This window comes from Paenibacillus sp. DMB5 (genome assembly GCF_001517085.1).
In the GTDB taxonomy this organism is placed as follows: domain Bacteria; phylum Bacillota; class Bacilli; order Paenibacillales; family Paenibacillaceae; genus Paenibacillus_AQ.
The window spans coordinates 1-53832 of sequence record NZ_LRAC01000148.1; the positions used below are offsets into that span (position 1 = coordinate 1).

General features: G+C 52.1%; 50 protein-coding genes and 5 pseudogenes. 31 read left to right on the top strand and 24 right to left on the bottom strand.

Annotation, left to right across the window (positions count from 1 at the left end; genetic code table 11):
* The 3 genes from AWJ19_RS26320 to AWJ19_RS26330 all read right to left on the bottom strand — a co-directional run.
* A partial coding sequence (locus AWJ19_RS26320) for a hypothetical protein (RefSeq protein ID WP_198536649.1) occupies positions 1-1170 on the bottom strand: 1170 nt, incomplete at its 3' end.
* Positions 1160-1498, bottom strand: coding sequence for a hypothetical protein (locus tag AWJ19_RS26325; protein ID WP_068728206.1), 339 nt, complete (start codon positions 1496-1498; stop codon positions 1160-1162). The genes AWJ19_RS26320 and AWJ19_RS26325, both read right to left, overlap by 11 nt.
* Positions 1491-2087: a sigma-70 family RNA polymerase sigma factor gene (locus AWJ19_RS26330; RefSeq protein ID WP_347231164.1), complete on the bottom strand. Its 597-nt coding sequence runs from the start codon at positions 2085-2087 to the stop codon at positions 1491-1493. Before AWJ19_RS26330 ends, AWJ19_RS26325 begins: the two co-directional genes overlap by 8 nt.
* A gap of 230 nt (positions 2088-2317) precedes the next feature.
* Here AWJ19_RS26330 and AWJ19_RS26335 point away from each other — a divergent pair, with 230 nt between their 5' ends.
* The 4 genes from AWJ19_RS26335 (at position 2318) to AWJ19_RS26350 (ending at position 6740) form a co-directional block, all read left to right on the top strand.
* Entirely contained in the window at positions 2318-3004 is a 687-nt protein-coding gene (locus AWJ19_RS26335) for a YjgB family protein (protein ID WP_068728208.1), read from the top strand.
* Positions 3005-3165: 161 nt separating this feature from the next.
* Complete coding sequence (locus tag AWJ19_RS26340; RefSeq protein WP_068728209.1) at positions 3166-4317, top strand: winged helix-turn-helix domain-containing protein; 1152 nt, start codon at positions 3166-3168, stop codon at positions 4315-4317.
* 108 nt (positions 4318-4425) lie between these two features.
* Positions 4426-5697 carry an MFS transporter gene (locus tag AWJ19_RS26345; protein WP_068728210.1) on the top strand — a complete coding sequence of 424 codons (1272 nt, stop codon included), beginning with the start codon at positions 4426-4428 and terminating at the stop codon, positions 5695-5697.
* Between the two features lie 575 nt (positions 5698-6272).
* Positions 6273-6740: a hypothetical protein gene (locus tag AWJ19_RS26350; protein ID WP_068728211.1), complete on the top strand. Its 468-nt coding sequence runs from the start codon at positions 6273-6275 to the stop codon at positions 6738-6740.
* On the opposite strand, the gene AWJ19_RS26355 is transcribed toward AWJ19_RS26350, so the two are convergent.
* Genes AWJ19_RS26355 through AWJ19_RS26360 form a run of 3 tightly spaced genes read right to left on the bottom strand, consistent with a single transcriptional unit; the run spans position 6732 to position 8645 of the window.
* A complete protein-coding gene (locus AWJ19_RS26355) occupies positions 6732-7535 on the bottom strand; it encodes a TatD family hydrolase (protein WP_068728212.1) in 804 nt (267 codons plus the stop codon). The genes AWJ19_RS26350 and AWJ19_RS26355 overlap by 9 nt on opposite strands.
* Positions 7528-7677, bottom strand: a complete 150-nt coding sequence (locus tag AWJ19_RS35420; RefSeq protein WP_157890092.1) for a hypothetical protein — start codon at positions 7675-7677, stop codon at positions 7528-7530. The genes AWJ19_RS26355 and AWJ19_RS35420 overlap by 8 nt, the downstream gene beginning before the upstream one ends.
* Before the next feature lie 29 nt (positions 7678-7706).
* Entirely contained in the window at positions 7707-8645 is a 939-nt protein-coding gene (locus tag AWJ19_RS26360) for a stalk domain-containing protein (protein ID WP_068728213.1), read from the bottom strand.
* 148 nt (positions 8646-8793) lie between these two features.
* Between AWJ19_RS26360 and lepB the strand changes: the two genes are divergently transcribed.
* Together lepB and AWJ19_RS34320 are read left to right on the top strand one after the other, a co-directional pair.
* Positions 8794-9252 carry a signal peptidase I gene (gene lepB, locus AWJ19_RS26365; protein WP_068728214.1) on the top strand — a complete coding sequence of 153 codons (459 nt, stop codon included), beginning with the start codon at positions 8794-8796 and terminating at the stop codon, positions 9250-9252.
* Positions 9253-9512: 260 nt separating this feature from the next.
* Positions 9513-9689, top strand: a complete 177-nt coding sequence (locus AWJ19_RS34320) for an aspartyl-phosphate phosphatase Spo0E family protein (RefSeq protein WP_082708131.1) — start codon at positions 9513-9515, stop codon at positions 9687-9689.
* 22 nt (positions 9690-9711) lie between these two features.
* Here AWJ19_RS34320 and AWJ19_RS26370 read toward each other — a convergent pair whose 3' ends face one another.
* Positions 9712-10287, bottom strand: coding sequence for a TetR/AcrR family transcriptional regulator (locus AWJ19_RS26370; RefSeq protein WP_068728215.1), 576 nt, complete (start codon positions 10285-10287; stop codon positions 9712-9714).
* 298 nt (positions 10288-10585) lie between these two features.
* Here AWJ19_RS26370 and AWJ19_RS26375 point away from each other — a divergent pair, with 298 nt between their 5' ends.
* The 3 genes from AWJ19_RS26375 to AWJ19_RS26385 all read left to right on the top strand — a co-directional run bounded on the left by AWJ19_RS26375 (position 10586) and on the right by AWJ19_RS26385 (position 13558).
* A complete protein-coding gene (locus AWJ19_RS26375; protein WP_241781904.1) occupies positions 10586-11746 on the top strand; it encodes an MFS transporter in 1161 nt (386 codons plus the stop codon).
* Positions 11747-12014: 268 nt separating this feature from the next.
* A complete protein-coding gene (locus tag AWJ19_RS26380) occupies positions 12015-12605 on the top strand; it encodes a sigma-70 family RNA polymerase sigma factor (protein ID WP_082708132.1) in 591 nt (196 codons plus the stop codon).
* Positions 12602-13558: a DUF4367 domain-containing protein gene (locus AWJ19_RS26385; protein WP_068728217.1), complete on the top strand. Its 957-nt coding sequence runs from the start codon at positions 12602-12604 to the stop codon at positions 13556-13558. Before AWJ19_RS26380 ends, AWJ19_RS26385 begins: the two co-directional genes overlap by 4 nt.
* 88 nt (positions 13559-13646) lie before the next feature.
* Here AWJ19_RS26385 and AWJ19_RS26390 read toward each other — a convergent pair whose 3' ends face one another.
* The 3 genes from AWJ19_RS26390 to AWJ19_RS26400 all read right to left on the bottom strand — a co-directional run bounded on the left by AWJ19_RS26390 (position 13647) and on the right by AWJ19_RS26400 (position 15169).
* A complete protein-coding gene (locus AWJ19_RS26390; RefSeq protein WP_068728218.1) occupies positions 13647-13955 on the bottom strand; it encodes a hypothetical protein in 309 nt (102 codons plus the stop codon).
* Positions 13952-14611: a hypothetical protein gene (locus tag AWJ19_RS26395; protein WP_128083706.1), complete on the bottom strand. Its 660-nt coding sequence runs from the start codon at positions 14609-14611 to the stop codon at positions 13952-13954. Before AWJ19_RS26395 ends, AWJ19_RS26390 begins: the two co-directional genes overlap by 4 nt.
* Before the next feature lie 138 nt (positions 14612-14749).
* Positions 14750-15169 carry a MarR family transcriptional regulator gene (locus tag AWJ19_RS26400; RefSeq protein ID WP_068728220.1) on the bottom strand — a complete coding sequence of 140 codons (420 nt, stop codon included), beginning with the start codon at positions 15167-15169 and terminating at the stop codon, positions 14750-14752.
* A 150-nt stretch (positions 15170-15319) separates the two neighbouring features.
* Between AWJ19_RS26400 and AWJ19_RS26405 the strand changes: the two genes are divergently transcribed.
* A complete protein-coding gene (locus AWJ19_RS26405) occupies positions 15320-16174 on the top strand; it encodes an AraC family transcriptional regulator (protein WP_068728221.1) in 855 nt (284 codons plus the stop codon).
* Between the two features lie 7 nt (positions 16175-16181).
* On the opposite strand, the gene AWJ19_RS26410 is transcribed toward AWJ19_RS26405, so the two are convergent.
* The 5 genes from AWJ19_RS26410 to AWJ19_RS26425 all read right to left on the bottom strand — a co-directional run bounded on the left by AWJ19_RS26410 (position 16182) and on the right by AWJ19_RS26425 (position 21734).
* A complete protein-coding gene (locus AWJ19_RS26410) occupies positions 16182-17156 on the bottom strand; it encodes a hypothetical protein (protein ID WP_068728222.1) in 975 nt (324 codons plus the stop codon).
* 33 nt (positions 17157-17189) lie between these two features.
* Complete coding sequence (locus tag AWJ19_RS26415) at positions 17190-18182, bottom strand: hypothetical protein (protein WP_068728223.1); 993 nt, start codon at positions 18180-18182, stop codon at positions 17190-17192.
* Complete coding sequence (locus tag AWJ19_RS26420; RefSeq protein ID WP_068728224.1) at positions 18179-19087, bottom strand: hypothetical protein; 909 nt, start codon at positions 19085-19087, stop codon at positions 18179-18181. The genes AWJ19_RS26415 and AWJ19_RS26420 overlap by 4 nt, the downstream gene beginning before the upstream one ends.
* A 183-nt stretch (positions 19088-19270) precedes the next feature.
* A complete protein-coding gene (locus AWJ19_RS36930) occupies positions 19271-19453 on the bottom strand; it encodes a hypothetical protein (RefSeq protein WP_082708134.1) in 183 nt (60 codons plus the stop codon).
* 217 nt (positions 19454-19670) lie between these two features.
* Entirely contained in the window at positions 19671-21734 is a 2064-nt protein-coding gene (locus tag AWJ19_RS26425) for a methyl-accepting chemotaxis protein (RefSeq protein ID WP_068728225.1), read from the bottom strand.
* 284 nt (positions 21735-22018) lie between these two features.
* Here AWJ19_RS26425 and AWJ19_RS36935 point away from each other — a divergent pair, with 284 nt between their 5' ends.
* The 12 genes and pseudogenes from AWJ19_RS36935 to AWJ19_RS26480 all read left to right on the top strand — a co-directional run bounded on the left by AWJ19_RS36935 (position 22019) and on the right by AWJ19_RS26480 (position 34709).
* Positions 22019-22246 carry a hypothetical protein gene (locus tag AWJ19_RS36935; RefSeq protein ID WP_241781903.1) on the top strand — a complete coding sequence of 76 codons (228 nt, stop codon included), beginning with the start codon at positions 22019-22021 and terminating at the stop codon, positions 22244-22246.
* Complete coding sequence (locus tag AWJ19_RS37425; protein WP_277815842.1) at positions 22240-22860, top strand: methyl-accepting chemotaxis protein; 621 nt, start codon at positions 22240-22242, stop codon at positions 22858-22860. Before AWJ19_RS36935 ends, AWJ19_RS37425 begins: the two co-directional genes overlap by 7 nt.
* A gap of 173 nt (positions 22861-23033) precedes the next feature.
* Positions 23034-24115, top strand: a pseudogene (locus AWJ19_RS26435) (outer membrane lipoprotein carrier protein LolA).
* 227 nt (positions 24116-24342) lie between these two features.
* Positions 24343-25524 carry an alanine racemase gene (gene alr, locus AWJ19_RS26440; protein ID WP_068728226.1) on the top strand — a complete coding sequence of 394 codons (1182 nt, stop codon included), beginning with the start codon at positions 24343-24345 and terminating at the stop codon, positions 25522-25524.
* A 211-nt stretch (positions 25525-25735) separates the two neighbouring features.
* Positions 25736-26017, top strand: a complete 282-nt coding sequence (locus AWJ19_RS26445) for a ribbon-helix-helix protein, CopG family (protein WP_039878289.1) — start codon at positions 25736-25738, stop codon at positions 26015-26017.
* Positions 26018-26020: 3 nt separating this feature from the next.
* A complete protein-coding gene (locus AWJ19_RS26450) occupies positions 26021-26371 on the top strand; it encodes a type II toxin-antitoxin system PemK/MazF family toxin (RefSeq protein WP_039870351.1) in 351 nt (116 codons plus the stop codon).
* Positions 26372-26577: 206 nt separating this feature from the next.
* Positions 26578-27132: a TetR/AcrR family transcriptional regulator gene (locus tag AWJ19_RS26455; RefSeq protein ID WP_068728227.1), complete on the top strand. Its 555-nt coding sequence runs from the start codon at positions 26578-26580 to the stop codon at positions 27130-27132.
* Positions 27133-27324: 192 nt separating this feature from the next.
* Positions 27325-28532 (top strand): annotated as a pseudogene (locus tag AWJ19_RS26460) (MFS transporter).
* Positions 28533-28681: 149 nt separating this feature from the next.
* Positions 28682-30878, top strand: a pseudogene (locus tag AWJ19_RS26465) (Tex family protein).
* Positions 30879-31198: 320 nt separating this feature from the next.
* Entirely contained in the window at positions 31199-31816 is a 618-nt protein-coding gene (locus tag AWJ19_RS26470) for a hypothetical protein (RefSeq protein WP_068728228.1), read from the top strand.
* Positions 31817-32251: 435 nt separating this feature from the next.
* On the top strand, positions 32252-33547 hold the full coding sequence (locus AWJ19_RS26475) for an SLC13 family permease (protein ID WP_068728229.1): 1296 nt from the start codon (positions 32252-32254) through the stop codon (positions 33545-33547).
* Positions 33548-33567: 20 nt separating this feature from the next.
* Positions 33568-34709: pseudogene (locus AWJ19_RS26480) on the top strand (glycerate kinase).
* A 168-nt stretch (positions 34710-34877) separates the two neighbouring features.
* Here the strand turns inward: AWJ19_RS26480 and AWJ19_RS26485 are convergent.
* On the bottom strand, positions 34878-35612 hold the full coding sequence (locus AWJ19_RS26485) for a helix-turn-helix domain-containing protein (RefSeq protein WP_347231162.1): 735 nt from the start codon (positions 35610-35612) through the stop codon (positions 34878-34880).
* Complete coding sequence (locus AWJ19_RS37755) at positions 35579-35905, bottom strand: sugar diacid recognition domain-containing protein (protein ID WP_347231163.1); 327 nt, start codon at positions 35903-35905, stop codon at positions 35579-35581. The genes AWJ19_RS26485 and AWJ19_RS37755 overlap by 34 nt, the downstream gene beginning before the upstream one ends.
* A gap of 246 nt (positions 35906-36151) precedes the next feature.
* On the opposite strand from AWJ19_RS37755, the gene AWJ19_RS26490 reads away from it, so the two are divergent.
* Both AWJ19_RS26490 and AWJ19_RS26495 read left to right on the top strand, forming a co-directional pair.
* Positions 36152-36880 (top strand): hypothetical protein, encoded by a 729-nt coding sequence (locus AWJ19_RS26490; RefSeq protein WP_068728230.1) that lies wholly within the window; start codon positions 36152-36154, stop codon positions 36878-36880.
* A gap of 456 nt (positions 36881-37336) precedes the next feature.
* Positions 37337-38116 (top strand): alpha/beta hydrolase, encoded by a 780-nt coding sequence (locus tag AWJ19_RS26495; protein ID WP_068728231.1) that lies wholly within the window; start codon positions 37337-37339, stop codon positions 38114-38116.
* 386 nt (positions 38117-38502) lie between these two features.
* Here AWJ19_RS26495 and AWJ19_RS26500 read toward each other — a convergent pair whose 3' ends face one another.
* Complete coding sequence (locus tag AWJ19_RS26500) at positions 38503-39474, bottom strand: S-layer homology domain-containing protein (RefSeq protein ID WP_068728232.1); 972 nt, start codon at positions 39472-39474, stop codon at positions 38503-38505.
* 81 nt (positions 39475-39555) lie between these two features.
* A pseudogene (locus AWJ19_RS26505) lies at positions 39556-39855 on the bottom strand (SDR family oxidoreductase); the annotation flags it as partial.
* 170 nt (positions 39856-40025) lie between these two features.
* Between AWJ19_RS26505 and AWJ19_RS26510 the strand changes: the two are divergent.
* Together AWJ19_RS26510 and AWJ19_RS26515 are read left to right on the top strand one after the other, a co-directional pair.
* Positions 40026-42005: a TetM/TetW/TetO/TetS family tetracycline resistance ribosomal protection protein gene (locus AWJ19_RS26510; protein ID WP_068728233.1), complete on the top strand. Its 1980-nt coding sequence runs from the start codon at positions 40026-40028 to the stop codon at positions 42003-42005.
* 465 nt (positions 42006-42470) lie between these two features.
* Positions 42471-42728, top strand: a complete 258-nt coding sequence (locus AWJ19_RS26515) for a hypothetical protein (RefSeq protein WP_068728234.1) — start codon at positions 42471-42473, stop codon at positions 42726-42728.
* 89 nt (positions 42729-42817) lie between these two features.
* On the opposite strand, the gene AWJ19_RS26520 is transcribed toward AWJ19_RS26515, so the two are convergent.
* The gene (locus AWJ19_RS26520; protein ID WP_068728235.1) at positions 42818-43360 is read right to left on the bottom strand and encodes a DUF1003 domain-containing protein; all 543 of its coding nucleotides are present in this window, start codon (positions 43358-43360) and stop codon (positions 42818-42820) included.
* A 249-nt stretch (positions 43361-43609) separates the two neighbouring features.
* On the opposite strand from AWJ19_RS26520, the gene AWJ19_RS26525 reads away from it, so the two are divergent.
* Entirely contained in the window at positions 43610-44098 is a 489-nt protein-coding gene (locus tag AWJ19_RS26525; RefSeq protein ID WP_068728236.1) for a GNAT family N-acetyltransferase, read from the top strand.
* Positions 44099-44267: 169 nt separating this feature from the next.
* Here AWJ19_RS26525 and AWJ19_RS26530 read toward each other — a convergent pair whose 3' ends face one another.
* Positions 44268-44822 carry a CGNR zinc finger domain-containing protein gene (locus AWJ19_RS26530; protein WP_068728237.1) on the bottom strand — a complete coding sequence of 185 codons (555 nt, stop codon included), beginning with the start codon at positions 44820-44822 and terminating at the stop codon, positions 44268-44270.
* A 244-nt stretch (positions 44823-45066) separates the two neighbouring features.
* On the opposite strand from AWJ19_RS26530, the gene AWJ19_RS26535 reads away from it, so the two are divergent.
* Entirely contained in the window at positions 45067-45558 is a 492-nt protein-coding gene (locus AWJ19_RS26535) for a DinB family protein (RefSeq protein WP_068728238.1), read from the top strand.
* 157 nt (positions 45559-45715) lie between these two features.
* Positions 45716-45886, top strand: a complete 171-nt coding sequence (locus AWJ19_RS36035; protein WP_156123784.1) for a hypothetical protein — start codon at positions 45716-45718, stop codon at positions 45884-45886.
* 117 nt (positions 45887-46003) lie between these two features.
* Here AWJ19_RS36035 and cmpA read toward each other — a convergent pair whose 3' ends face one another.
* Entirely contained in the window at positions 46004-46141 is a 138-nt protein-coding gene (cmpA, locus tag AWJ19_RS34935; protein ID WP_128083707.1) for a cortex morphogenetic protein CmpA, read from the bottom strand.
* Positions 46142-46243: 102 nt separating this feature from the next.
* Entirely contained in the window at positions 46244-46603 is a 360-nt protein-coding gene (locus tag AWJ19_RS26540; RefSeq protein WP_068728239.1) for a hydrolase/acyltransferase, read from the bottom strand.
* A gap of 132 nt (positions 46604-46735) precedes the next feature.
* Here AWJ19_RS26540 and AWJ19_RS26545 point away from each other — a divergent pair, with 132 nt between their 5' ends.
* Complete coding sequence (locus AWJ19_RS26545; RefSeq protein ID WP_082708135.1) at positions 46736-47209, top strand: SprT family protein; 474 nt, start codon at positions 46736-46738, stop codon at positions 47207-47209.
* A 4-nt stretch (positions 47210-47213) separates the two neighbouring features.
* Here AWJ19_RS26545 and AWJ19_RS26550 read toward each other — a convergent pair whose 3' ends face one another.
* The gene (locus AWJ19_RS26550) at positions 47214-47879 is read right to left on the bottom strand and encodes a pentapeptide repeat-containing protein (protein WP_068728241.1); all 666 of its coding nucleotides are present in this window, start codon (positions 47877-47879) and stop codon (positions 47214-47216) included.
* Between the two features lie 336 nt (positions 47880-48215).
* Here AWJ19_RS26550 and AWJ19_RS26555 point away from each other — a divergent pair, with 336 nt between their 5' ends.
* On the top strand, positions 48216-53813 hold the full coding sequence (locus AWJ19_RS26555; protein ID WP_068728242.1) for a glycosyl hydrolase family 28-related protein: 5598 nt from the start codon (positions 48216-48218) through the stop codon (positions 53811-53813).
* Positions 53814-53832: the final 19 nt, after the last annotated feature.

Genomic DNA, 53832 nt, shown 5'->3' on the forward strand with positions numbered 1-53832 from the left:
TTTGGTGAGTGTGCCTGATAGGGTAGCAGGAGCATCGAAGCCCAGCTTCACAGCTTCCCGCAGCGCTGTCTGAAGCGCGACAAGCTGTTCCTCTGTGGAGGATGATGTTCTATACACCTGTTCAGCCGCATTGCTGCCAGTATCTTTGCTGCCACCGACTGCACCGCCGCTGCCTGAGCTGCCGCTGTCTGAGCCGCCGCTAACTGTGCCGCTACTGTCTGTGCCTCCGCCATCTGAGCTGCCGATACTTGAACTGTTGCCGCCTGAGCTGCCGCCTGCGCCACCACCGCCTGAGCCACCGCTATCTGAGCCACCGCTATCTGAGCCACCACCGTTTGCAACGCCGCTAACTGTGCCGCTACCATCTACGCCACCGCTGTCTGAGCCGCCGGAGCCGGAGGCGTTCTGCGGCGAACTACTGCCAGCGGGATTAAGGCCGGCATCCCGTTCAGCCCAGATCTTACGGTATTCCTCCAGCGCACTGTTAACCAGTGTAAGCGCCTCGCGGCCTTTGCCTTGTGTGAACAGCAGCCGCCCCTGCAGCCAGGCTGCTCTCGCGTCCAGTTCTGATTCGTTATACTGGACAGAGAACTCTGCCTGCTCCAGCAGCTGCCCGGCCTGAATGAACCGCCCGGCATTCAGCGCGCGCTCCGCCCGCAGCAGGGTCAGCTCGCGGGCAGCTGAAGATTTGCTGCTGACTCTTTGTGCAGCAGCAGCAATAGCCTGGTCCGCCTGATCGCCGGCATTCCCTGCCGCATCATATTCGTAGACCAGCTGCTTAACTGCATTCCGCAGGGAATAATCAGCCGGTCCCTCTTGAATATACTCTTCCAGCAGCTTTATTCTGTCCGAGGGCAGAAGCGGGGAGATTTCCTCGTCTTCCCCGATCTGGTTAACCTGGCTCATTGAACCGCCTGCATATACGTTATACCAGTAAGTCGGGTATGCATTGGCCGGCTCTACGACCGTCTTACGGATGAGCAGCATTCGCGCACTGCCGCTGCTGGCGGCTAGTTTCTGCAGCAGCACAGTCCGGGCGTCTGCGGAAGCCTGCTGTGCCGGACTTAAGTCGTCCCCGGCTGAAGGCCGGGTAAGCACAAAGGCCGTCAGCAGCGTGAGGGGGAGCAGCAGAAAAAGCACCAGATGCTTGACCTTGATTCTAATTTTCATGCTGCTTCACCGCCTGCTCGTAGAGGTCCTTCCAGTAGGTGTTACCCCCGGTTTCTATTAATTCACGCCGTTCCTGTATTTGGATCGATTGCTGTTCCTTTATTGTAATTTGCGGGGCATAGAACAGAAGAACTCCTGTCGTGAGAACTGCTGCCGCAGCACCGAGCGTCCCCAGCGATATTTCCAGCTCCTTATTCCACAGCGCGGCTAGACGTGCACGGAGGGTAGGCGGATGGGTCTGTTCCAGCACCCGGTCATGGCCGGAGAAGGTGACATGAGCAAGCTCGTCTTCTAGCCTTTGCCTGATTGTTTCGCGTCCGTTATCCATTATCAATGTCCTCCTTCTCCAAAATCAGCCTGAGCAGCTGCCGCCCGCGGGCAAGCCGCGATTTTACTGTGTTCTCCCTTGTCTTCAGCTGGGAGGCAATTTCCCGTACACTCATTTCATGAAAGTAATACAGGGTTAAGCTTTCACGGTAGATATAGTCCAGGCTCCCGATTGCATCCGTCAGCTTTACATTGTGCCACTCCGTCATAAAAAGCTCTTCCGCACCTGCCGCCGCTTCGCCTGCAGCCTCTGCCCACTGCCCGCTCTCTGCCGCCGGAAAAATACTCCGCCAGCTCCAGGTCCGCTGCTTCATCCGGCACCGGTTGACCGTAATCGCAATCAGCCAGGAACGGAGCCGGGAGGGCTCCTTAAGCTGGCTGATTTTGGCGTAAGCCTGGATGAACGTGTCCTGTACGGCTTCCTCGGCAGACTGCCGGTCCCTAAGCAGCAAACAAGCCGTCCTGAGCAGCATATCCCCGTATTCATCCATTAGCTGACGGAGAGCTGACTCATCCCTGGCCTTGATTCTCTCTATAATATCCAGACGAAGCTCCCCTCCCTTTACTAATAAGATGCCGGCTGCAGCAATATGGTTGCGTACGTAACCTTAAAATTTATTTTCCGCTGCCAAGTGGTTCGATACCGGAGGGATTGTCCAAAATAAACTCAGCTTTCTATGGCTGTCCGTTCTGCGCGGAGCGGTACGTTCAGGCGGCGGTTTGTCTCCCGAATAGCGCAGTCTGCAACCTTTATTACGTCCAGCACGTCAATTTCATTACTTATGACCCAAGCAGTTCTATTAACCAAGGAGATGACAGCATGACAACAACGTTCAAAACCATAGCAGGAATCATGATACTGGCCAGCGCACTCGGGCTTTCGGCCTGTAGTTCTTCCGGCAGCAATACCGGGAATAATGCGACGGCCACAAACGCCCCTGTAGCTGAGACGTCCGCGTCTGCCCAGCCGGATGCCACTGCCAGCCCTTCGCCAGCGGCAGCTGAGCAATCCGCTCCGCCAGCAGCCACGGCAGCACCGGACACAGCAGCAGGAAACGGGGCTGCTGCAGAGGACAGTTCCGCACAGCTCAAGGAGCTGCTGGAGCTGGCCAGACAGGGCAAGGTCCCAGGTGTGGAATATGCCGCACACAGCGGAATGATTGATGAGGTTGAGGCGGCATGGGGGGAGCCGGACACCAAGGAAGCAGCCGGAAAAGGGATGTATTCCACCTACAATGCCAAGCATGTTGTCTTCGGCTGGAACAAGGGCAGCCGGATATTTGATGTCCGTTCCAGTGCCGCTGACCTGCAGCAGCTGACGCTGAAGGAAATTGAGCAGACGCTTGACAAGCCGGATGATACTGCAGTGAACGGCAGTGACAAGATTTATATATACCAGGCCGGTAAGGAGTACCAGCTGAAATTTATTATTCCGGAAGCAACAGGCATCGTGGATCATATCTCGGTCTTTTCCGAGCAGGACTCCTTTAACAATATGGCAGGCTAAAAGCAAACAAAGAGTGAATCTGCAGGCTGAATGCGGGTTTGCTCTTTTTTTGTCCCGTTAGAGGGGATTCTGCTTATTGTATGACGTTAGGGCTGGAGCGGGCGGAAGTCCGGCTGATATAATACATCCATGGATTTATCCGTGGAAAAGAGGAACTTGCGATGCAACTGAAACTAGATGGCAGCAATTTTACTGTGGCGGCCGGCGAAACGGCGATCCAGCTGCTGCCCAAAGAATTTGCGCTGCTGGAATTTATGTACAGGAATAAGGGGCGTACCTTCACACGCGGACAACTGCTGGACAAGGTCTGGCCGCTGGAGTATCCGGTGGAGCGTACCGTAGATGATCATATATACCGCTTGCGTAAAAAGCTCCGCCCGTTCAGCGGCCTGGCGCTTCAGACCGTAAGAGGCTCCGGCTATTGCCTGTCCCTGAAGGAAACGGCGTCCGGCCCTATGGTCAATCCGACAACCTATGATCCGGAGCTGCGGGATACGATGCGAGACGTTTTTGGCAAATTCCATGTCTACGGGCAGGGCAAATCGATGATCAGTCTGGCCAGCCAAAAGGATATCCTGGGCTATGAGCTGGACCCCCAGGTTGCTGTAACCCTCCATTTTGTGCAGGGGGATCTCGATTGGCTTATGCATACAGAGGAGGTTCCCCTGAAGGACCGGCTGTTTCATTTGTTTGTATTTTACATGTTCACCGGAGATCCCCGAAAGAAGCTTGCCGTATGTGAGCGGATGATTAATACGCAGGTGATGCATGAGCGGGATCAGCTGGAGCTGGATATTCTGACGATTCTCGATCTGTTTATCCTCTCGGGTACACCCGAGCGGGCATTGGCGCGTCTCCCCGGGTCCTATCAGGCAATCTCGGAGCGTGGCTATGAGAACTTCGTGCCGGTAACCATGATTACCGAGCTGTTTGCGCACTTGGCTGCAGGATCAGGAAATGATGTGCTTATGCGGCTGGATGAGGCTGTGGTGCAGATTTTGCAGGAGAAGCCCTTTTTAAGAGAAACCGGCGGCTACAAAATTGTAAAAGGACTCTGGCACCTGCGGGAAAATCAAATGGCTGAAGCCGGGCAGCTGCTGGATGAGGGGCTTGAAGTGCTGGAGCGGTCGGGGTTTGTTCCGCTTAGCCTGTACGGTTTTTACCGGATTTACCATTACTGCCGTCTGTATTTGCCGCCACATCCGCTGCATCGTAAATATGAACGCAGGTTTATTGAGGCGATGGAGGAGAGCAGGCTAATCCGTTATGAGCAGCCCTTGGAAAAACTGCTGATGCGGGTGATGAATCCCTAATCCGATTTCCTGATTTCCCTCTGATAATGCTCTGACAATTCTCAGCTACATTTAGGTCATAAGATGACTGATTCATCGAGACCATATATGTACCTGGAGGAATGTCAGATGGAAGCTACATCCAGGCAGGGAACGAGCCTGCTGCATAACAAAGTCTACGTGCGCGTATACAGCGCCTTTGCCACCGCCAGCTTTGGCGACTGGTTCGATTCTCTGGCGATTCAGGTGCTGGTCGGGTACCGCTGGCAGGTCAGCCCGCTGATGCTCGCTATGATTCCGGTAGCTATTGCGCTGCCCAGCATTCTGCTCGGCTCCGTGGCCGGGGTTGCCGCAGACCGGCTGAATAAGCTGAAGCTGATGCGGGTCTGCGATCTGCTTACCGCAGTGCTGACGCTGGTGCTGCTGTTTGCCCCGAATATGTTCTGGCTGCTGCCGCTGTTGTCCTTGCGCTCCGCCATCTCTACCGTTAATATGCCTGCCCAGCAGTCGCTGACCCGCAGCATTGTCAGAGAAGACCAGCTGCTGCAGGCCTCCTCGCTTAACGGGCTGGTGAACCAGGGCTCCAAAATCGCCGGCCCGCTGCTCGGCGGACTCGCCCTCACCTTCTTTACACCCCAGTGGTGTATCGTGCTGAATGCCGTGCTGCGCGGCTGCTCTTATCTGCTGCTGTTGTCTGTACGAAATATTGATACAAAGGAAGAACCTGCACAAAAGGCTGCGGAAGAGCAGGTCCCGTTGCGGATCATGTGGAAGGAGGGCTGGGGCTTCCTGTTAAGCAGCCGCATCCTGCTAAATGTGATGCTGTACGGGCTGGCCGGAGCTTTGGCTATCCAGGTTATTGATTTTCAGTTCACCAGCCTGTTCCGGGTATATTCTCCGACAGGTGAAGCGGTGCTGGGCTGGATGGTCGCAGCTTCCGGTGTGGGTGCTGTGTTGACTATCCTTCTACTGGGCAAATTGAGCAGTGCAGTCAGCTATACATGGCGGCTGGGTATGGGCTACATGCTGATCGGCGTGTCGGTAGCGGGACTCGGACTTCTGCAGCCTGGAGCTCCGGTCATCTGGGTGCTGCTGCTCGGCTTTATCCTGGGAGCGGGGAACGGGGCATTCGCAGTAGCCTTCAACTATATGCTGCAAAAAGAAACCCCGCCGCACATGACCGGCCGCATCTTCGGGATCCAGAACACCGTGCTCAGCGCCGTGCTGATCATCGCCCCGCTGCTCGGCGGCCTGCTGGTACAGTTCGCCGGACCCGGCCGCATCTTCCAGATCTTCGGCCTCATCCAGGTCGCTCTTGGACTGGCCGGCCTGCTCTTCGGCCGGGTGCTCTGGCGGGAGAAGCGGGAGACCGGGACTGAGCGGATGGAGCAGGCGGGATAGAGGGAGACGGATTGAATTAGCGCATCCGCCTCTCCCAAACTGCTGCTGGTACATCATATTGGCTAAATACGGGATACCCTTTACACACGTAAGACACGAAGGGCAGCCCATGGGGCTGAGTCCATAATCCATCCGCGCCGCTGGGGCTCCCGTCCGGTATAGCCCTGCTGCTTTAACTGCACTCTGTACATCTAAAAGCAGCTTTTTGGGCAGATTCAGCCATATAAGTGTATTCCGTACAGCTATATTCTCCATTTCCCGCCGTTTTGCGGGAATGGAGCTTTTTTAGTTGTATGAACTACACTTAAAGGACTACAATAGGGCAAATCCGGCTGTTTTAGCTGCACGAAGTACAACTATCTATATCCAGTTCCAGCATATCACTACATAAGGAGGTTCACAGTAATGAGTGAATTTACATCAGGTCATATTTTGCGGGCCACGGATCGGGACATCGTCAGGAAGCATGCTGTTAGCGGTTCAGTAATAATTCAGCTGAATGCACAATACATAGCTTACTTAATAGAAGATACGTATAACAGTGGGCGGCTCCGGAGAATATTCAGCTTCTGTCAGTGGAGGCGCCTGTACTATATTTCTATAACTTTGCGGACCATGAGTGGGGCTACCAGCTGATTCACCAAGGAAAAGAGATTGCGACGCTGCATATTACCTATGAGTATGAGGAAGAGATTGTTTTTCATACTGCAGAGGAAAGATATCCGGAGTCAGACTTCACGGAGCTGCTGCTCGGAGGTACTCTGGAAAAGATCCGGGAGGAGCTTGAGGCTGCCTCTGTATTTGAGCAAAAGCTTGAAGAACTGTTCAACGACAGCCGACCCGAGCAATTTCACCTGCTGGGGGCATCCGGTGAACAGATTGAACAGCTCCGTGAAATTCTGAGCCTCTCCTTCATTAACCGCAACATTAACCAGGCTATGGAGCTATCTGATAAATTCAAAGAGATTCTCGGCATAGAAGAAATGTCCTATATCCGGCATGAACGGGTAGTAGAATCCGAAGATTACGACGAACTATTCTAAGCTTCCCGTACCCTCATGCAGCCGGTAAAACCGCGCCGTATTCGCGCTCAGCAGCGCTTCTGCCTGTGCAGGCGAATAACCGTGCAGCGCACCCCAGGCTGCAGCAACATCGCGGATCATGGCCGGATGCGTAGGCCGGCCGGCAAAAGGCCCCTCAAACGGCCACGGGCCGTCGGTCTCCGCCATAACCAGCTCCGGCGGGTAACGTCTGGCCAGGGCCTGAATCTCCGGCTCGTAGACGATATCCGGAGTGAAGGAGATATAATAGCCGCGCTCAATCATCCGGGCGACGGCTTCCTCCGGCCCTTTGAACCAGTGAAAATGGGCATCGCGGATGCCATGCTTGTCCAGCAGATCACAGGCGGTCAGTGCATCCTCATAGACGGCATGCAGCACCACCGGCTTGCCGAGCCTCGCGGCAAGGCCAAGCAGGGTGTCCAGCAGCCGGACATAGGGATCCACTGCAAAAGGCGCGCCGCGCTCCAGCGCTTCGGCCCGGCTGTAATAAGGCAGGCCTATTTCACCTACGGCCGCCATATCTGCGGCGTGTTCTTCTATGAAGCGGAGCAGTGCCGCGAACTCTGCTTCATCGGGGAGCGGCTGCTCGGGATGATAGCCGTAGGCCGGCTTAATCAGTCCGGGAGCTCTGCAGGCCAACTCCCATGTACGTGCACAGGAGTCCAAATTCATCGAAACGGCAATCAAGCCGTTAACGCCTTGCCCTGGAAGGGCGGGCAGCATGTGCTCCAGCACAGCAGGGTCATATTGCTCCAGATGAATATGGGCATCAATCATTAGCAGCCTGCTTCTTCACCGTTGCCGGATATTCATCGTATGCCTGGAAGGTGACGGATTCCGGCTCCAGTGCTCTTCCCGAAGCAGCCGGTTTATAAATCAACTCCAGACTGCCGATGCTCTCCAGAAAGCCGGTTGTCACGTTCACTTCAGCCTTGAGCCGTCCTTTATCTACTCTGTAGTAAGTAACTGTACCAATACCTGCTGCTCCGCCGATATTCGGATCATCGCTGCGGTCCGCAGCCTCAGTTCCACCTGCGCCGGAAGTGCGCCGGCAAGCTTCAGCGAAACTAGCATATCCTTCCCGTCTGCAGTAATGCTGGAGGTGACAAGCTGACTGGCAGCCTCCCAGGCTTCAGGTACAGCAAGCTCCTGCCATGTCTGAGGATTAATGACGTGGATTTCCTGCTCCACAATTCCCGTTCCTGTGCCCAGTGTCAAAATAACCACGGCTTCAGGCTGCCCGTCCTGATTGACATCGGCATAATAAAGCTCCGGCGGATGACTCAGATCCCGGTAGGTCTGCCAGTCATATTTGTGTTTCCGTCCGTTTACCTCAAGAACATAGCCTTTATAGGCCGTTTTGTCTTTCAGGGCAGCATAAATTTTGAATCCGGGGTGATCCTCCGCGGCAGCAAGCGCTTCAGTAGGAGTACGGACCGTTGTGCTTACACTGCCGGATATAATGGATACCGAATTCTGCTCCTGATCCAGCCGGAAGTCGGCTCCGGATATAAGATTCAGCGCAGATGCCGGAATATACATACGCCCGTTCCGCAGAATAGCCTTGCCTTCAAGCGCAGTAGAACTGCCGTAGTAGAGCACAAGCTGGCTTCCTGGTTTAATCAGCGTACTGGTGCTGTCGTCTGCAATCGTCAACAGCTTTTGACGGTTATCCCATTGCAGTCCGGCAGGATAAAATTCTGTAAGTACCCGGACTGGAATATACACGATATTCTGGTTAATAAACGGATGCAGCGGGGTAAGTGCTGCTTCCCCGTCGACAATCAGTTTAAGCGGTGCAGCGGCAAACGTTTTATCTATATCAAGAGCCGAGGGGCATGCGGCAATCAGCATTGCGGCAGCCACGCTGGCAATCCATCTTTTCATCAGTAAATCCTCCATTTATATAAGCTGTTCATTAATCTAGTAAACGTACCTCTTATTAGTATAAAGCAAATTGAACGTGTGAAGGTCACTTTCTGTTAACATTGATAAAACAAGCTTGTTACGCTTTGGTGACGAAAGGGGAATTCCAATGAAAGTAATAAGAAAATCAATTCTAATGCTATTTGCAGCCCTTACTTTGGGTGCCTGTAACAACGATGAAAGTATAATTGAAGTCGAAATCATGGGCCCTTCCATGGAACCGACATATCAGGACGGCCAGACTCTGAAGGTGGATACGAAGGTTTACGAGGAAAATGAAATTGAACGCAATGATATTGTCTATTTTTCAAGCAGAGAGGATTTGTATTATGTCAAAAGAGTCATCGGGTTGCCGGGCGAAGAAATCGTTGTCACAGAGGAGCAGATTCTTATTGACGGTGTCCCTCTGGAAATGCCTTATGAGCTTAAGAATAATCCGATTGTTGGCGAGTATGTAACTGGTCAGGCGGAGTATTTTGTAATCGGGGACAACTATAGCGACAGCTTGGACAGCAGAACGACCGGGCCTGTCCCTAGGGAGCTGATTAAGGGAAAAGTAGTAGACTAGCCTTGATACAGCCCGGTTTAGCCGACTGTATGAGGAGCTAAATCCATACCTGAAGCAGCTTGGGATCATGATTAAACCAAGATCCTGAATAGGTGAAAAGGAGGCCTGCCGGTGTACACCCCGGCAGGCCTTTTTCTTGTACAGCGCTAACGGACAAGACAACACATATACGAAACCTTGAATATCTATACATGATGCATTGAGCCTGCAGTCCTATAATTTGACATATACCTCTAAAATATGTACGGGAGGTAGTGCAGATGGACAAGCTCAAAATCCTGCGCAAGCAAATAGAGTACGAAAGAACCAGGCTTAATCAGATGGAACAGACCTACGGGCTGCTTCATCCGCATGTAATCAGACAGTCCATGAAGCTGGATGAATTGATCAATACATATACAAGAATAGATTCCGGGGGAATTAACAGAGCAGAGTAGCTACTTACTGGGTGTGCTGCAGTTACTGTCTGATTCCCTCGAAGGCAGCGGCTGTTATCGTTTTGATATAAGCCTCGTCCAGCACATCGCCTGTAATCAGCAGCCTGTAAAAAATCGGCCCGTACAACAGATCAATACTGCAGCTGATATCCAGATCCGGCTTCAGCTCACCCCGCATCACTCCACGTTCCAGCAGCTCGCGGGCTTCCTGCCGCCGCGGGGCAAAAAAGCGGGTCCGGTAAGCTTCGGCCAGTCCGGCATCGGACTGGCCTTCACCGATCAGCCCGGTAATGACCATGCCCTCCCGGCTGCGCAAAAAGACCGCCAGGTTTGTCGCATGGATCTCAATATCCTCTCTTACGGAACCCGTGTCAGGCACCGGAAGGCGTGCCGTTGCTGCTGAGAGGTAGCCGTCCATGACTACCGCTGCTTTGTTAGGCCACCATTTGTAAATGGTGGCCTTGCTTACTTTTGCCCGCTCAGCAATTTTATCCACCGTCACGGCTTCAAAGCCTGTTTCCAGCAGCAGCTCGTAGGATGCAGCCAGAATTGCCGCCTCTGCTTCGTTATTGCGCGGGCGTCCTCTTTTTTTGTCCATCACAATGACCTCCTGAAATTCATAATCGGCTCAAGTATAGGATTGCAACAAAACTAAACTATACGTTCATTATACAAAACATCAAGAGAAAATAGCCAATCGGTGAAGCGGCAGAATTATGGCGGAGACGAAAATATTTAATTTGCCCATTTACAAAACTGTACGTTCAGTATATTATAAAGCCATAATTAATAAACTAAACGTTCAGTATTTAAAAGTGAAAGGTGGAGTTAATATGGAACAGGTAAGTCAAATCAACGGGGTAACCGGGGCGAAGAAGGCTGCGGAGAGCGCAGCAATGCCCGGCTGGATTACATTTCTGCTGGCAGCTTCCTGCGGACTTATTGTTGCCAATCTGTATTATGCCCAGACGCTGGTCGGACCGATCGCCGCAGCGACACACCTCTCTTCCGGAGCAGCAGGGCTGATCGTCACTCTGACACAGATCGGCTATGTAATCGGACTGTTGTTCGTCGTTCCGCTGAGTGATATTATCGAGAACCGCCGCCTGACCGTGATTTCGCTTCTTGTCGTCGTCGCGGCACTGGTTGCGGCTACACTGGCTCCGAACGCGGGGCTGTTCCTGGGCGCTTCGCTGTTCATCGGGCTTGGCTCTGTAGCTGCTCAGATCCTGGTACCCTACGCTTCGTTCCTCGCTGCTGAAGAACACCGGGGCCGGGTAGTAGGCAATGTTATGAGCGGGCTGCTGCTCGGCATCATGTTCGCCCGTCCGCTGGCCAGCTTCGTCTCGGGGCTCTGGGGCTGGCACGCCATTTATGCCATTTCGGCTGTTATTATTGCCCTGCTTACTCTTCTGCTGTCCAGAGTGCTGCCGCAGCGCCAGCCGGTTCCGGCTATGAACTACGGCGGGCTGATCCGCTCCCTGGGTACGCTGCTGATGAATACACCTGTGCTGCGCCGCCGGGCCATCTATCAGGCCAGCCTGTTCGGAACATTCAGCCTGTTCTGGACGACCGTTTCACTGCGGCTGGCTGATACGTATCACCTGTCCCAGCAGGGTATTGCCTTGTTTGCCCTGGCCGGTGTTGCTGGAGCCGTCGCCTCCCCGATTGCCGGAAGACTGGCTGACAAGGGAAGGACCCGTCCGCTGACCGGACTCGCTTTTCTGCTTGCCGGCGGTGCCTTTCTGATCGCTTACCTGTTCCGCAGTGATTCCGCAGTAACGCTGGGTCTGCTCGTTGCCGCAGCTATCCTGCTGGATATGGGCGTATCTGGGAATCTGGTGCTCGGACAGCGGGCGATTTATTCCCTGGGCAATGAAGCCAGAGGGCGCCTGAACGGATTGTTCATGGCTATCTTCTTTATCGGGGGTGCCATCGGTTCATCGGTTGGGGGATGGGCTTACGCTTACGGAGGGTGGGAATTGACCTCGCTGATCGGGATAGCGGTGCCTGCACTGGCTTTTGTGTATTACCTGACCGAGAAGAAACAGGCGTAAGCCGATTATTATACAAGCATTGCACAGACATGGAGAGCTGCTCATCAGGCCGGATTTTGCCGGCCCGGCGGGCGGCTTTTTGCTGTACCGGTAATAATGCAACATAATCCGCATACAAGCGGCCTGTCAGTGAGGGATACTGGATTTGAATGGTTCATTCGGACGGAATTTCTTGCAGGACTTGTAATGAAATCCCGTTGTCCGCGTATTAGCTGGGGTAAATCACTTGGCCCGGTGAATTTGCTTAAGAAAGGAGAGCCTGAGAGAGATGCAAGAGCGCGCATTGCTGCAATCGTTTTGGCACAAGAGAGTGAAGGAAGAAGACCCCGCTGCTGCCGCCGTTAGGACGGATACGGACAGGGTGTTCACTTCCATATTTGAAGACTATTATTCGAGGATATTCAACTATACCGCTTACCGCGTCAGCTGCCGTTATACGGCGGAGGACCTGACCAGCCAGGTTTTTGAAAAAACATGGTCCAGGCTGCACAGCTACTCCCCGGAAAAAGCACCCTTTGAGGTGTGGCTGTTCGCCATCGCCAGAAATGTCGTGAACGATCATTACCGCAGCCGGAAGAGAAATCTGTTTTTTCCGCTGGAGGCGGTCCGTGAGCTGGTCTCAGGCAAAAAAACGCCGGATGAGCAGCTGCTGGAAGGGGAGCGCAACAGCCGGCTGGGCATGGCACTGGATACTCTGACAGCCAAGGAACGGAATATTGTGGCGCTGAAATTCGGGGCGGATCTGAAAAATACAGAGATCGCCAGCCTCACCGGCATATCCGAGAGCAACGTCGGCGTGATCCTGTACCGGAGCATGAAAAAGCTGAAAGCTGAAATAGGGAGCGTGGAGCAGCTGTGAAAAAAGACAATATACAGGAGTTTGCAAAAGCTGTTGATGACGGTGTGCATCTGAAAAATGCTCCTGACTGGAGCGGACCGCAGGAATCACTTGAGCTTCTTAAGCTGGGCCGGGCGCTGGCCGGACAGGATTACAGCAAGGCTCATAAGGCGGCAGTGCTTGCCAAAGTGCAGAGCCGTACCCAACTTAAACAGGAGGCAAAACAAATGAAAATAAAAACAGGGTGGAAACGCCCGGCTATGGTTATGGCATCCCTGTTGGTTGCCGGTGCGCTGAGCGTCAGCTTCGTCAAGCCGTCCTTTGCCCAGGAGCTTGTGGGCAGAGTGCTGCAGAGCATTAATCTAGGCAACATAATAGCCCATGAGATGGATGCCGCGCAGATTCCCGATTTTCCAAAGGAGTGGGAGGGCAAGCTGTTTGACAAGGACGGTAACGTAATTACTTCTGATTCGGAAAAAGTCAGTGAAATCTATAACGCCGCCGGAGAGCAGATTGTTAATTTTGACGGGGATAAGCTGATTACCAAAAGTGAACAGGAGCGGCTTGATAAAGAAGCGACAGAGCGTATAGTGGCCGTGAAGAGCCGGGCGGAGCTGGACAAATACGCGATGTTCAAGGTTAAGCTGCCGGAGTATCTGCCGGAGGGATTTGCTTTTGACCGTGGGGAATTCTACAAGTCGGAGGAAGGCGTTAATGGCAAGTATGTGGATCTGTTCTTTAGCAGTGAGCATGAAGGGCAGGATCTCAAAATGCAATTCCGTTATTCCGACAAGGAAACGGCCTACGAAATTTCGACCAGAATGAGCATCGAGACGGTAAAAATAAACGGTGTTGATGCTGCAATGATCGATAACCGGAACCTGGACTGGGAAGCGGATGGCGTATTGTATGGTATTTCATCTCACGGGCTGGACCGGGACGAGGTGCTGAAGATCGCCGAATCACTCCGTTAACCGGAGGCTGTCCGGTATCGGCCGGAAATATCAGAGAGAAGCCCGCCCTGGTGCGGGCTCTTTCTGCTGCCTGCAAGCAGGCCAGACATCAGGATTTAATATAGTATAGGCAGCGCCGGAGGAAACGTCTGGTATATACAAATGAAGCATACAGCAGCAGAGCCAGTACGAGCCCTAACGGAAAACTGAGGATACGCGGCAGATCATTCCCGGGATAGAGGGTCAGTGAAATTCCCTTCCAGCCGAACAATCCGAGCACAGCTGCTATTAGCGCGATGATTGAACAAACGGCGCTGCCGGCCGTCCATACAGCGAGAATTGGAAGCATGAACAGGCTGGCAAAGATTTTGCCGGCAAGGGACGCAGCATTTTTACGGAATACAGTGGTGTTATTCATTCTGAGGTTCCTCCTGGACTGTTGAGTTTTATTATTGTTATTACTGTGGAGGCTTTGTCGATATGCAGGCTTTCCGTATAGCGCACTTCCTGAATCCGGCAGCGCGGACCAATGATAATCCGTTTGCCGCAGACCCTTTCAGCTGTCGTATGCTCAAGCTGAAGTGAATCCCCCTCCAGCAAGCGGCAGTTCAAGCGGTGAATAGGTTTGGTAAAAAAGGAGAGGCCCGACAAAGTGCTGGTTACAGTCAAGGAGCCCTCCGTTTTAAGCTGATTTATTCTGCTGCTAGCGCTCAGGCGGATGATAACGGAATCTGAGGCGGTAAGCCGGCCAAGCTGTACGGCTCCTTTTGCCAGAAAGGTTACTGCTGTAATATCTTCCGCCGCCGACAGGTATCCGCTGGACCGGACATGCTCTGCCTCCAGACTGTGTACCCTCAGGCTTCCGAAGCTGTCGACCTGTGCCGCCTGACAATGCCCGGCAATCCGGCATTCTCCCGACACCTTAAGCCGGCCTGCAGTCACTGTTCCTGACGCTTTGAACTGGCCGAACACATCAACCGAGGACGCAGTCAAATCTTCGCGCCGGCTGAGAGCACCTCTTACCTTATAAGGAGGCATATCTGGTGCGGCCGATTGGGTGGATGGACTAAGCATGCAGTGATCACCTTCATCTAAATTTATTTTAGTAATTAAAATATATATTTATTATAATATATAGTCAATAAAACAAATCTCGTTATTGCGCACAAAAAACACCGCCTCTTTGACAGAGGCAGTGCGGGACGAAGCTTGTTAACTGGTGATTTCATTCATCAGGCTGTTGATCTGGTGCAGAGTATCTGTAAACTTATGCAGCTCGGGGATCTCAAACCTGTCAAACAGCTGCAGAATCCGCCGGGTTCCTTCACCGGTAATTTCGATGTTAACCACCCTGCGGTCCTCATTCGTGCGAACCCGCTGAATCAGGCCTGCCTCTTCCAGCTTGTCACACATGGAGGAGGCGGCACCCGGTGTAACAACGAATCTTTCAGCAATTTCCGTGATCTTCAGGCTTCCGGCGAGCTGCAGCTGAAACAGCAACATGAGCTGATTCTGGCTCAGTGTTTCATTCTTATTGATGCGTTCAATAAATATCTGTGATTTCTGCTGAACGGCAGCCATTGTATCCATAAGGCTAAGAATAGCCTGTGACTTTTGTTGATCCGTGCTCATCGTCAGACACGCTCCATAACTATTTCAATCTTTAAAATATATAGAGATTATAACTTTATTGCCCGGAAGCAGCAAGAAATGTCCGGCAGTAAGAATGTTGCCTAATTATAATTGGCTTAACCGTTGCAATAAGAAAGGATGCGGAGCCTATTGAACTACTTGGAATGTCTGCAGAGAACAGTTGATTATATTGAGGAAAAGCTGAAAGAACCGCTTTCTATTGAAGAATGCGCCCAGTATGCCGGCTTCTCCAAGTTTCATTTTCACCGGCTGTTTGGCATCCATCTCGATGTTACTCTGATGGAATATGTCCGCAGAAGGCGGCTGGGGTATGCGATGCTTGATGTTATGCAGGGAAAAAGAATACTGGATATTGCACTCGATTACGGCTACAGCTCGGAACGGGCTTTCAGCAGAGCCTTCCAGCAGGAGTTCGGCCAGTTGCCCAGCAGCTGCAGGAATGCAGGCTATACTTTGCCGCCAAAGCCGGTATTGAGTCAGAAGGTTAATCAATTACGCGGAGGTGTAACAATGGATTATTTAAGTGAGGTATCTGTTAGCAGCCTGGAGTCGATGGATGTTGTGAGCGGAGTAAAAATCAGCTGTAATCCCGAGGAGGAAGTAATTGCAATGCTCACGGAGTGGGCACGGCAAAAAGGGGTGGCCGGAGCAAGACAATTCGGGTTTGATGTACCCGTTACAGACGGGGAGCAGGAAAAGGGGCTGCGCGGCTATGAATATTGGATAGCGGTTGATCAGCAGCCCGAATCGCTGGACTCCAAGCTAAGTTACAAGCATGTGGAAGGCTGCAAATATGCTGTGCTGCGGATTACCGAGCCGTTCGCTGATCCTTTTGAGCGGATCCCGCTGGGCTGGAAGAAGCTCGCCGCCTGGGTAAACAGTAAGGGTTACCAGACTTCTTGTAACCATGAGCGTTTCTGGCTTGAAGAAAAGCTGGAGCACGGCAATTCAACCTTTATGGATTTGTACTTTCCAATTGAATAACAGCTCATCAGCGCAGCCCGACATCATGGAAGCGGTTGGCAATCGGCTCATGCAGCAGCGTCCGGATCGAACGGATAGCTGCTGTTTCTGCTGCCCGGGCAGCGTGAAATAAGTCAATGAAGGAGCTGCCGGGCTTAGAGAGAGCGCCAGGTGTGCTGTTCATCTCGGCAGAGGCCAGCATTTTTTCATACAGGATAGCCAATTCCGCATAGTGCCCGGCTACCTCTTGTGAAGCAGCCCAGTAGCCTGCGGCAAACCGTGTATATTGTGCGGCATCACGTTTGGCTGCGGCGTAGACAGAGATGGTTTCATAGGCGCCTGCAGCATCATAGCTGCCGGATTGCAGTGCGTTAAGGATAGCGTCGTAAGCAGCAAGTCCGCAGGCATAGTCTGCTTCGGGTAACATAACATCAGGAGTTTCCGCCCGGAACACTGCCTGCATATAGGACTCCTTAATGACCTGGAGTACGTCGGTTTCAAGGAGATTGTCATAGACCTGGTAATAACAATAGGGCGATTGGTTCCGGCCCAGTTCGGCAAAAGACAGCTCCTGTACCCCGGCCGACCGGCCGTCCAGATAGTAGAACAGCTGATTTTTTTCGTGGTACCCGTTCACAATAACAAATCCGTCCTTCCACAGGACGGCGGCGGTGCCGCGGTCGATGGAGCTTTTGATGTCCCGGACGGCCTGGCGCTGATAGAGTGGGAAGGTCGGGGTGAAATTGAACCCGCCCCACTGTGAAGCAGTAACGCCGATTAGGTCGCAGGCCACCAGATGCTCTGCCATCCAGTTGTAGGCAGTGGCTGAATCGGCATGAAGCTGCCGGTGGACGGAGAAGCGGAAGCACGCCCCGGTCATTCCGGCGAGCATCGGCTTGGGCAGGCTGAACCAGCCTTTGGCCGCAAGTACACCGTATAAAGCATCTGTAAAAGAAAGGGACTCCGCTCTGCACTGAACGGAGGAAAGTATAATCGCGCTCATAGATCATCCTGCTTTCTGGAGGGGAGTTGTTTGTTACCTTGCGGTGTGGGCACCCCACCGGGGAACAAGCGACCGCTTGCGGTCAGGATAGCGTCCGGAGATCAGGCGGACGAGCGCCATGGCCCTCTCTTCCAGTGCCTCAGCCTGACTGAATACATTGCATAAAGAAGCCTTCAGGTCTTCCGGCAGCTTTTGTCCTTTGGAAAGAGCAGGCAGTACAGCAGTAATCTCCGGGCCAGTGATCAGGGTTAGCTCCCGGTACAGACCGAGAACCTCGTCAAGGCGTGGAAGCCGCCAATGGACCTCCTGCAGATAATCCCTGATTTCTGTGCGTGAATAGAGGTAGGAAGCTAATAGATAGCCGGCTCCACCGGCATCGTAATCGTCCTGCACCAGTGCATTAATTACATACTGGTAGGCCAGCCGGCCGGAGGCAATCTCCTGATCAGGAAGCGTTTTGTATGGAGTTTCCCAGTCATATAGTGCGAGCCGCAGTGATTCCAGTACAGCATCTGTCAGCGGAATGCTCACCTGATCCCCAAAAATCCGGTAATACCAAAAGGAAGTGAAGTTGATCCCAAAATTGTCGTACAGCAGTACTTGTGTGCCTGCGGAACTGCCGTCCTGAAGATAAAATATTTCAGCTTCATCGTCATAGCCGTTTATAACGCCGAACTCTGGTATCCAATATACGGCGCCGATACCGGAATCAATGCTCTGCCTGACCCAGTTGACGGCATCCTGCTGATAGCTTCCAAAGGAGCTGTGTCTTGAGCGTCCGGCATCATGTACGGTATAAAGCCCCAGATTATCGATGCCTGGGCTGTGCTCGATGCCCCACTGTCCGTAGGCGGTGACCGAATGGGGGAGCAGCCTGCGGTGGGCAGCGAACTTGAAAGCCATGCCGCTGAGTCCGGACAGCATAAACTTGGGCCCGTCAAAGCGCCCGGCTGCAGTCAGAATAGCGTGGGCTGCATCGGTAAAGGATTTCGACTCCCGGCGCATCTGAATATGATCCAGTATCATTTATTTGGTTCCTCCGGGTTCAGTAAATGGAGTACAGTCCGGCATCTGGCGGCAACTTTATCCTGCAGCCATTTGGGGCCGGTAAGCTCCAGCCAGTCTGTCATCAGCAGGTGGCGGATGAACAGCTCTGTGTCCAGAAAATCTACCTCGTAGAGATCCCCGCTGCATAATCGCGCCGGGAAGCCATGCCAGTGTCCGTCCGGCGGGGGAGCTGACAGCCGGAGCCGGGCAGTGAACGGCTTCAGCCTGCGTCCGGTCTCCGGACGGGAGCCCGGGGCAGGCCCGTCTGCAAAATGCTGCCCGGTCAGCTGCAGCTGAAGAATTGAGGACAGCAGATAGTACCTGGGCTGCCCCGCCTGCTGATCCGCCGGTCTGGCGATAAGATGGTCCGCATCGTAGTGATTTTCGAGCCTGATCGGACAGAGCTCAAGCTCGCCGTCTGTACCGTCATAGATCAGCTTCACAGTGATCCGGCTCCGGATGGCATGATCCAGCAGCTCAAACATCTGCAGGCTGCGGGGATTGACTGCAAACAGCGGCAGCCGCGCCTCCCTCTCCAGCTCCTGCTGTCCGGTCAGGCGGCCCAGCAAATGGCCGATCCGCCGTATCTCCGGCCCGTTCTCGTAATTATACTGGCTGTATCGGTATGCCAGATATTTGAGGATTTGCTTCTCTTGATCAGTCATATACAGATAAGGCAGTATGAAGCTGTCATCCTCATAGCAATAGCCGCGTTCCCTGGCTACATACTGCAGCGGTGCACACAAGGAGGAAGCCATATATTCAATATCCCGCTGAGCCTGGCGCTTGGAAATTTCAAATTGCTCTGCGAGCGATCTGCTGTTCGGATAGCGGCCAGTTCTCACCTGCTGGTCGAACCATTGAATGCGGTGCGTATGGCTCAAGGGTAAGTCTCCTTTTTATAGTGAATAAATAGTAGAAAATAGATTGTGGCATAGAGTCCTATATGCTCCAGTATAGGCAGCCTCCGGTTATGAGACAATCCGGTTATGAGACAATCCGGATATGAGACAAGGCCGCTGCTCCCTGCTGTCAGGCGGAGAGCAGCCGGCCGTTATACAGCGGCTTCAGATAGCGTCCACTTTAGCCTGCGGCGCCTTGCTGCACCGTTTGCATACCTTAACTCCAGTACCGTCGCTTTTCACTTTCGGGTAGAGCAGCTTGATGCGAGTGCTTGTACAGATCGGGCATGTCCCGCGGCCCCGTGTAGGAAGGGACCAAAGCACACGTCCGCGTTTGGTTTTGGGCATAGGTCTGCGTACCTCATTTCGCTAGTTTGATTGTTACATCCGGAGTATATAACAGGTGGTACGACATAAAATGTCGTATCGGAGAGGGGGTGAGAAAAAAATAAAAGATATTTGCGCCAGGCCAATATCGAGGAAACGTAGAAGAAACCCAAGGTCTAATAATGACCAGGGTTTCTTTTTGATATGGTTAATATGAAAACGTAAGAGAAAAGAACACTTACTCGACGCGGAATTTAGAGGCTGATTCTGCCAGATTTTTAGTAAGCTTGTCAATGGTTTCAACCATCTCGGCCAGTTGTCCAATGGTGGAGGATTGTTCCACCATGGTAGCTGTAACTTCTTCCACTGAAGCAGAAACCTCTTCACCGGTAGCCGAGAGGCTTTGAGCTGAATCGAGAACGTCGTCCTTGTCTTTTTGCATATGAGCAATTTCATCGGCCATCGATTTAATTTGATCCGTGATGTGCGTGATTTTGTCCAGAATGGTTTGGAATGCCTTCTGTGTCTGTCCAACGAGTTCATCCTGTTTGGCGGAGATATTATTAATTTCTACTACGCTATCATTATTTTCTGCGACAGAGTCAAGATTTTGTTGAATGATTTCATAGATTTCATTCGATTGCTTCGTGCTCTGTTCAGCGAGCTTCCGGATCTCGGAGGCCACTACAGCAAAACCTCTGCCGTGTTCCCCGGCTCTCGCGGCTTCGATCGATGCGTTCAGTGCAAGCAGATTCGTTTGAGCGGCGATTTGATTGATTGCTCCTGTTATATTGCTGATGCTGTTGGAGCTTTCCTGAAGTTTTACTGTGATCGCCGAGATTTTCTGGACCTCTTGTTCATTCTTATCACTGATCTGAATTAATCCATCAACGACCTGATTGCTGGTATGGAAGACCTCAATGATTTCTTCAGCTCTTTGTCTGACGGATTGGGCATTATCGTTCATCGCAGCAAATTTCTCGCTGAATCCATAGAACTTATCGACTATGTGCTCGGTATCATTGGACTGCAGTTCCATCGCCTGGGCAATACTCGTGGAGGTTACCGAGGTTTCATTAATGGAGCGGGCGGTCTGTTTAGAAGTCTTCTCCAGTTCATTGGTGCTTGCGTTGAGCACGGAGATAGAATTATTCATATTGGTGATGAGCTCTTTATTTTGCCGGACCATGGTATTGAAGCTGTCAGCCAAATCCTTGAACTCACTTGTATAGCGGCCATCGGCACCGATGGTTAAATCTCCGTTTGCCAATGTTTTGAACAGCGAGGTCAGCTTGATAACAGGTTTGGTTATAGAACGGGACAGCAGCATACCGAAACCAATGGCGACAAGCAGGGCGATAACCGTTACAATGAAGATTTTCATCAGCATATCCTGGATAGGACGTTTAATATCGGTGTAGGAATCGATAACGGAAATGGTAAGATCAGCCTTGGGAATTTTGTTGATTCTCAGATATTCGCTCGCCAATTCGACAGACTGCGTAACGAGCTCATCCGTTGCCCTGATCGCCAGAAAATCATTCATCCCTGGAGTGCCAGCAAGACTTTGTCCGATCCGGGTAGGGTCGGTGGAGTTATACAGGATAATTCCGCTCCGGCTCAAAATCTCTATTTTACCTTGCCCATTAATTTTAATGTTGCCCAGTTTATCCAGGAAGAAGCTGCTGTCCACGGTCATGGCCAAGACGCCGATTACCTTGCCTTCCAAGTCTTTGATCGGCTGGGAGAATGCGATTAATAATTTATCGCTGCTTTTGGACTGGATGGCATCGCTGATAAAGGATTGACCCTTGAATGCTTCTGTAAAATATTCACGGTCTGCCCGGGACTGCCCTATGTTGTCTGTGTTTGTTCCTGCTAGAATAGTTCCTTTAGAATCCAAAACAAGTAAGGAGCTAATGCTGCTTGTGTCGTTCATGCTTTCCTGAAGGATTCCGTTTGCTTTTTCATAGTAGGGATTTGTTGAAGAAAAAAACTCTTGCTCGGACAGCGTTCCTTGTCCCCTAAGATTTAACAGCTGTTTAAAGGTATTGTGCACTGAAATTACATAAGTGGTCTGCTCCTGCAGCTGCATTGCAGTCCACAGCCCTTCACCTATACGATCCGCGTTTGCGTTAATTTCATCTTTGCTCTTTCGAAGCAACAGATCCGAGGAGACGAAATATACTGTGACTGATGTCGCCAAGAGCACTACAGCAACTAGCAGGCTTAATAATATAGGAAGCTTAACCCTCAGCGAGATATTGCGTATTTTATTAGATATTATTTTTATTTTCCCCATAGTGTTCATTCTCCTTTAGCTTTTTAAGTCTCTGCAGACAGGCACGCTACATTATCGGCTGTGAATTGATAAAATTTTAATGAGAAATCTTTCCAATGTAACCTTCCGGTTCTTAGTTAAGAGGCTGTGTGTGCTAGCAATCTAGTTATAACAAGTATTTGTGTAAGCAATATGATATAAAAATAAATAAATCTGAAGTCTTTGAGCACTATGTAATATGTGATATAGAGATATTTTTTCCTGTGCTATAATGAGCAAAAAAAATGCTGTGGGGCTGAAAAGCTTTGAACAACCTAAATGAAACAGGTCATGAACAGTTGCTGGAATCTTTAAAATTATCACTGCCGCTAGTGCAGCGCTTATTTCCTATTGATGTCATGTTCGCCCTGGCAGATATGGAGAAGTTTATCTACTATCTTCCGGGAACAGAGCTGGATATCCGCATTCAGGAGGGCATGCCGTCCCGCCGAGAGGAGGAATACGAGCAGCGCTGGAGACAGGCGAGATGGTAAGTGCCGATATTCCCAAAGAAATCTACGGCTGGCCCTTTAAGTCAACTTCTATACCGATCCGGGACGGAGAAGGGGCAATTAGCGGTGTGTTTACCATTGGTATAAGTCTCAGCAATCAGGAAACGTTAAGTGACGCAGCCAACGTACTGTCTGTCACCTCCGAAGAGATCAGCTCGACCTCGGAAGAAATTGCGGGCACCGCTTCTGATCTGGCAAACATAGTAGGCGATTTGAAGGTGCTCGGCCAGACAGTGGTCGAAGAGCTGCATAAGACCGATGAGATTCTGGATTTTATTAAAAAAGTGGCCGATAACTCCAACCTGCTCGGTCTTAACGCGGCCATTGAAGCTGCGCATGCCGCCGAGCACGGCCGGGGCTTCGGCATAGTGGCGCAGGAAATTCGGAAAATGTCCGTTTCCAGTGCCTCATCCGCCAAAGAGATCACCGGCATTCTGGAAAGAATCAAGAAAAATATTCATCAGATGGATGCAACGTTGCTGGAGTGCCTGGCACAGAGTGAGCGTCAGGCTGCGGCAACCGAAGAAATTACAGCCTCCATGCAGCAACTGGCTGCCTCCGCAGCAGAGATTGAGAAGATTGCCCGTCTGATCTGAGGAAAGACGTACCTGAAACTTAAGGCCCGCGCCTATCGCGGGCTTTTTGGCGCGGCAGGCGGCCGCCCGCGATTATCCTTCCTGCTTGTCATGCCCGTCTGCATAATGCAGGCAAGTCCCTCATAGACATGTACTAATCAATGCTTTTCAAAACAGGTTAAGGGGATGATGTCATGCGCCGGATAACATGGGTACTCGCGATCATTATGAGCGTGGCCCTGGTGCTCGCGGGCTGCGGGAAGAAGGATGCCGCTTCCGTGGTGAAGGATTTGAATGCTGTGTCTGACAAGCTGGAGAGCAAGCAGGGGGCCTATCAGGGGTCGGGCACGATGACTCTCTATACCGGCGAGCAGCCGCAGGAGTATAAGGTAGAGGTATGGTATAAGAACCCTTCGTATTACCGGATCAGCCTCTCCAATGTGCAGAAGGATGTAACGCAAATTGTGCTGCGCAACGATGAAGGAGTATTCGTGCTCACCCCAAGCCTCGGCAAAAGCTTCCGCTTCCAGAGCGACTGGCCGGACAATCAGGGTCAGGTGTATCTGTACCAGACACTGCTGCGCGGCATTACTGCCGACAACAACCGCCAGCTGACCGAAGAAGGTGACAACTACGTATTCGAGGTGGCGGCGAACTACCAGAGCAGCGCACTCGTGCGGCAGAAGATCTGGCTGGCCAAAAAGACCTACGAGCCCAAGCAGGTCCAGGTCTCCGATTCCGAAGCCAAGGTCGTGGTGGACGTGAAGTTCGACAGCTTCAAGTTTGATCCGGAATTCACCAAGGATTCTTTTGATATGCAAAAGAATATGGCAACCGGCACCCCTTCCCAAAGCACAGTGGCCGAGGTTGACGAAAACGGCGATCCGGTAGCGGCGCGGCCGGGGAAGAAAACGCGGAGCAGGTAACAGCTGAGCTGGGAGATTTCGGGGTCATTGAGCCGGAATATATACCGGCAGGCGTAACCTTCAAGGACTACCACAAAATCGAAGGAAATAAAGACCATGCGGTGCTCATCCGTTATGAAGGGGATTACCAGTATACGATTATGGAAGCCCGTCCGTTGGACCGCGCCGTATCGTTGGCTCCGGCAACGCTGGTCGATCTCGGATTCACTGCAGGGGCGCTTACCGGGGATGAGCAGCAGACGCTCACCTGGATGAATGACGGCGTGGAATTCCGGATTACAAGCGCGAATCTGCCGCTTGACGAAATGATGCAGATTGCCGCTTCTATGCAGGCACAATCGGGTAAGTAATATTCAGTAGGCGGATACAGTGCATTGTGGGAGCCAATCCTCTACAAGCCGTATCCGCTTTTTTTGTACTATGGATTGATGATGACGGGACCTCTGGACAATCATTAAAAAGATAGCCATGCTCACATTGACAGCAACCTTCGCTAAGATTACCATTGGCAGTAAGACTACAAACGCTGCGGTTATCCGTGACGGTGTTTTACTACAATTAAGAAGGTGACCTTGAAGTGCAAGCAAGCTATCGACCTACAGTTGCCGAGATAAATCTGGATGATCTGCGTGCCAATTATGAAGCTTTCCGGGCGGCTCTGCCGGCGGAAACGAAATTTATGGGATGCGTCAAAGGAAATGCGTATGGCCATGGGGCAGTGGAAGTGACGCGGGAGCTTGAACGGCTTGGAGCGGACTATGTAAGTGTGGCTTTTTTGGATGAGGCATTGGAGCTGCGTCAGGCGGGAATACTACTTCCTATCCTGGTGCTGGGCTATACCTCACCCGAAGGCATAGCCGTTGCCTGGGAGAACAAGGTGACCGTAACACTATTCACGCCGGAGGTGCTGGAAGCGGTAAGACAGCTTCCTGTAGACCCGGAGCACCGGCTGAAGGTACACATCAAGATTGACAGCGGAATGGGAAGGCTGGGGCTTGCGCCGGCCGATGCGCCCGCTTTCATCGAAGAAGTGCACCGGACAGCGCAGGCGGAGCTGGAGGGCATGTTTACTCATTTTGCCAAAGCAGACGAAGAAGACAAAAGCTATACACTGATGCAGTACCGGCGGTTCATGAGCGTAGCGGAAACGCTTCGGGACAAGGAAATACAGATCCCGATCATACATACGGGCAATAGCGCTACGGCCATTGATACACCTTTCCTATCCAGTAACATGGTGCGTGTAGGCATAAGCTTGTACGGATTTTATCCCTCAACAGAGGTAAACCACGAGCGCGTGGCTTTACACCCGGTAATGACGCTGAAGACACAGGCGGTATATATCAAGACACTGCCGCCCGGCTATGGCATCAGCTACGGCACCCGCTACTTCACGGACAGCGAAGAGGTTATTGCAACGCTCCCGGTGGGGTACGCAGACGGATATTCCCGCATGCTGACAGGCAAGGCGGAGGTGCTAATACGCGGACGCCGCGCTCCGGTCGTCGGAACAATCTGCATGGACCAGTGTATGGTAACGCTCAAATCTTTCGCTGGAGAAGCGGAACAAATCCAAGCTGGCGAAGAGGTTGTACTCATCGGCCGCCAGGGCAACGCCTCGATTACGGCGGATGAACTGGCACTCCATTTAGGCACCATTAACTACGAAGTCATCTGTATGCTGGCTCACCGTGTACCGCGCGTATATATACGTGAAGGTGCTGTCCCCAACCTGGTGAATCCACTGCTGAAGTCCTAATTCTGTGACAGGTTAGCTTATACAGGAAAAGAATACAAAGGATAATCGTATAGGCGAGTGTGACATATAGTCTATACGTACCGCCATTTCTAGTTTATAATGGGATGCAGCATACTTGATATACTATCTGCATATATTCCTTGTATAAAATTCCTTGTATATTGTAACACTGGAACACAAGGGCAGAAGGCTTGTGGGGGTGGAAGAGAAGTTGGCCAATTTGCAGAACACCAAAAGAATTATGATCAGTTTGCCCGATCATCTTTTGCAGGAAGTGGATGGGATAGCCCAATTGGAGAACTCTAACCGGAGTGAATTGATCAGGCAGGCCATGAAGCTGTATCTAACGGAACGCAGAAAGCGTACAATCCGGGAGTCTATGCAGCGGGGATACATGGAGATGGCTAAGATCAATTTGACAATGGCAAGCGAGGCGTTTCTCGCAGAGGAAGATGCAGACAGTACTCTTGGCCGCTTAGTAAGCGGGGTGTAGATATTGATCGTTAAACGCGGCGACGTTTTTTTTGCCGACCTTTCGCCGGTTGTAGGTTCTGAACAAGGCGGAGTAAGGCCGGTACTGGTCATACAGAACGATATTGGCAACCGTTTCAGCCCGACGGTTATTGTGGCGGCTATCACCGCCCAGATCCAGAAGGCCAAGCTGCCGACGCATGTGGAGATTGATGCGGCTGCTCACGGCTTTGACCGGGATTCCGTCATTTTGCTGGAGCAGGTTCGAACGATTGACAAACAACGCTTAACCGATAAGATCACCCATCTTGACGATGATACCATGAAAAAGGTGGATGATTCGCTGCAAATCAGTCTGGGCCTGATCGATTTTTAGACCGGGACAGGAACCAATATTCGCGTAAATAGTGGAGACGTATTGCTTAGGCAGTACGTCTTTTTAATATATACGGGACGTATTCCAGTAAACAAATTTTGAAGTAATCATAACTCATATGCTATAATTAGACCGGTTGGTCGGTTTAAAAGGGGGTAACGGGTATAAAAGGACGCTCGGATGGAGAAGAAACGAAGAAACGTATTGTGCAGCAGGCAGCCAGCCTGTTCGTGCAAAAGGGGTACGCGGCGGTTACGATGAATGAGGTCTGCACAGCTGCAAAAGTGAGCAAGGGCAGCCTGTATCATCATTTTCCGAGTAAGGATGAGCTGTTTCTGTCCATCGTGGAAGAGGATACGGAGCAGTGGCTTGCGGAATGGGATGTTATCCGGGGCAGCATTACAGGAATTGAGGAGCGTTTTTATGCGCTTGGAGAGCATTATGCGGAGGATTTTCAGAATCCGCTGATTTGTGGACTTGAGGAGTATGCAAGATCCCGTACCCATTCGGAGGAGATTTACCAGCGGCTGTCACAGCTGTATGAATCCGGGGCTACGGCTTGCCGCAAGCTGCTGCAGGAGGGAATGGACTCGGGCTATCTGGTCAGCGGCAACCTGGATCATTATGTGGTGATTGTCTGTGGTATGCTGGAGGGAATCGGCAGAGTCAGAGAAATTACGGCACCTTCCGAGGGGCCGGCGGATGTAATGAAATATTACCAGGACGGCATACGTCTGTTGCTGCAGGGGATGCGGGCCTGATCAATTGCCGCCAAAGCTTTGAAGCATCGCCTGCCGGAGAGCAGACGATTTGCATGGGGCTTTTCACGCCTTTAATTAGACCGGATGGTCGGTCTTGTGGCAGTTGTAAAACTTTTTATACAATACGAATGGTATATACACGATAGGCAGATATTTAATAAATATACGGGTGTCAATACGGAGGGAAACACAATGTCTTTGCTGTTAAGAAACCGCGGCGCAATGCTGATGCTGATGATCAGTATCTTTTTAACGTTTACGGGGATCGGGCTGGTGGTGCCGATTCTGCCGACTTATATGAATGAGCTGCACATCGGAGGCAGTGTCGTCGGGATGCTGGTCGCCGCTTTTTCACTGACCCAGCTGATTGTCTCGCCGCTTGCCGGCAGATTGTCTGACCGGATGGGCCGCAAAAGAATTATCGTGCTCGGGCTGGTCGTCTTTTCCCTGTCTGAGGTAGTGTTCGGTGTGGCTGAGCTGCGTGGATGCTGTTCGTGGCCCGGATGCTGGGCGGGATCGGAGCGGCGATGATTATGCCTGCGGTTATGGCGTATGTGGCAGATACCACATCGATGGATGAACGGGCCAAGGGAATGGGGATGATTAATGCGGCCATCACAACCGGGTTCATTATCGGGCCGGGGATCGGCGGCTACCTGGCGGAGTTCGGCATCCGGGTTCCGTTCTTCGCTGCGGCAATTGCGGCTGCATTTGTAGCTATTATCACGTTTATTTTATTGCCGGAATCGCGTGTTGCTGCGGCTGTTAATGATGAAGCGGCGGCTCAGCAAAAGAATGAAAGCCTGATCTCCCAGCTGGTGCGCTCGTACCGTGAGCCTTATTTTGTCGGACTGGTCATTGTGTTCGTTATGTCCTTCGGCCTTGCCAATTATGAAACGGTGTTCGGATTGTTCGTCGATCATAAATTCGCCTTCACGCCTAAGGATATCGCTTTTGTGCTGACCTTCGGCTCGATTGCCGGGGCAGTGGTGCAGCTGACTGCTTTTAGCTGGATTTTGAACCGTTTTGGCGAGAATAGAGTGATTTCCATCAGTCTGCTGGCTTCTGGCGTATTCATCCTGCTCACGCTGTTCGTTCACGGCTACTTCATGATTATGGCTGTGACGTTTATCGTGTTCCTGGCAATGGATATTCTGCGTCCCGCTGTCGGCACCCAGTTGTCCAAAATGGCCGGAGAGACGCAGCAGGGCTTCGTCATGGGAATGAACTCTGCGTACACCAGCCTTGGTAATATTGCCGGACCGATTGTTGCCGGTGTCCTGTTCGATCTGGACATTAATTTCCCTTATGCGGCAGCTGCGTTAGTACTGGTTCTCTGCTTCCTGCTGTCCCTGAGCTCGGCCAAACGGATGGCCCGGCGCAGTGTGCAGGCGAAGTAAGCTTTTGGCGTGCAGTGTGGTGATGCAGTATCCCGGTAACTTTGGCGCAGCGGCAATCTGTGATACTATTTTAGTTAGGCAATTATGAGATCAGCACGTGTGCGGAAAGAGGGATACTATTGGCAGCAGAGAATACGAATGCCGGCAGTCTGCAGGATGATGCAGCACTCCGGCAGGAACAGGAACTGATCCTTGCGGCAATCGCCAAGGAGCTAAGCATCAGCCTGAAGCAGGTTCGGACCACTGTGGGTCTTCTGGACGAAGGGAACACTATTCCGTTTATCGCGCGCTACCGTAAGGAAATGACGGGCGAGCTGGACGAGAATGCGCTGCGCGATATTGAGGAGCGTCTGGGCTATCTGCGTAACCTGGGTGACCGCAAGAAGGACGTTATCCGCAGCATTGAGGAGCAGGGCAAGCTGACCCCTGAGCTGCAGGCGCAGATTATGAAGGCGGTCAAGCTGCAGGAAGTCGAGGATCTGTACCGCCCGTACAAGCAGAAGCGTAAGACAAGAGCAAGCGTGGCCAAGGAAAGAGGGCTGGAGCCGCTGGCGAACTGGGTATTGGAGCAGCGCCGCCAGGGCCAGCCGCTTGAAGAGGCTGCTAAATATATAGACGCGGACAAGGGTGTGGACAGTGCCGAGTCCGCACTGCAGGGTGCGATGGACATCATCGCCGAGAACATCGCCGATGATCCGGTTATCCGGGCCTGGGTACGCCAGTATACGGCCAGCCAGGGGATTCTCGTCTCGGAAGCGAAGGACGCGGAGCAGGAGAGTGTCTACGAGAACTACTACAGCTACCGTGAACCGGTACATAAAATGCCGCCGCACCGTATTCTGGCCATCAACCGCGGAGAGCGGGAGAATGTGCTGAAGGTCGGGATCGAGGTTGTTCCGGACAAGATTCATGCCTTTATCACGCGCAAGCTGATTAAAGGGCCGTCTCCTGTCAAGGAGCTGCTGGAAGCCGTGACCGAGGATGCCTACAAGCGTCTGATCGCGCCGTCGGTTGAGCGTGAGGTGCGCGGGGAAATGACCGAGAAGGGCGAGACGCAGGCGATCTCGATTTTCTCGGGAAATCTGCGCAGCCTGCTGCTGCAGCCGCCGGTCAGAGGCCGCAACGTGCTTGGCGTTGACCCGGCATACCGTACGGGCTGCAAGCTGGCCGTCGTTGACGACACCGGCAAGCTGCTGGAGGTGGCGGTAACGTATCCGACGCCGCCGAACAACAAGAAGAAGGAGGCGGCGGTGAAGTTCAAGGAGCTGATTGCCAAATACGGCATCAAGCTGATTGTCATCGGCAACGGCACCGGCTCGCGGGAGACGGAGCAGTTCACCGCCGAGGTCATTGCCGAGGTCGGTGATCCGGAGCTGGCGTACCTGATCGTGAACGAGGCAGGAGCCAGCGTCTATTCCGCCTCCAAGCTGGCCGCGGAGGAGTTCCCGGATCTGGATGTGGCCGAGCGCAGCGCTGCATCGATTGCCCGCCGCGTGCAGGACCCGCTCGCGGAGCTGGTCAAGATCGACCCGAAGGCGATCGGGGTCGGGCAATACCAGCATGATGTCTCGCAGAAGCATCTGGAGGAGAGCCTGAAGGCCGTCGTGGAATCGGCCGTTAACCATGTCGGCGTCGACGTGAACACGGCCTCGCCGTCGCTGCTCTCTTATGTGGCGGGCGTCAACTCGACCATCGCCAAGAATATCGTGAAGTTCCGCGAGGAGAACGGCAAGTTCACCACGCGCAAACAGCTGCAGAAGGTACCGCGCTTGGCGCGAAGTCCTATGAGCAGTGCATCGGGTTCCTGCGTATTCCCGAAGGGGAGAATACGCTGGACCGTACGCCGATCCACCCGGAATCGTATCCGGTGGTCGACCGCCTGTTCCGCGAGCTCGGGCTGGACGTGGCGAAGCTCGGCAGCCGCGAGGTCGCGGCTGAGCTCGAAGCGCAGGATGCCGAAGGGCTCGCCGTGAAGCTGGATGTCGGCGTGCCAACGCTGCGCGACATCCTGGAGAGCCTGCAGCGTCCGGGCCGCGATCCGCGCGAGGAGCTGCCGCTACCGATCTTCCGCACGGATGTGCTGAAGATCGAGGACCTGGTTCCCGGCATGGAAATGCAGGGAACCGTCCGCAACGTCATCGATTTCGGCGCCTTTGTCGATATCGGCATCAAAAACGACGGGCTGGTCCACATCTCCCAGCTCAGCGGCAGCTTCGTCAAGCATCCGATGGACGTTGTCTCCGTCGGTGACAACGTGACCGTCTGGGTGCTCGGCGTCGATCTGAAGAAGGGCCGGTCAGCCTGACCATGCGCCAGCCGCGTGAGGCTGCGGGCAGCGTGAAGTAGGCTGCAGCTGGAGTTAAGTTACATGCACATTAACGTGCGTTTTGAAGACTAACGGATATAAATGTCCCCATGCCGGAAACGGCAGTGGGGACATTTTTTTGTTGCAGGGTAGGTTTCTGCTGCCTGGTTCAGGTCGCCGTTGGCTAGACCGGATTACGGAGTAAGGCCTCAAAGTCGCTGTTCTGGAAAGGGCAACCTGTATGGTTTTCCCATATGTGGTATTCTTAATGCAGAACTTGGACCGGCTGCCTCAATGGCTGTTAATCTTTATGCGATTATTCAGATTATGTTGGCATACCATTTTAGCGGGAGTGTGAAAGATGGAAAAAATGTTATTGGTTTGTATTATGATAATGGTGATGCTGGCTTCGGCTTATAGAAATATTGAAATGACGATAAATCAAAATGTATCTGGTGAGTCTAAACCGGCAGCGGATGAGTCTGTTATTCCAAACAACAGATCCGAATATTGCGATATGGAAAGTATAAGTTTGGATAGTGAAACTGAAAAATATGTCCATGGAACCTGGAAAGTGGAGAAGCATTTAGGATTTGCAAATTCCTATAATGATGCTTCTGAATATCCGGCAGGGCAAAAATTTATTGGAGATGAAATTATCATCCAAAAAGACTTTTTTTCATCAAAAGGACTTAAAAATTATAGTGTTTATCAATACGAACTAACAAATCCCTCATATGAGATTACAACAGCATGCTATAACTCCGACTCATTTTATAGATTATATAAAATAAATATCCCGGACTTAAATCTAAATGATGAAGTAAAGGTAATACATATAAGTGACCCTTCAACAAAACTAAGCATACCTTTAAGTTTTTTTATTGTTAATAACGATAGGCTTATCTTGTTATCAGAGGCGACTATTTTTGAGCTTAAAAAGATTATGGATGAAACGAACCCGCAACCGGACAACTAATATACGCCTACCCTTCGAGTACAATCGATCTGCAATTTTCTAACGGACCGAGACGACGTTATTTTCACACTTCTAAGCTATAAGCCTGGGTTTGCGGACTCCAGTGCCGCTATCCGTGGACAAATCGTGAAAAGAACAGCGCATTCGTTCAAATATGTGCAACTGAGTCCGTTAGCGGGACAAACTGCTTGAAATGAGCCAAATAACGCTTCCTGTGTCCGTTAGAATTTTGCGGGTATTGAGACAGGTTTATTATCAAAAATATGCGGTTATTGCTCTGGGCACCAAGAGTAGTAGCCGTTTTTTATGCGCCTTAATTGGCAGAATAATAGTTGGTCAACTGCACAATGCATTTCGTCCGTTCATCAATATTTTTTCTCTCTGTGAGCCATTATACTGAAAGCGTGTTCAACATGAGTGCTAGGGGGATTAACAATGGAAGGATTAACAATTGGCTGGTATGGGGCATTGGCGGGACTGGCGTTAGCCATTATTCTGATACTGAGAAAGCTCAATCCTGTATATGCTTTGTTTCTGGGGGCGATTGCCGGGGCGTTGATTGGCGGTGCCAACCTGGAGCAGACTGTAAGCGTTCTTGTAAGCGGTACACAAAGTGTGATGGGAACGGTGCTGCGTGTGCTTGCGGCTGGTGTGCTGGCCGGAGTGATGATGGAGTCGGGGGCGGCTGAGACGATTGCCCAAGCTATTGTGCGCAAATTCGGAGGCAGCAAAGCCATTCTGGCACTGGCGCTGGCAACGATGATCATTACCGCAGTAGGTGTCTTTATTCCGGTAGCAGTGCTGATTGTAGCGCCGATCGCGCTGTCGGTAGGCAACAAAATGGGCATTTCCAAAACGGCGCTGCTGCTGGCACTGTCCGGCGGGGGCAAGGCGGGAAATATCATTTCGCCCAATCCAAATACGATTGCCGCAGCCCGCGGCTTCGATCTTGACCTGAGTCATGTCATGCTGGCCGGCCTGATTCCGGCAATATGCGGTCTGATTGTAACGGTAATTGTCGCTTCTCTGCTGAAGAAAAAAGGGAATATGGTAACGGAAGAGGAAGCGCAGAACGGAAGCATTGACACTTCCAAGTATCCGCCGCTCGGCAAAGCCATTGTCGCACCGCTCGTTGCGGTTATCCTGCTGATGATTAATCCGATCGGCTCGCTGTCTGGTATTGACGCATTGGCTAACTTTAAGGTGGATGCCTTGTACATCCTGCCGATTGCCGGGATTGTAGGTATGCTGGCTATGGGCCAGAGCAAGAAAATTCTGCAATACACTTCTTCCGGTCTTAATAAAATGACGGCAACGGTACTGATCCTGATCGGTGCAGGCGGTATAGCGGGCCTGATCTCGGCATCCGATCTGTCTACCCAGGTGGTGCAGCTGATCCAGACGGCTGGTATTTCCGGCACCTTCCTGGCGCCGATCTCCGGTATTCTGATGGCGGCAGCTACGGCTTCAACCTCAACAGGCGTTATTCTGGCAACCGGCTCCTTCGGGCAGGCCATCCTGGATATGGGTACCGCTCCGCTGGCTGCAGCTGTCATGGTGCACACCGGAGCCACGGTTATTGACTCTTTGCCGCAGGGGAACTACTTCCACGTGACTGCAGACAGTATGAAAATGAGCATCAAGCAGCGTATGGGTGTTGTGCCTTACGAGGCGATTGTCGGCGGAACGATGGCGGTAGTGGCTACGATTATCTACGGATTTTTGTTCTAAACTAAACATGGGGTGAGGAAATGAGAGAGAAAACCTTTGTACTGGCACCGGATTCTTTTAAAGAGAGCATGACTGCGAAGGAAGTCTGTATGGCAATGGAAAAAGGGCTGCGGAAGGTTTATCCCGATGCTCAATATATACATGTCCCGATGGCAGACGGCGGAGAGGGCACCGTCCAATCCCTGGTGGATGCCTCGGGCGGGCAAATCTTTACAAAAGAAGTAACAGGGCCGCTGGGCCAGCCGGTTACTGCGCAGTATGGCATTATGGGCGACGGCCTGACGGCTGCGATAGAGATGGCCTCGGCCAGCGGAATCCAGCTCGTAAGCAAAGCAGACCGCAACCCGCTGATTACTACTACCTATGGCACCGGCGAGCTGATCCGGGAATGTCTGGACCGCGGCATCCGCAGCATCATCATCGGCATCGGCGGCAGTGCGACGAATGACGGGGGCACCGGAATGGCTGAGGCGCTGGGCGCAAAATTCCTGGATGCGGCAGGGGTGATGCTGCCGCGCGGCGGCGCAGTCTGGACCGTCTGGCCAGCATCGATGTGTCGGGGCTGGATGAGCGGCTGCAGCAGGTGCAGCTGATCGTGGCCTGCGATGTGACCAACCCGCTGTGCGGCGAACGGGGCGCATCCGTTGTATTCGGGCCGCAAAAAGGTGCAACACCTGAACTGGTTCAGCAGCTCGATGCCAATCTGGCCCATTATGCAGAGGTCGTCAAGCAGCAGCTTGGCAAGGACGTCCGCGACCTGCCGGGTGCCGGCGCCGCCGGAGGGCTTGGCGCGGGGCTGATGATCTTCACCCGGGCAACTCTGCAGCGGGGTATCGAGATCGTGATCGAATATACCGGTCTGAAGGAAAAAATGGCGGGTGCCGATCTGGTATTCACCGGCGAAGGCGGCATCGACTTCCAGACCAAATTCGGCAAGACCCCTTATGGCGTTGCCGCGACCGCCAAGGCCGGCGGCAAAAAAGTCATTGCCCTGGCTGGCTACATCGGCGAAGGAATCGACACCCTGTATGCAGAGGGCATCGACGCGATCTTCGGCATCGTTCCGGGCGCTTCAGATCTGGAAAAGCTGCTGAAGAACGGCCCGGCCAACGTTGAACGGACCTGTGAGAATATCGCCAGAGTGCTGAGGCTGGCCGAGTAAAACGGGGCAGAGTATATCACAGAGTAGAGGAATAACCCAAAAAGAGGCCATCTCCAGAGCATGTAAATGTGCTGGAGACGGCCTCTTTTTTTGACTTGTACTATGAAATCATATACAGACTGGAGGATCGCCTTCACCGAGGTTGGTTAATACTAATTAGTCACGTTGTCACTTATACAATGCCAGCAAGCCATAGGTAAGCTCCAGCAGCTGGAGCAGGTTGCGCGGATCTTTGCCGGTCAGGCTCTCAATCCGCTTCAGCCGGTATTGCAGGGTGTTGCGGTGGATGTTTAGCGCCTCCGAGGTCTGGGAGACACTGCAGTTATGGTTAATGAAGCTGCGCAGCGTCTCCAGCAGATCGGCGGTATCCTCCAGCTTCACTACTGTGCCGGCACTTGCGGTCAGATTGGCATGACTCAGCTTCACTAAGAATTCATGCTCGGCATAATGAATGGCCTGCTGTTCAGGCTTAAGTGCCAGGAGGATACCCATCGCCGATTTGGCCTGGCGGTAGCTCTCGGCGATATTGGCTTCCTGTTTACCGGCAGCCAGCAGAGCGCGGGGCTGTCCGTCAAGCAGCTGGCGGATCAGCGTGGTGCAGTCCTCCTGATTCTGAACCAGAATCAGCCAGCTATCCTCCTCAATCAGGAAAGAGGGATATCCGAGCAGGAGCTTGGATTGTTTTTCGGCCGGGACGAAGCCCTTGAGCAGCAGCACCGTTGTTTTGAGCAGCAGATCCAGCTGATAAGCTGCAGCCTCCTTACGCAGCTTCTGGGTATAGGCTCCCTGGTGGGATAGCAACAGCTCCAAAAAGGCTTTTTTACGGCTCGCCTCATTGGCAAGATCCTCAAGGGCGTTTCTTTGTTCGATCAGGAGGGAGACGGTCTCCGGACGATGTTGCAAAAGGGGCGTACTTCATCGGGGTTGCCGGATATACCGATTACACCGACGCGGCTGCCGGCGATGACGATCGGTTCGTTGGTGCCTTTTTTCTCAAAACGGCCGTCCTGCCAGACCTCAACCATAGTTCCGGTTGCCAGCGCCTTGACTGCCCCCTGATGAACCGTACCGACCCGTTCCCGGGTTCCGCTGCCGATGATGATGCCCTCGTGGTTCATGATGTTGATGTTGTAGGGGATGTCCGTCATCATTTTGTCTACAATTTCCTGTGCCTGCTTCTCTGAGAGCTGAAACAACCGGTTTATCCTCCTCTGCCAGGCCGGACAAGAAGCCCCTGCGCGGCATAATAGTATACTTTGTGCACTTGAACAAAATTATAACGTTTTCATCACCATGATTAAAGCGGGAAATGTGTATTTTTAGAGAAGCCGTTAATTAAGCCGAAAGCGTACGTTTAGGCTTGGCAAAGCCAGCTGATCCAGCAACAAAAGCTGCCAATGGGCCGTCTAATCTATATCAGCAATAAAATAAGGAGGGGTTTTATGCATACTGTAAAAAAGACTGGCAAGCTAGCCCTGGCTGCCGCGGCGTTCGTACTTCTTGCTGCCTGCAGCAATACACCGGCAGCGGAGCCGGAGGCCACAGCAACACCGGTACAGACAGAACAGCCTGCAGCGGAGACTCCGGCACCAAGCCAATCACCGGAACCTTCGGCTGCGCCATCTGCTTCTGCATCCCCAGCAGCAGTACCAGACGAAGGGACACCGCCGACAGCACTCGAAGCAGCCTCGACAGTTATGAGAGCATTGGAGAACGGCAATATGGACACCCTGTCCGCCTGGGTATCGAGGGATCATGGGGTGCGCTTTTCACCATATGGTTATGTGGACACTGAGAACGACCTTGTGTTCACGCACGAGGAGATCAGCGGTTTAAAAGATGACCCTGAACAACGCACATGGGGAAGCTTTCAAGGAAGCGGAAAGCCGATCAAGCTGACTTTTGCCGAGTATTTCAAACGGTTTGTGTATGATGCGGATTTCGTAAATGACGCAGAGATTTCGCTTAACCAGGCGGAGGATAAGGGAACGATGATCAATAACATCACTGAGGTATATCCCGCCGACAAATATGACTATGTAGATTACCACATCAGCAGCATAGATCCGCAATATCAGGGAATGGACTGGCGCAGTCTGCGGCTGGTTTTTGAAAAGATTGGTGAGGATCGGATTCTGGCGGGGATTGTGCATGATGAGTGGACGCCTTAACTAAATAGAACTGTTAAAAGAAGACGCAACCCCGATTATGGTGGTAAAAAAGTGAGGTGTTTACCATGAATAATAAATCGCTTACGACTGGCGTCTCTTTAGGTCTTTGCTTTGGAGTTATATTTTGGGTAGCCCTTGATAGCATTTTGTTTGGCCTTATTTTCGGGATCATTTTTGGAGTCATCTTCTCTCAGGTTAATACTAACGACTAAGTTTCATACTTACCACACATGGATTTATATAGAGAAGAAAAAACAGCAGGACTAGCATTTGATGGGGGACAACTCCACATTAGCAGCATAGATCTGCAGTATCAGTGGATGGACTGGCGGAGTCTGCGGCTTGTAACTGAATAGGACTGTATTAGAAGACGCAATTCCGTCATGGTAGGAATCTGCGTTTTCTTTTTGTATGGTAAAATATGAGAGGAATTCAATATAGAAAGGAATTTTATTAATGAAAGAGTTTTTTGTTAAAAAAGCGAATTGTATGCTTCGTTATAATGATTTCCATGGAGAGCAAACACCCATTTTATTTATCCACGGCCTTGGATGTGCTAGCTCATTTGATTATCCGCAAGTAGCAACTCAGGAAGGACTAAAAAAACACCGTTGTATTTTAGTTGACCTTTTAGGTGCTGGTTATAGCGATAAGCCGGATAACTCTGACTTCGATTACACAGTCAACGATCATGCAGAATATCTTGCGGAATTTGTTAATTCCTTAGGATTGAAATCTTTTGTACTATTCGGTCACAGTCTAGGAGGAGCCGTGGCGCTGTCTTTAGCAACTAAATGCCGGGAACACATCGATAGAATAATTTTAAGTGAAGCAAATTTAGATAAAAGCGTCATAGGCTCAACCAGCAAGTATATTGCGGACTTAGATATGCACGATTTTCTAGACAATGGATTTAGCAGGTTGGTACAAGATAGCCGGATAAGCGGAAACCAAATGTGGGCAGCAGTCTTATCTTCCTGGTCACCTAAAGCAGCCTATCTCATATCTAAATCAGCGGCGAAAGGAGAAGAACCAACATGGAGAGAAACACTATACTCTCTCGAATGTTCTAAAACATTTATCTTTGGGGAAAATTCATTGCCGGATTCTGATATGGAGGTGCTTAGCACACATAATATTAATATCGAAATTGTCAAAAATGCTGGGCATTCTATGGCTTGGGAGAACCCGGAAGGATTAGCTAAAGCAATTGAAAACGGCATTCAGACAAAATGAACATACGTAAAAATTAATTTTGAAAGAGGGAATTAAACTGTGCAGGATACTTTGATAAATTTTACAAATTCCACGAATATCTAATCTCAGTGTTATAACGTTATGTGAGAATAAAGAAAACTGAATAAGGAGACCAACATATTTGTATTGGATAACAGTTATTTTAATAACTGTGTTAGTAGCAATTATTATGCACCCACAAGAAGGCTCGCCTAGCGTTTTAAATCAAATAAGAGAATTAATATTTACCCGTAGTTCAAATGAATAGAGCTAAGGGGAGTGTTAGTCAAAAAAAACAACAGTAGACTAGGATTCAAGGCTAACCGCACAAAAAAACAGGCCACACCTACCTTTAAGGTAAGCGCGGCCTGTTTCTTAAATTCAGATTATTTCAATTTAATCGCTGAACCCGCACCAGCTGCTTTGCCATCTGAAGCCTTCACTGTTGCAGTGTAGCCTTCCGGCAGATAAGTCACAGCAGATGCGCTGGAGATGACCTGCGGATACATGCTGTTCGGATCAGGCTTGGTTACGCTGAAGTAGATTACAGCGGTTTTGTTCTTGCCGAATTCGATCTTGTCGATGGCCAGGCCGTAGCCCGGGTTCGGCAGGTTGTTAACGGTAATGGTGGCTTTGCTGATGCCGTCGGCCGCCTTTTCCAGCTTCACTTCTGCATCGTATTCATAGGCTGGAGTTTCAGCGTTGCCCTTATCCGGAGTGATCACTTCTCTTGCGAATTTGGCTGCATCGTGGATCCAGACCGCTGCTTCGCTGCGGGTTACCGCTTCGGTCGGACGGAAGGTACCGTTAGCGCCAAGGCTTACAATACGGGTATTGTACAGAATCTGCAGGCTGTTCATCTGCTCTTTGGTCATTTTATCACCGTCTGTAACATTCGCATACATCAGGGTGACCGGGAAATTTCCTTTGCTCTGCAGCGCCTGGGTCAGCAGATGGGCGAACTGGGCACGGGTAATCGTTCCGTTCGGATCTACGGTTTTATCCAGAGACAGCCCGTTCTGCTTCGCCGTTACGAATGCGGATGCATACCAGGCTTTATCCTTTACTTTGTCAAAATAATCGCTAGCCTTACCGGACTCGGTAGGGGACAGCTTCAGGCCGCTGACGATAAACTGCACGCCCTGGGCAAAGGTTACTTTCGCTTTTGGTGCGAACAAATCACTGGTTACTCCGTTTACAATGCCTTCACTGTGCAGTGCGTTGATTTTTGCTTCGTTGGCATCGCCCTTCATATCGGAAAAGGCAAACGCCGATGTTCCCATGGATACTGTTGCCGCCAGGATACCGCACGCTATTGTCAGTTTTTTAGCGCCAGTCTGGAATGATAATTTCTTCATGTGCCTCACCTCTCATACTCATAGATGGGGGAAAGCGGCAAAAGGTTGCACGTCTGCATAAATTAAATGCAATTTGAATGGTTAGCCGCGCAGCAGCGATTCCGCCCCATCCACAAAAATCTCCGTCCCCGTAACATGAAACGACTCATCCGATGCCAGGAACAACACCAGATTCGCGACCTGCTCCGGCTTGCCGGGAGCCTGCTCCAGCGGATGACTGCCCTCCGGAAATTCTACCGGAATCTTCACTTCCTCCAGGTCATCGCTCTTATACGTATTATCGCCAATTTTCGTATCTATAGCACCAGGGCAGACCGCATTGACGCGGATTGCATACCGGGCCAGCTCAAGCGCCGCCATTTTCATAAAAGCAACCTGTCCCGTTTAAACTTGCTTCGGAAGCCAACCCTAACGTCAGTAACTAATACCCGCATGACCCTGGATGAACCACCCGCGGCAGGCTCTGGCATTGATCAAAGCTGTAGTTTCGAAGTACACTGAGGGGATGAGAGCGCTATTATAACTTATTCGTACAGAACTGGAGACAATAGATGAATCAGCAGCAACGCGTAGAGCGTATGAATATCGGGATTTTTGCCCATGTCGATGCCGGGAAGACGACGACTACGGAGCATATTTTATATGAAAGCGGGCGTATCCGCGCACTGGGCAGTGTGGACAGCGGTACGGCGGTGACGGATTCGATGGAGGTGGAGCGGCAGCGGGGCATTTCAGTCCGGGCAGCATTGGCTTCTTTTAGCTGGAAAGGGGTGCAGGTGAACCTGGTCGATACGCCGGGGCATGTCGACTTTCTGTCTGAGGTGGAGCGGAGCCTGCGGGTGATGGACTGCGCGGTGCTGATTCTCTCGGCGGTCGAAGGTGTACAGGCGCAGAGTGAGATGATCTGGAATGCGCTGCGTAAGCTGGGGATTCCTACGCTGATTTTTGTCAATAAAATGGACCGGACCGGCGCGGACCCGGAAGCAGTACTGGCGCAGGCGCGGACCTATCTGTCGGGTGACATCATTCCGGTGCAGCAGCCGCTCGGCAAGGAGCAGGAATATCGCGGGGCGGCAGATTTGTGGTCTGGTGAGTCGGAAACGGCTGCGCGGACGGAACTGCTGGAGACACTGGCGGAACGGGATGAGTCGCTGCTGGAGCTGTATATGGCGGGCGGGGAGCCTGATCTTCTCTACTGGAAAAAGTATATGCAAACCGCTGCTGCTGCAGGTCGCCTGTTCCCGCTCATTTACGGAGTTGCGGCTAAGGGAACCGGCATTACGGAGCTGCTGGATGCGATGATTGACTATTTTCCACGGGCGGGAGGAGATGCGGAGCAGCCGTTGTCCGGTATCGTCTATAACATCCAGCGGGATAAAAGCATGGGCCGTATGGCATTTGTCCGCCTGTATGAGGGCACGATCCGTAACCGTGATACGGTAACGAACTACTCCCAGGGTATTGAGGCCAAAGTGACGCAGATACGCAAGGTGGAAGGCGGCCGTACCGAGGATGTCGGCGCGCTTGAGGCCGGCGACATCGGAGTAGTCTACGGCCTGTCCGGCGTGCGGATCGGCGATGTGCTGGGCCGGCCGGATGCGGTGCCGCAGGAGGCGAAGCTGGCTGTGCCGCTGTTGACCGTGCGGGTGTTCTGGGACGCAGACATGGACGACCACAAGGTAATCGGTGCGCTGCAGGAGCTGGCGGACGAGGACCCGCAGCTTGGTGCCGAGTGGCTGCCGGAGGAGCGCGAGCTGCATATCAAGGTGATGGGGCCGATCCAGCTGGAGGTGCTGGACAGCGTGCTGCAGAGCCGATACGGCCTGAAGGTCACCTTCGGCCAGCCGTCGGTGATCTACAAGGAAACGCCGCTTACTGCGGGAGAGGGCTATGTCGCCTACCTGATGCCGAAGCCGTGCTGGGCGATTCTGCGGTTTCATATTGAGCCGGGGCCGCCGGGCAGCGGCCTCGTATATGAATCGGTCGTGCGTAGCTCCGACCTGCTGCCGCAGTACCAGAACGAGACGGCGCGCCGCGTACCGGAGGCGCTGCAGCAGGGATTGTACGGCTGGGAGGTTACCGACCTGAAGGTGACGCTGGTGGAGGGGAACCATCATGTGTGGCATACCCATCCGCTGGATTTTGCGGTGGCTACGCCGATGGGCCTGATGGATGGGCTGAACCGGATCGGCACCCGGCTGCTGGAGCCGATTCTGGCCGTGCGCATCGTCGTGCCGGAGGAGAACGCCGGCCGCGTGATGAACGACCTCGTGCAGATGCGCGGCAGCTTCGAGCCGCCCGTACTGCAGGGCGAGCGGATGATCATCGAAGGCCGGCTGCCGCTGGCCACGTCACTGGATTATCCGGTGACGCTCAGCTCCTACACGAAGGGGCGCAGCACCTTCGCTTCTGCTTTTGCCGGCTACGAGCCGTGCCCGCCGGACGTCACCGCTGAGCGTACGCGCCGCGGCGTGAATCCGCTTGACCAGGCGAAATATATTTTGAGTGTGCGGAAGGCGTTGCAGGGGTGAGGTTGCACGCACTATGCGAGATGCGGCTGCGCGAGGGCATTGGAGGGCTGGCTGAGTTGACAGGCTGGCGGTGGGCAGACTGGCAGATGGGCTGACCAGCGCTGTAATTCCGGCCTGACTCCCCCGGCCAGCGAATAAGTGTACTTTGTGCAGCTAAAACGCCGAAATCTAGAGTATTTCGCAATTTAGCTGCACTTTATACAACTATAACAGCCCAAAATCGCATTTTTCAGCGAAATGGGTCAATTTAGTTGTATAGAATGCAGTTAATCCTCCGAATTCCCTTAAAAGGTCCATTGTAATTGTACAGAGTGCAGTTATTCGTAATCTCGGGCGACTGCCCAAGAATTTTTGAAGATATAAGCAAATAACGGTTTACTCTTAACTGTATCTGTTTAAATTTCCGTAAATAAACAATGTAGTCATTGAATAAACTATATTATTTAGAGATGAGGAGACTTGCGAATGGTCATACTGGGAACCATCGTTGCAATTGTAACCGCTATCATTATATCCTCCTTCCTTGGTCCGTACGGGCTGCTTACGATGCTTGCGGTCGGTTTTGGTTTTCTTTTCAGTATCCACGCCCGAATCCGGGAAGTTCAAAGCGATCTGAAGCTGATCAAGCAGCACTTGGGAATTGAGGAGGCAAAAGAAACAGTAGTAAGCAATGAAGAAATTGAGGCGGAGCTGGAGCGGGAGATGGCGGTGGCCAGAGAGTAGTGTCTATAAAATGTAGAATAAGTGCGTGCCCTCAGTGGACAGGAAACTGGAGGGGCGCACTTTTTTTATGGCTATATAGACAACATATATTAAAAAAATTTAGGATTACGCATTGACGTTAAATGATTTTCGATAGCTTGAAGCTGGTTATCAATTTTGTGCAGTTTCTCCTGCATTTCAAGATTCTCTTTTTCGGCTTTATAGTTAATAGCGATATGCAGCATTTGTTCCTGTTTGTCCTTTATAGTTTGCCTGTTTTGGCTCATTTGGATCATTGCTGCTTGAAAAACCGTAAACACGGATAAACAAAAGCTGAGTATAAATAAAGAGCTGCGGCTGCTGTCGTACGCGAGCCATAGAATGACAATCAAACCGAAATTGATAACAAACAGCCAGCTGCCACCCAATTTCGCAACCCAATCCGCAAAACGTTCCCCTTGCCCAACCTTTTGTTCCTGTTGTTCATGCAGATGGGATTTGATGCTGTCTTTGTATTCATTAACCATTGAGGCAACCCGTTTTATATCGTCCTTATCAGGTTTCCGGTTCGGGTGTTTTTCCAGTTCTTTCAATAGTGATTCCGAATCGGTTGTGTTTTCATAGTCAGAGTTCACCGAGTGCTTGGATTTCATTTCATATCTCTCCTTTTTGGTTCCATTTCTTATACCCTAATTCAACCCCTCGCATTCACATTTTGCTTTTCCTCTTTATTCCTGTTTTAAAAGCATGGTACGATGCTATTTCTTCGTACTGTGCAACAGTACTATGGTTCTCGGTGAAAAAGCTTCAATAGCTAACAATCAGAAGAATTGAATCAAGTTAAACGTTCCTTTGACCATATGCATGATTGGAATTAGAATAAGATGCAAAGAGGTGAGCCTATGATATATGTAAGACCATTGGAACAAAAGGAATATGATTTTCTTATGGATATGCATTATGAGTCCATATATATTTTACAAGGGAAGCCATCGAAACATGAGCTTTTGAATGCTCCGCATATCGTGAAGTATAGTGAGAATTGGGGTAGAAAAGGTGATATGGCTTTAGTAGCTCTGATTGACAATATACCTGTAGGTGCCGCATGGTATAGATTATTTGACGAGATGAATAAAGGATATGGGTTTATTGATTGTGAAACCCCAGAACTAGGCATTGCTATACTATCTGACTATAGACAGCTGGGGTTAGGAATGAGACTCATGCAAGACATCATTCAACAAGCAATATCCGATGGTTATAAATCACTTTCTTTAAGCGTTGACCCAGAGAATCAAGCAGCAGTCCGGTTATATGAAAAACTTGGATTTGAGTATTTTGGGTTATCTGGAACCTCTTGGACTATGAAGTTAAACATCAGGATCAATTAAACTAACAGGAAACATTAATTCAGCAACATAGAGGCAGTCTATGACTTTATTTCCCTCACTGCACAGTATGCGTCTACTGCGCATCTTATGGTGCACTTCGTTTGGAGTGCACGGAATGCAGTACATATCGAGGTAATCCGGCTACACTCCATATAGAGTGATAAAAAATCTACTCCCCAGCCTTCCTCCGCGCCCGGAACCGCCGCACCTTCATCAGATTCCCGCACAATTTATCATCGCAATACCGCTTAGAGCGGTTGCGTGTATCATCATAGTAGACCCAGAGACAGTCGGGATTGTCGCAGATGCGGATGCGGGAAAGTTCCTTCTCCAGTACTGCTTCGGTAAAAGAGGCGGATATCTCGGCCATGATCTGTCCCCAGTCGCTGCGCTGCGGCAGGAGGGTAAGCTCTGGAGGCTTGTCCGGATTACGGATGATTTGCCGGATAACCGGACCTGCCGCCATATAGCTGTTGAGCTGCTCAAGCAGTGACTGATCCGGAGCAGCTCCCTGTACCAGCCGCTGGACTTCTTCCCAGAGCAATCTGCGCAACTGCTTAAGCTGCTGCAATTCCTCCGGTTTTGCCGGTGCAGCTGCCGGCAGCTGGTGCTGCTCTAGCCACTCCGCCAGCCACTGCGGATCGTCCAAACGATCACGGTCCAGGCTCCGGTCGCCGGTTCGCCAGTCCCGCCAATAGCTGTTAATGTAATCATCCCAAAGCATTGTATATCCCTCCTCCCGCAACTCATTGTTTCCTTGATTGTAACAGTTAAAACTAAGTATTGCTAGTTACTTGATTCAGTTTTGGAGTTGTGCTATATTTTCTGTGTAACTATTATTTGTGTATTTAAGTGGTTACAAAATAATGAATCAATTATGACGAGCTGAATATTGAATACTGAATACTGACAATGAATGTACTAAGCATTTTACGCTAACCATTAATTAACCCCACAGGAGGTATATCATGCAAAACAAAATCAGTGAAGTACTGCTGCAAAACTGGGATTATGCCATGGACACCGAGGACTGGGCGCCGCCGCTGAGTGATGCGCTGGAGGGCGTAACTGCTGAACAGGCAGTGTGGAAGCCGGGCGAAGCAGGCAACTCGATCTGGGAGACGGTGAATCACCTGACGTATTACAAGGAGCGTCTGCTGCGTAAGCTTAAGGGGCTGCCGAAGCTGCCGGATCTGGAAAGTAATGATGCCACGTTTACCGTAACGGAGAGCGGGGAAGAAGCCTGGACACAGGCCGTTACCAAGCTGAAGTCGGTCCATGCATCCTTGCGTGAGATTATTGAAGCACTGGAAGAAGGTGCGTATGACTGGGGCGGCTCCGGACATGCTCCAGGCGAAGAGGTAATGAGCCTGATTCTGCATGACTGCTACCATACCGGTCAGATTGTTCTGATCCGCAAGCTGCAGGGCTCCTGGCCATCAACCCGTAGCTTTAACTAAGACTATTCAGTGTACCGTAAATCTCGCTAATCATTAAGCCGCACCTCCTGCCGCCTGAGTATATTCCGGGCACCGCAGGGTGCGGCTATTTGTTTCAAGAAGAAAAATCCGGGGTTAATGGATGTCATAACAGCTTGATAATCGAAGGGAGAGATTGATGATGGATCCGAATTACAAGGACAGAAGTGTTGAGGTTGAACGCACGGAGGTACGCAAGCACTCGGACTCCAGCGCTGTCGCATCCACCTTTATTAAATACGCTGCCTATATCATTATTATCTTTGGTATTCTGTTCTTCCTGGTGCGTTACGTATTCCCGATGTTTTAATTATAGGGTGAGCGGACATTTGCCGCAGTGTCACTTACTGGCATCAGCTGTGTGCACGTAACACCTAACCAAAAAGCGCGCCTACCTGATGGTAGACACGGCTTTTGCTTTCTGAAACTATACATCCCGCTGGACAAAGTCCCGGGAATCACCGGAGTTACGATAGAAGAACCAGCATTCGTTGAGCATTTTGATCTGACGCCGGTCTTTTTTGAAATACGCCTTCATTAGTTGATGGCAGAGCCACTGCGGCAAGTGTACCCCTCCTTATGAGCATGCATCCTATGTACAGATAGCATATGGGCAAAGGCGCCCAAAGGTGCGGCAGCAGTTCATAATTTGGCTCTTGCAAAAAGGTTAGTGTACGCCTTCTTCTTCCTCTTCGTACCACTGCTCCAGCTGTGCCTGCAGGGCGCGGATTTCGGTCAGCAGCGAGATTAGCGGATATTCCTTCTCCTGAATGGAGGCAAAAGCGCTCTCCAGCCGGTTGATATACCCCAGCCCGGACTCCAGCACATCCCCTTCACGCAAAAGCTCCAGCGCGTCGCATTCCGCAACAGCCAGCGGCAGATCCGGCACATTGTCAGCGGTCAGCTTGGCAATCTCCTTATTCAGGCGCAGATTTAGCGCACTAAGCTGGTACGCATACTCCTCAGGCATTTCTACAAATTGCAGTTCCTTATGCTGCTGCAAAATTACATACCGCATTTTCGGCATTCCCCATGTCTCCCTCCGAACTTGTCTTCCTTCTTGACAGTGTAGCCTATGGGCAAGTTACAATTCAAGTGGTGATGTTATTTTGCATATTTAAAAAAGGGGGCGGACGCTATGACCGGTACCAGCATCAGTATGAGCAACGAGGAGCTGCAGCAGTGGATCGAGCGGGTATCGCTCAGCAGCTTCGGCGTGCCGTTCCGGCACAAGGCCAGCTTTAACAGCAGACTGACGACGACGGGCGGACGGTATTTTACCAAAAGTCATAATATAGAGATTAATCCGCAGCAGCTTGCCATCCATGGACATGAGGAGACGGAAAAAATCATCAAGCATGAGCTCTGCCACTATCACCTGCACCTGGCGAAGCGGGGATATATGCACCGGGATGCCGATTTTAAAAGTCTGCTGGCCAAAGTCGGCGGCAGCCGCTATTGTCAGACCCTCCCCGGAGCCAAGGCGCGTAAGCCGCAGCCTTACCGGTACAAGCTGGTGTGCACGGACTGTGCCATAGAATATCCGCGCAAACGGCGGGCCGATCCGGCACGCTACCGCTGCGGCAAATGTGCCGGCAAGCTGAAGCTGATGACGCTGGAAGCCGGCAAATAATCCGTTATTTAATGACAAGGCCCAGCAGCCCGGCAAAAGAAGCCGCCTGATCCGCAGAAATAATGCAGCCCGGCAGGTCCTCAAGGTCCACCAGCAGTCCGGTGAATTCGCAGCTGCTCAGATCGGTATCCTTCAGCCTGACTCCGGCCATGACGGCCTGGTCGATTTTGCAGTCCTCAAACGCTACTTTCTGAAAGTCGGCCTGATAATAATCAGCGCTGTTCAGTGAGCACTGCCCGAAGGCGGTAAGCTTGAGCTTGCCGAACCGGAAGCTGGCAAAATCGCAGAGTGAATCCATCACAGAGACATTCTGGAAGCGGGCGCGGGTAAAGTCGGTTCCGATCATTTTACAATGTCTGAACTCAGTCCGGTGGACGAAGGCTTCACTGAAATTTACATTAGAGAGGTCGCAGTTCTCAAAGATCACATCCGTTAGCTCAATGGCGCGGAGTGAGGATTCGCTGATGGTAACATTTTTGAATAATACCTTGTCAAAAGAGACCTTCTCGGCTTCCTGATACTCCAGTTGAATATCGCTGATCTGGCAGCGGCTGTATTCCTCTTTGGTCTGCAGTGCATCTATAGGCTGCAGCGGCAGAAGAGCGGGGTCAGGGATTTTTGGGGGTTCGATTTTATCGATTTTTTCAACTTTATCCGTCTTGTTCTTCATGAATGCCTCCAGGTAACAAACGTATATAAATGAAGATTACCTTCATCTGGTAATTATTATGCGGTAAACTCTCTCCTGAATGCAAACAAACATTCTGTGCTGGAGGAAAAAAGTTCCTTCTATAATATAGGGCAGTCCGGATGAGCTTAACATTGCTTTTCCGGGGCTGCTGTTTTTTTGTACTCTAATATAAGACTATGACGATAGAGCATACTGTCCGGCCAGACAGATATCCGTAAAAATACACCTGTGCCGAGTACAATCACACCTCGTTTTGCAAACGCTATCAACCTAAGATGAAAGGGAAGTCCATTTTGGCTTAGAGGGGGCGCATTTATGAAACGGTTCAGGTCACTGGTGGCGGGGCTGCTGGTGCTGCTGCTTATGCTTCCGGATCTGTCTGCTTTTGGCGCGGGAGGAAGTCCGGCGGAGGCTGCAGGTGCCGGGGGAACTGGGGCAGGGCAAATTCCGGCAGGCACAGTCCTGATCAAGAACAAGTGGAAAAGCAATTATCTCTACGAGACCAGCGGGGGGATCGTCCGTTACGGAATGACGAATCCGGCAGATACCTCTGCGCATTGGAATGTGGAAACCACGGAGGGTGTATCACGGATCAAAAATGTCAAAACAGGCCACTACATCACACTCGCCGGTAATGCCGGCAAAGAGGATTCCTTGAAAGCAGCGGCTAGTGCGGGTGGAGGGAGCGCATCCGAACAGTGGCTGATTGATCTTTCGAACAGAAGCGGTTATATGGTCATCCGCAGTGCTACTGCGCCCGAGGGCAAGTTGGTCATCCATCAGGAAAATCAGCTCGGCTATGCCCAGGTCAGCTCGGATATTAATGTGACCTTTGAGAGCCCGCAGTGGGCTTTTATTGATCTGAGCGCAGCGCCGGCGGTGCGGCTGGAGAGCCGGATGCGCCCCGGGCAGGTTATGTATGAAGAGGACGGAAAAGTCCTTTATGGCAAAGCAGCGCTGGGCAATGAGGCCGCGCAGTGGTTTCTGGAGCCGGGAGAGAATGCCGGAACCTTGACCATCCGCAACCGTGCGACAGGGCATTACATCAAGCAGAACACGGAGCACTGGTTTGGTGTTTTTGCTGATGCTATTGATCCGGCGCATAAAGGATTAAGTGAATGGATTCAGGAGGCCGCTCCCGGTGAAGACGGGGCAGGCTATATCACACTTCGCAACCACGGGCTGACCGACGGGGGCAAAGAGCTGTGGCTGAATCCCCAATACGGAGACGACAACAATGTGCGCTCCAACAACTGGCCGGGCTGGGCAGGCAATCACAGTGCGCAGTGGAGTATCGTACCGGTTACCGGGCTGCAGCCTGTGCGGATAGCCGCCTATACCGATGCGCAGACGGCGGCGGATTATATCTATGAGGCTTCCGGCGGCATGTTAGCTCATGGGGCAATTACGCCGGATGCGGCAAATGAGAACAGCTATTTATGGTATGCCGAGGATTATGACGGCCATAAACGGATACGTAATGCGGCGAGCGGCCATTATCTCTCATACACAGGGGATACGGTAAAAGCGCTCACACTCAGCGGAAGTATGCTTTCCGACCGGTGGGTGTTCAATGAATCGGATGATTACGATGATTATCAGACGATTGAAAATGTGCAGAGTCCGGGCGTCTATCTGGCGATGCTGGCAGGCGGCGGGGCTGGAGCCGGTACGGATGCTAGTTCACTTGCGGCGCAGTGGCAGCTGCTGGACCCAGGCACTCCGACAGATAACGCCGAGCATTATTACCGGATTCAGAACGGCTGGCAGTCTTTTTACTGGTACGAGAGCAAGGAAGGGCTGCTGAAATACGGCAATATGCAGGAGGACGGCTCTGACCAGTGGCTGGTGGAAAAGTATAACGGCCGCAAGCTGTTCAAGAACCGTAAGACCGGCCACTACATCAATATAGCGCAGATGCCGGACGGACATATCCAGGTGAGCCCGCTGGCGGACAAAGCGAATGTGGATCAGGCCTATATCTGGACCGGAAAAAATACTGGTGACAGCACCTACGTTATTTCCAGTGTGCTCGATAAGGAGCCGGGAAAACGGCCGGAGAAATATATTTCCCTGCAAAACCTGACCAAATATGCCGAGTACGGTGTCATTAATCCGGATTGGGGCAGCCCGAAATGGAGATTCGTCGCGGTGACGGAGAAGAAGCAGGATCTGTTCCGCTTCAAACTTAACAGTGTGAACGGGGAAGGGCAGTATTTGCAGGACGGTCCTGTTCCGGCTGTGCAGGAGAATGAGCGGAAGGTGACAGAACGCGGCGCTACGGTTACGGAGGACGTGTATGCCCGGCAGACAACGAAGCCGGGAAATGATGAGGAGCAGGCAGATTTGCACTCCGTAGCGGACGTTGCTGCCGCTGCTGATGTTGACATGACGGTCGGCCAGGCGACATACGGTACGCTTGACCTGGAGGATGACAGCTTTGTGTGGCAGCTGCAGGAAATCCCGGGCGCGGGCGGGGCGGTTAAGATTAAGAACAGGGGCACAGGCAGATATCTCTCGCTGCAGAATTTCGGAGAGGCTATCGAGCAGGAGAGCCCTGAGCTGGCTGTACCTACAGAGCAGACGGTCTATGATGTCTGGGCCAGCATCCGGTGGGTGGTAGATATGCAGCCAACGGGCGTTTCTACTATTAAAAGCGCCTGGGCGGGCCATTATCTGTACGGTACATCCGGTACGGACGGCGAGCCGGTCATCAGGATCAGCAAGGCTGCCGGAGCCGCCGGTATGGACAGTGCACAGTTCACCGCCGAAGCGGTAACAGAAGCTCCGCCGGCTGTTCCGGCTGATCCGGTAAGATTCAAGAATGCACAGACCGGCGACTACCTCTATGAGAATGAGCATGGTGTAGTGCTGTACGGACAGCCCGCGGCGGATAACGGTTACTCGCACTGGATCATTTCGGACGGAGCGGGCGGTCAGTTCATTGTGAACCGGGCCACCGGTCATTATCTGACGCTGAATGAGGATTATTCGTTCCTGGAAAGCAGCGCTGAGCCGGATACGCACGGTGCCTCTTCCTGGAAAGTCAGTCTGGCTGCAGATTACCGGAATTACCTGATCCGCAGTCTATATGGGGATTATGATGATGAACTGATTAATCTGAGCAATAAAACCGGCTATGCTGAGCGTGCCCTGCTGCTGGACAGCGAAGCATCTGCGCAGTGGGCGCTGGAAGCAGCACCGGCCGAATTTAACAGTCCGGCCGGTGAGGCGCGGAACAGCGATACCTCCACACCAGTGCAAAATGATACCAACATTGTGAGGATCGTACCGCAATCACGTGCAGGGAAAGTCCTTGCAGAGGAGGATGGCCAGCCGGTTTATGCAGACAGTAAGGACTTGACTGCTAAGGCAGAGTGGCTGGTGCAGGATGTTAACGGCCGCAAAAGGATTAAAAATATGCAGACAGGACATTATCTCTCACTTGATGCAAAAGGTGCTGCCCAGCTGGCTTCCGGCGGCGGGGAGGCCTCGCAGTGGTATATGGAAGAGAAGCTTGGCCGTACTCTGATCAGCAGCGCAGACAAGGGCGCTGTGTTCGCAGTGGACGGCAACGAGCAGTGGAGCTTCGTGCCGGTGGCCAAGGATATTGTGTATCCCGGCAAGGATGCCTTTCATGGCAGCGGACTGCTTCGTTTTGCTGTAAATGCAGAGCAGGCTGGAGAGTATAGTGCGGTACTCCGCTATAAGTATGCAGCTTCTGCAGATGCAGCCCTGGATGTAACGGTGAACGGGCTTCCGCAGGGTGCGGCCAAGTTGCCGGTTGCCAGTGACTGGCACACGGTAAGTGTAAAGCTTGCGCTGAGGGCTGGTATTAACACCGTTACGATCAGCAGCGGAGGTGAAGACTGGAGCAAGGTATACGTTGACAGTCTCACAGTCAGGGACAGTGTAGCCAAAGCCTACCGCGGGGCTACAGTTCCTTATATCAGCTATGAGGCAGAGGATGCCGTTACGAACGGCGGGCTTATTGGCCCGTCCCGCAAATACCGCAGCGTAGCCTCAGAAGCTTCCGGGCGGCAGGCGGTAGTTCTTAAGAATACCGGAGATTACATCGAGTTCACCCTGGCTGAACCTGCAAATTCCATCGTGCTCCGTTATTCCATCCCGGACAGTCCGGACGGGGCAGGTGCACAGGAGACGCTGACGCTGGTGGTGAACGGCAAACGGCAGGAGCTGAGCCTGACCTCCAAATATGCCTGGGAATACGGCAGCTATCCATGGTCAAATGATCCCCGTCAGGGCAGCGGGCACCGCTTCTTTGACGAGATTCACGCCCTGATCGGCGATGCTCCGGCAGGCGCTGTAATCCGTCTGGAGAAAAGTGCGCAGGATCAGGCAGCCTCTTATGTTATTGATCTGGCAGAGCTGGAGCAGGTTGCCCCTGCACTGGAGATGCCCGAAGGCTATCTGTCTGTGACCGATTACGGCGCAGTCCCTGATGATGAGGGCGATGATACAGCCGGCTTTAAGGCTGCACTGGCTGCGGCAGAAGCAGCCGGAAGCGGCGTCTGGTTCCCGGCAGGCAGCTTCAATGTGGGCGACGGACTGCTTGATCTGGACAATGCAGACATCCGAGGGGCAGGGATATGGTACACAACGCTGAACGGGGCCAAGTTCTACGGTCACGGAGGCGAGGTCCGCGTCCATGATCTCCTGATTGACGGCGGGATTAATGTGCGTGACGATGAGGCAGTTACGAACGCTTTTCACGGGGCATTCGGGCAGGGCTCGCTCATCCAGAATGTCTGGATCGAGCATACGAAGGCCGGATTATGGCTGACCCAGCCGGGAGGCGAGAAAGCCCGGACAGACGGCCTGCATATGGTCGGCCTGCGTATCCGCAACCTGATGGCGGACGGCATTAACTTTGCCGTGGGCACAGGCAACAGCATGATGGAGCAGAGCGACATCCGTTATCCGGGAGATGACGGGATTGCCATGTGGTCTTTTACCGATGACAAACTGAGTGACGTTAACGGCAGCGAGCGGACGCCAAGCTTCAATAATACAGCCCGCTTCAATACCGTTGCACTGCCTTGGCTGGCGGATAATATCGTTGTCTTTGGCGGCCGGGACAACATAATCCAGGATAATATCGTTAAAGACACCGTAACGAACGGTGCGGGTATTGCTGTATCGACCCGTTTCTCGGCTGAACCGTTCCAGGGAACTACAGTGGTGGAGCGCAATACGCTGCTGCGCACCGGCAGCTATGATTCCGGTTATGGCGTCAACTTAGGGGCGATCTGGCTGTATGCAGGAGAAAGCAATCTGAATGCCGATGTGCAGATCCGCAGCAATACTATACTGGACAGTACCTACTCGGGACTGGTCGTGCACGGCAATATGAAGCTGGATGGAGTTGTGCTCACGGACAACGTGATTGACGGGGCAGGCACAAACGGTGTGGAAGTGACGCCTGACCTAACCGGCAGCCTGCTGATTGATAATCTGATTATCCGCGGGGAGCGGATGAACCTGCTGGCAAATCCTGCAGCCGGGTTCACTGTCCGCGAGAAGAATCAGGGTATCGCAACTGCCGTTAAGCCGTTCACAGTGAAGCTGGCTAACGGGCAGACGGGGCCGTTTACTCTGAAGCAGGGCACAGCTGCCGGGCTGCAGGTGCTTGATCAGACTGGCGCAGACATTACTGAGCAGGCTGAATGGAGCTTCGCGGAAGCTGGTATAGCCGGCTTTAAGGACGGCAGGCTGCAGGCTGTTGCAGCAGGGAATACCCTGCTGACTGTGAGCGTGAACGGCAGATCACGGGTGTATGACCTGGCAGTGCTGAGGCCGGACGATACGGAGTCCGGCAGCCCCGGCGGCACCGGAGGCTCCGGCGGCAGCGCAGGAACTGGCGCTGCTGCGGCGGACGTGACGCCCGCCTGAGCGCTGCCGCTGCCGCAGG

Bases quoted from the DNA above. Each gene is read 5' to 3' on its own strand.
- AWJ19_RS26325 (WP_068728206.1), bottom strand. From the start codon at position 1,498: ATGGATAACGGACGCGAAACAATCAGGCAAAGGCTAGAAGACGAGCTT.
- AWJ19_RS26335 (WP_068728208.1), top strand. From the start codon at position 2,318: ATGACAACAACGTTCAAAACCATAGCAGGAATCATGATACTGGCCAGC.
- AWJ19_RS26340 (WP_068728209.1), top strand. From the start codon at position 3,166: ATGCAACTGAAACTAGATGGCAGCAATTTTACTGTGGCGGCCGGCGAA.
- AWJ19_RS26345 (WP_068728210.1), top strand. From the start codon at position 4,426: ATGGAAGCTACATCCAGGCAGGGAACGAGCCTGCTGCATAACAAAGTC.
- AWJ19_RS26355 (WP_068728212.1), bottom strand. From the start codon at position 7,535: ATGATTGATGCCCATATTCATCTGGAGCAATATGACCCTGCTGTGCTG.
- AWJ19_RS26360 (WP_068728213.1), bottom strand. From the start codon at position 8,645: ATGAAAAGATGGATTGCCAGCGTGGCTGCCGCAATGCTGATTGCCGCA.
- lepB (WP_068728214.1), top strand. From the start codon at position 8,794: ATGAAAGTAATAAGAAAATCAATTCTAATGCTATTTGCAGCCCTTACT.
- AWJ19_RS34320 (WP_082708131.1), top strand. From the start codon at position 9,513: ATGGACAAGCTCAAAATCCTGCGCAAGCAAATAGAGTACGAAAGAACC.
- AWJ19_RS26370 (WP_068728215.1), bottom strand. From the start codon at position 10,287: ATGGACAAAAAAAGAGGACGCCCGCGCAATAACGAAGCAGAGGCGGCA.
- AWJ19_RS26375 (WP_241781904.1), top strand. From the start codon at position 10,586: ATGCCCGGCTGGATTACATTTCTGCTGGCAGCTTCCTGCGGACTTATT.
- AWJ19_RS26380 (WP_082708132.1), top strand. From the start codon at position 12,015: ATGCAAGAGCGCGCATTGCTGCAATCGTTTTGGCACAAGAGAGTGAAG.
- AWJ19_RS26390 (WP_068728218.1), bottom strand. From the start codon at position 13,955: ATGAATAACACCACTGTATTCCGTAAAAATGCTGCGTCCCTTGCCGGC.
- AWJ19_RS26395 (WP_128083706.1), bottom strand. From the start codon at position 14,611: ATGCTTAGTCCATCCACCCAATCGGCCGCACCAGATATGCCTCCTTAT.
- AWJ19_RS26400 (WP_068728220.1), bottom strand. From the start codon at position 15,169: ATGAGCACGGATCAACAAAAGTCACAGGCTATTCTTAGCCTTATGGAT.
- AWJ19_RS26410 (WP_068728222.1), bottom strand. From the start codon at position 17,156: ATGAGCGCGATTATACTTTCCTCCGTTCAGTGCAGAGCGGAGTCCCTT.
- AWJ19_RS26415 (WP_068728223.1), bottom strand. From the start codon at position 18,182: ATGATACTGGATCATATTCAGATGCGCCGGGAGTCGAAATCCTTTACC.
- AWJ19_RS36930 (WP_082708134.1), bottom strand. From the start codon at position 19,453: ATGCCCAAAACCAAACGCGGACGTGTGCTTTGGTCCCTTCCTACACGG.
- AWJ19_RS26425 (WP_068728225.1), bottom strand. From the start codon at position 21,734: ATGGGGAAAATAAAAATAATATCTAATAAAATACGCAATATCTCGCTG.
- AWJ19_RS37425 (WP_277815842.1), top strand. From the start codon at position 22,240: ATGGTAAGTGCCGATATTCCCAAAGAAATCTACGGCTGGCCCTTTAAG.
- AWJ19_RS26470 (WP_068728228.1), top strand. From the start codon at position 31,199: ATGGAAAAAATGTTATTGGTTTGTATTATGATAATGGTGATGCTGGCT.
- AWJ19_RS26475 (WP_068728229.1), top strand. From the start codon at position 32,252: ATGGAAGGATTAACAATTGGCTGGTATGGGGCATTGGCGGGACTGGCG.
- AWJ19_RS26490 (WP_068728230.1), top strand. From the start codon at position 36,152: ATGCATACTGTAAAAAAGACTGGCAAGCTAGCCCTGGCTGCCGCGGCG.
- AWJ19_RS26495 (WP_068728231.1), top strand. From the start codon at position 37,337: ATGAAAGAGTTTTTTGTTAAAAAAGCGAATTGTATGCTTCGTTATAAT.
- AWJ19_RS26500 (WP_068728232.1), bottom strand. From the start codon at position 39,474: ATGAAGAAATTATCATTCCAGACTGGCGCTAAAAAACTGACAATAGCG.
- AWJ19_RS26510 (WP_068728233.1), top strand. From the start codon at position 40,026: ATGAATCAGCAGCAACGCGTAGAGCGTATGAATATCGGGATTTTTGCC.
- AWJ19_RS26515 (WP_068728234.1), top strand. From the start codon at position 42,471: ATGGTCATACTGGGAACCATCGTTGCAATTGTAACCGCTATCATTATA.
- AWJ19_RS26520 (WP_068728235.1), bottom strand. From the start codon at position 43,360: ATGAAATCCAAGCACTCGGTGAACTCTGACTATGAAAACACAACCGAT.
- AWJ19_RS26525 (WP_068728236.1), top strand. From the start codon at position 43,610: ATGATATATGTAAGACCATTGGAACAAAAGGAATATGATTTTCTTATG.
- AWJ19_RS26530 (WP_068728237.1), bottom strand. From the start codon at position 44,822: ATGCTTTGGGATGATTACATTAACAGCTATTGGCGGGACTGGCGAACC.
- AWJ19_RS26535 (WP_068728238.1), top strand. From the start codon at position 45,067: ATGCAAAACAAAATCAGTGAAGTACTGCTGCAAAACTGGGATTATGCC.
- AWJ19_RS36035 (WP_156123784.1), top strand. From the start codon at position 45,716: ATGATGGATCCGAATTACAAGGACAGAAGTGTTGAGGTTGAACGCACG.
- AWJ19_RS26540 (WP_068728239.1), bottom strand. From the start codon at position 46,603: ATGCCGAAAATGCGGTATGTAATTTTGCAGCAGCATAAGGAACTGCAA.
- AWJ19_RS26545 (WP_082708135.1), top strand. From the start codon at position 46,736: ATGAGCAACGAGGAGCTGCAGCAGTGGATCGAGCGGGTATCGCTCAGC.
- AWJ19_RS26550 (WP_068728241.1), bottom strand. From the start codon at position 47,879: ATGAAGAACAAGACGGATAAAGTTGAAAAAATCGATAAAATCGAACCC.
- AWJ19_RS26555 (WP_068728242.1), top strand. From the start codon at position 48,216: ATGAAACGGTTCAGGTCACTGGTGGCGGGGCTGCTGGTGCTGCTGCTT.